Genomic DNA, 57,671 nt, shown 5'->3' with positions numbered 1-57,671 from the left:
CAGTTCCCACACCGACACCCACACCAACTCCCACACCGATACCAATTCCCACACCAACTCCCACGCCAACTCCCACACCGATACCAATTCCCACACCAACTCCCACACCAACTCCCACACCGATACCAATTCCCACACCGACACCCACGCCAACACCGACAACGGATAATGCGATCGTCGAACCCCTACCAGCCCCAGAAATCGACCCCGGCAGTATTACTCAAAATCCCGCCCAACAAACTCTCAACGGCGGTGACAGCACCGATTTCATCATAGGCGATGGCATCAACGAGTCAATTAACGGACTTGGCGACAATGACACCCTCTACGGAATGGGCGGCAGCGACAACATCGACGGCGGCAGCGGTAACGATTCCATCTTCGGCAATACCGACAATGACTTAATCTTCGGCGGCACCGGCAACGATACAATCTACGCCGGCAAAGATAACGACACTGTGGTTGGCGGAGACGGCGACGACTTTTTGAGAGGAGATTTAGGCCAAGATACTGTTGCCGGTGGCTTTGGCAACGACACCATTTTTGGCGGCAAAGATGACGATATTTTGCTGGGGGAAGATGGCGACGACTATCTGTTAGGCAACTTAGGAAATGACACAATTAATGCTGGAAATGGCAACGATATTGTGTTTGGAAATGAAGGTGCAGATTTAATTTTTGGTAAGGCTGGAAATGACACGCTTTACGGCGGCAAAGACAATGACAGTCTCGGCGGTGGGGATGGTGACGATTTGCTATTCGGTAACAACGAAAACGATTTGCTCGAAGGTTATACAGGCAACGATACGCTGTACGGCGGCAAAGGCAATGATAGCCTCTTCGGCAATGCTGGCAACGATTTCCTTAGCGGTGATGCGGGAGATGATACTTTGACTGGCGGTTCGGGGAATGATGTATTTCTGCTAACTCCAAGTTTAGGCAGCGATATCATTACAGATTTCCGCCAAGGCGAGGATTTAATTGGGTTAAATTCCGGTTTGAGTTTCAATCAACTAACTATTACTGGGAGCAACAATCAAACTTTGATTAGCGTCACCAGTAGCAATCAATTGTTAGCAAAACTGAACGGTATAGCGCCCGGTACTCTCACCGCTAGCGATTTTATTAGTCAGTAGTGATACCAAATCCGGGTTTTGGAGATTCTTGACGATTCGGCGGTCTGAGGCCGAATCGTCAAGGGGAGTATGTTACTGTTTCCTCTTCTCTTCGCGTTTTTTGCGTCTTCGCGGTTAAATCATTCAAAGGGGCGAACACAACAAGCGATCGCCCTTTTCCACCATCGCATTTGTCCGCAAATAATCCCGCAGGCGATCGCACCCGTAACTCAATAAATCCAGATTCAAAACTTGCTCCACATTCCACAAAATCAGCGTATTATCCTCGCTGACAGAAGCCACAAACGCCCCATCAGAACTGTACGCCACTCCCCGAATCGCCCCAGAGTTACCTCTGAGCGTCGTTAATTCCGTACCGTCAGAGTTCCACAACTTCACCGTATTATCCACACTACCAGAAGCAATAATCTTACCGTCCGGGCTAAATGCCACCCCCCAAACCGCCGCCGCGTGACCTTCAAGAGTTCTCACTAACTTACCATCCACAGTCCAAATCTTAACAGTATTGTCCCCACTGCCAGAAGCCAGAAATTTACCGTCAGGGCTAAACGCCACCCTCCACACCGCAGCAGTATGACCTCGAAAAGTTCTCACCAAAGTACCGTCAAGCTTCCACAACTTAACAGTACCATCGCCCCCAGCCGAGGCAATTAGCTGACCGTCCGGGCTAAATACCACCTGCCAAACAGGAGCATAATGTCCTGTCATAGTATGCAATAAAGTACCATTGGGCCGCCAAAGTTTAATAGTATTATCTTGACTGCTAGAAGCAATAATTTGACCGTCAGGACTGAAAGCCAATCCAAAAATCGTAGCGTTATGACCTACCAAAGTTGCGATCGCATTTCCGTTTTGAGTCCAGATATTCACCTGATTATCGTTTGTGCCAGAAGCAATTAACTTGCCATCGCGACTCAGTGCAACAGCATAAATCGCAGTATTTTGTCCAGTGAAAGTCCTCAATAATTTGCCTTGCCGACTCCAAAGTTTAGTCGTGCCATCCTCACTACCTGTAGCGATTGTAGAACTATCCGCACTCAGTGCGATCGCCCAAATCCCAGCTTTATGTGCACTAATAATCGTCCGCAAAGGGTTGTGACTCTGCCACAGCCTCACCGTATTTTCTGCACCCGCCGAAGCAATAAAACTGCCGTCAGGACTCCAAGCCATCCCCCAAATCCCAGCAGTGTGACCTCTAAAAGTCGTCAGTTCTGTTCCGTCGTCAACATTCCATAGTTTTACAGTCCCATCCCGACTTGCCGTAGCGATCATCTTACCGTCTGGACTGAAAACAACTGCGGATACTACAGCAGAATAACCTTCAAGCGTTCTCAGCAAAGTACCGTCTTTGTTCCAGAGTTTCACCGTTTTGTCTCCACTTCCGGTAGCAACAATCTGACCATCTAAACTAAACGCCACTGCAGATACCACAGAAGTATGACCCCGGAGAGTTCTTAACAGTTTGCCGTCAGAGTTCCAGAGTTTCACCGTTTTGTCTCCACTTGCGGTAGCAACAGTCTTACCGTCTGGACTAAAAGCCACTGAGGGTACCCCAGCAGTATGACCCTGGAGAGTTCTTAACAGTTTGCCGTCAGAGTTCCAGAGTCTCACCGTTTTGTCCATGCTGGCAGAGGCAATTGTTTGACCGTCGGGATTGAATGCCACTGTCCAGATACCAGCAGTATGACCCTGAAAAGTTTTCAACAAAGTACCGTTTCGCTGCCAAAGTTTTACAGTCCCATCATCACTTGCAGAAGCAATAAACTGACCGTCCGGGCTAAATTTGACCGATCGGACGATCGCCTGATGACCTTTGAGCGTTGCGATTTCCCTTCCGTCGCGCCGCCACAGTTTGATAGTTTTATCCACACTTGCTGAGGCAATAAACTCACTGTCAGGACTAATATCAACTCCGAGAACAGCCGCTTTATGACCCGATAAACGGTTGTATTCATCTGCTTCGTAAACAGCTTGTCTCAGTACATTATCAACTCGACCAGCGGTATCGGCACCTACCCCACCTAGTTTTTGCACTTTTCCTTTGGCTTTAATCGCTTCTATCAGTGCATCCAAGCGGCGATTAGAAGCAAAAAATCCGTCAGAAGAAGATGCCAGCGCTTTAATTTCGCTCACCCGCGCTTGCCGTTCGCTTGCTGTTGCTTTGCGATATTGAAAAAACGTTGCGATTCCCAACCCGCAGGCGAGCAGTAATGCCATACTGACTGCAAACAATAAGATTCTTTGTTGTTTGGCTGCTTGGGTTTCTTGAATTAGTCTTTTGTGTTCTTCTGTTAGCCTCGCTTCAATTTCTTTAGTGCGTTCTGCCTCTAATCCTTGTTGTACTTCGCGCCGATCTATTTCTTCAGAAGCGGCTAAAAATTGATAGTCTAAATCGCTCAAACTTTTTCCCTGGGCCCAACTTTGAGCATCTTTCAAAGCTTGTCCCCGCAACAGCCGCGATAAATCTTGCTGCTTAGATGTCACCCACGCATCAAAGGTTTGAGAATAAGGCCGCAGTTGTCCTAATTGTTTGTCTACCCATTTTAGGTTAAAAACTTGTTCGTAAATGCGGTTTTTTACTTTCAGTAAACTTTGCTCTTTCACCACCAACCCAGAGAGGATGAGTTCTATTTGTTCTGGGCTGTCATCGGTTGAGATCCCCCCTGCCCCCCGCCGGAGGGTTCTGATTGTCTCCCCCCCTTGATAAGGGGGGGTTAGGGGGGGTTCTGATTGTAAGATTTGCTGGTAAATTCCGAGCAATCTACTGGTTTTTTGTTCGTTGCGAAGGATGCGATCGCGGATAGTTTTTAAATGCTCTGGTTCGTCGCAGGCTGGCCAATGGTGGATGATGCGCGATCGCACTAAATTTTCTACCCAAAAGGCCTCCGTTCCTGGCGGAATAGTTAAAATTTGGCTATCATTTTCTTGACTAATACTTACTACTATGTTACAAAGCTTTTGCGTGAGAAAAGGTTGCCCGCCAGTCCAATTTAAGATTTCTTTTAAAACTGGCACTGCATTGTTTACACTTGTTTGTAATCCCGCCAGTAAAGGCTGTGCTTCCTCAAAGGTAAATCCTGGCAAATCAATTGCCATTCCAATATTAAATGGCGTCCGATTTTTGTCAGCAATTAAGTCGCTAGGAGTGGCGACTCCAAAAATGGCAAAGGTAAGGCGATTATACTCTGGATTAAGGGCGCGTTGGTTGTAGCAAAACCGAATTAAGGCAAAAAAGTCATCAACGGGAAAATCTAAGCCTAAAATACTATCTATTTCATCGACAAAGATAAAAATTTTATCTTGGGGGAATTGAACGAGCAGAATATTTTCTATAAAATGACTTAATCTTTGCAGCAGGGAAACTTCTTCTTCATCTCGCCACCAAGTTTTTAAGTTGATTTTCCCTAAAAGATTGAAGCCGCGCCACAGTTCGGCGGCGACTCCTTTATACCACTGCAAAGGGGTAATATTTTCGCTACCAGTGCGGGTTAAATCGAGGGTAGTGCATTGATAGCCTTGTGATTTGAGTCGGTGTAGGGTGCGGACTAATAGGGAAGATTTTCCCATTTGTCGCGAGTTGAGGACGTAACAAAACTCACCGGCTATTAAAGCTTCGTAGAGTTGCGAATCTGCTTTTCGCATCACATAGGTTCCGGCATTGGTGGCAAGACTTCCGCCGACTTGATATTCAAGCTTAGTCATGATTATTCCGTTCTATAAACTCCTGACCAGAAACCGATTTTATTGGATAAATCCGGCTTCTAAGTGTTAATTTTGTCGCTTCCTAAGCATCTCAAATTTTTCAACCAACCACTTAAATCCGAAACTTCATTGAAATCTAGTAACGAAATTTATCATAGGACACAAGCAATTATTATTTATTCTTTCTGAGCATTATTGCCCACTCGATCGCACAAATGTCTATCTTCCTCCTTCACATCGGTATTTGTTTGCAGATAATCCCGCACGCGATCGCATCCAGAGGCTAGTACCCGATCTAACTCTACACTCTGCTCTAAATTCCACAGAATTACCGTTTTGTCCTCAGAACCAGAAGCAAGAGTTTTGCCATCAGAACTAAAAGCTAAAGACCCCACCCGTGCGCTATGTCCCATCAGGGTTGTAATCTCAGTACCGTCACGTTGCCAGAGTTTGATCGTACCGTCACTACCCCCTGTAGCGATCGTTTTATTATTAGGACTAAAAGCCACACTCCAAATTCCAGAAAGATGTCCCTTGAGAGTGTGTAGCAACTTACCATCACGACTCCAAAGTTTAGCCGTTTTGTCATCACTCGCCGAAACAATTACCTCTCCGTCCGGGCTGAAAGCTACACCAAAAACTAAACTACTGTGACCTTGAAGTGTCTTAATTAACGTACCATTCAGCCGCCAAAGCTTAACGGTCTTGTCTCCACTTGTTGAGGCAAGAATCTCCCCGTCAGGACTAAAAGCTACCCCCCAAACCCCGGCTTTATGTCCTCTGAGGGTAGTCAATTCGGTTCCGTCTAACCGCCAAAGTTTGACTGTCGTATCCCCACTTGAAGAAGCAATGATTTTGCCATCAGGACTAAAAACAACTCTCCTCATATCAACTCGTCCTGGGAGGGTCTTCAATAAAGTGCCATCAGCACTCCAAAGTTTAACCGATTTGTCTACACTAACCGTAGCAATAATTTTGCCATCGGGACTGATAGCAACGCCACTAAACGCAGAGTTATGCCCCTCAAACCGCCTCGGTAATTTACCGTCTCTGTGCCAAAGAAGAACCTCGTTTCCACTTGATGAAACCACTAATTGTTGATTCTTGCTTAAAGCGACTCCCCAAACGCCAGCAGTATGTCTCCGCAGAATTGTCAGCAAGGAGTTACTGAATTTCCAGAGTTTAACAGTGCCATCAAAAGAAGTCGATGCGAGATATTCGCCATTGTGACTAAATGAAAGATCGCTAATTGCGCTGTTATGTGCTTTGATAGTGGTGAGTAAAGTTCCGTCAATGTTCCAGAGTTTGAGCATCTGGTTATCAGAACCAGAGGCGATCGTTTCTCCATCGGGACTAAAAGCTAATGCCTGAATTCCCGCGTCATGGGCGGCAATTGTCCTTAACAAAGTTCCGTCACGGTGCCAGAGTTTAATAGTACCGTCTCCAGTGCCCGCAGCAATGGTATTACTATTAGGACTAAAGGCAATGGATAAGACTGGAGATTGATTTTGTGAAAGCGTTTTATACAAAGTGCCATCGCGCCGCCAGATTTTCACCGTGCTATCTTCAGAAGCTGAGGCAATCAACTCTCCATCTGGGCTAAAAACTGCTTTTCTGACTACGCCAAGATGCCCTGTTAGTGTCTTGAACAACGTGCCATTCCGCCGCCAAATTTTCACCGTCCTGTCTTGGGAAGCTGAGACAATTAATTCTCCATCTGGGCTAAACTTGACGCTGTAAATTGGAGCTTTATGTCCTGTCAGAGTGTGTAAAGGTAGTGCGGCTTTATCTGTGCTACTGTTAAGCTGCCAGAGTTTGATTGTTAAGTCTCCACTCCCCGAAACGATAAGCTGGCGATCGGGACTGATGGCAACTCCGATAACGGGTGCTATATGTGCTTTGAAGGTGCGAATTAATCTGCCATCTTGATGCCAAATTTGCACATCCCCGTCGCTTGTACCCACAGCGATAATCTCATCATCAGGACTAATGGCTAAGGCATTCATCCAACCACTATTGTCTGAAAAACGGTTGTATTCAACTGATCCATAAATTGCTCGACGTAGCGCCGATTCAACCATGCCATTTGTCGGGCGATCTGTGCCGTTTAATAGTTGTAGTTCTTTTCTGGCTTTGAGGGCTTCTATTAAGGCATCTAACCGCTTATCTAAGGCAAATAGGGCTTCGGAATACCGTGTTATGCTTTGAATTTTACCAATTTTTTCGTTGCGTTGGCTTTGAGTGGCTTGATGATATTGTGAAAAGGCGATCGCTCCCAATCCTAAAGCTAAGATTAATGCCATACTCAGTGTCACTATAAAGTATTTTTGTCGTCTGGCATTTTTTTTCTGTTCGAGCAGTCGCGCTTCAACTTCTGTTAGTCGTGCTGATTCTAGTGATTGTTGCACCTCGATTCGGTCTAATTTTTCACTTTGGGCTAAAAATTGATAATCTAGGTCGCTTAAACTTTTGCCTCGCGCCCAATTTTGAGCGTCAATCAATGCTTTGCCGCGCAATAGCCGCGATTTATCTTGTTGTTTTGCCGCCAACCACGCATCGAAGTTTTGCGAGTAAGGACGCAGAGATATTAATTTTTTTTCTACCCAATTGAAATCGAAGACTTCTTGATAAATTCGGTTTTTAACTTGCAGAAAATTGTGCTTTTTTTCTACCAATCCACTTAAAATAAGTTCGATTTGTTCGCGACTATCATCGGAGGCGACGGGCGGGCACGCACCATCCACCGCCCCTACGCTTTGTAAGATTTGCTGGTAAATGCCGAGCAATCTTCCGGCGCGTTGTTCGTTTCGCAAGATGCGATCGCGTATCGTTTTCAAATGCTCCGGTTCGTCCTGCGATTCCCATTTATCAATGATTTTATCCCGCACCAACGATTCCACAAAAAATCCCTCTGTTCCCGGTGGTATTTTTAAATCGCCGCTGCGGGATTCTCCAGCAGTTCTTACTACCAATTCACATATTTTTTGAGTTAAAAATGGCTGTCCTCCAGTCCAAGCTAAGATTTCTTTGATAACTGCTGGCGGATTGGTTATTACATTTTTTAATCCTTTCGCTAGTGGCTGTGCTTCCTCCAATTGAAATCCCTGCAAATCGATCGCTCGTCCGATATTAAAAGGAGTTCGATTTTTATCGGCGATTAAATCGCTGGGTGTGGCTACTCCGAAAATGGCGAAGGTAATCCGGTTGTATTCGGGATTGATGGCTCTTTGGTTGTAACAATACCGAATTAAAGCAAAAAAATCATCTACCGGAAAATCTAACCCCAGAATGCTATCAATTTCATCGACCAATATAACAATTTTGTCTTCAGAAAATTTAGCTAACAAAATGTCTTCAATAAAATAGCTCAATCTTTGCAGAAAGGAAACTTCTTCTTCTTTCCACCAAGTTTTTAAATTCACTTTTCCTAATAGATTGAAGCTGCGCCACAAATCGCCAACGATTCCTTTATACCACTGTAAAGACGTGATGTTTTCGGTGCCGATGCGGGTCATGTCGATCGTACTGCATTGAAATCCTTCTGCTTGCAATCGATGGAAGGTGCGTACCAGCAGCGAAGATTTGCCCATTTGACGGGAGTTGAGGATGTAACAAAACTCGCCGTTTTTCAAGGCTTGATAGAGTTGGTCATCTGCTTTTCGCACTACGTATGTAGGGGCATCACTGGCAAGACTGCCACCAATTTGGTATGTTACCTCGGTCATGCCGTTTACGGGTTGGTTTAAAAGTGAAAGTTGAGTATAAAAAGAGGCAGTCTGAGCGTTATTTTTGTCACCATCCCTACTGAATTATAATCCAACGGTGAGTATGTAGTTAATCAATTTAGAGGTGATGATGTGGTGCGATCCCTCGCCTTCCCAGACTTAAACTTAACAGCAGCACAGATTTTTACGGTAGGCAATCACTAAATAAAGTTTGGCGAACCAAAATACAGGCGGTACAACTCGCAGCTTAGCGTACAGCGGTTGTTATCGATATGAATCAACCCCATACTCACTAATTTACAAGCTACTATCGGCTCTAATTCCAGACCGCGCTCAGATTTTACCACTTGTTTAAGGGCAATTGCGAGTTCGGTATCTGCTTGCAATGTCACCCAAAAATTCCGCAAGTAATCTTTATAAATTCCTCCTATGGTGGGAGCTTCTTGCAAAAGCACATCTAACGTTACAGCCTTTTGATAGAGATGGTAAAAAGCGAGCCGGACTAGATAAGGATGTCCCCCCACCATTGCCATCAGTCGATCGGCATCTGGGCTATCTGTCCAATCGAGTCCGTAACGGTGCGCTAAAGCAAGTATCTGCTCTTCTGTAAAATAGGGCAATTGCAGCGGCAAACCGACATTAAAAGGCGATTCAGTGAGCTTTAAAGGAATATAAATTTCTGTGGAATGAAGGACGATTAACCGCAGTTTTCCCAAGGTTTCATTCCGCTTTGCTTCTTCATGCCAGCTTCGCAGAAGTGGCAAAAATTCTCTGGCAATTTTGGGATACTCAAAAATTCTATTTACTTCATTTAAAGCTAAGAGTAAAGGACGATTTATTTGAGTTAATATATATTGCTGCAAATAAATGGTGCAGCTTACTTTGCTACCCATATCTTCATCCCAAAAATCATCTAATAAAGGTGGCAAATCTAGATGCCTGCTGATGTTGGCACAAAACCACCTTAAAAATTTATCGAGGTTGTCTAAAACAGCTTCCTCAGCTTGCTGAAAATCCAAACTTACAGTTCGGTAGCCTAGAGAATTAGCGCGGTCTAAAATTCGTAGCAAAAGTGAACTTTTACCCATCTTCCTGGGAGCTTTTATCCGCAGAACACTCCCTGGCTTGGCAATTTCTTGATACGCGAGTTCTTCAATTAGCGGGTGATTGATATAAAATGGCGAACCGAGGGGTACGGGAGAGCCGGGATATTCTAAAGGTGTTGCTAGGCATTGGCTGCGGGTGAATTTTTCAATTAATTCTGCTTCCTCTGCGGTTAAGGAACGCGATTCTAGAGAGGAGCGAAAATTAGATTTACTAATAGGTATGTGGAAGATTTCAGAGAGAGATTGCCACAAGCCAGAGGCGATGTTTCTCAGGTAATGCTCTCCGTAATGAGAGGCCAATGCGATGCTTGTATAAGTCTTTCCTTCCCAAACTTGGCGGAGCAGGATTTCTTGTACGGGATGTAAATCTTTTTGCGATCGCGCACGAGTTAACTGTAGTACCTCATCTATCGTCATAATTGGCAATTGCCCGTAAGTTTATAGTTGATGTTATCACTTGTGATGTAATTTAAAGCTGAGTTTGTGTCAATTTAAAGTTAAACCTTCAGCAGGGACTTAAATCCCTGGCGGCTAAATGTGACATCAATGAAGAGTAAACCCGAATCTACAGGTTTTTGAGAAGGGTTATTTTTGCCGAGTTAAATCCGTGACATCCGTTAAATCTTGTGCTAGCCCCGTTGCCTGACAAGCGAATTTCAAAGGTGGTACCCGCCAAGTGCTCGATCCGTGGAATCAATCGGGAGCATCTGGAATCTCAAATCCTCAAGCCCGATCCTCGATCCGTGGGGTCAATCCAAAATCTAAAATCTAAAATCTAAAATCGAATGACTGGTCGCTGAGTGCCACAACCCAATTTCAAGAGGCGCTGGCGGGGTTAGCTTTCAGGTAGCAGCGCTGAGTTTTTCCAAAGCAATTGGCCAAAATGTCATGTAGGTGTCACAGTTAGTCGTGAAGCTAACAGTAAGAATGTGACAGTTGACATCGCTCTATGTTAATCGATTGATGTTAATTTAATTAAAAGTAGTTTTATATCGCTGCATCGACTCATCAATAGCGTTCAGTCTCAAGAGCAATTTTTTATTTGGTTACAGGGTTTTAGGAAATCGTGCTGCAATACTTTTTCAAAAAGATGAGCTAGCAAATAGTCTGGTTGGTTGAATACAAATGGTTCATAAAATGTTTCCTAATTATTTTATTCCTCACGGTCATTGCTATTTGTGGAAGCCTGGATTAGTGGGGCTGCACATTTTGTCTGATGCTTTGATTGCTTGCGCTTATTTTGCGATACCCATCACGCTGATTTATATTGTCAAGAAGCGAAAAGACCTGCCTTTTGACTGGATTTTCATGTTGTTTGGCTCTTTTATTGTCTGCTGCGGCATTACCCACGTTATGGAAATATGGACGCTGTGGCATCCTAATTATTGGTTTTCAGGTTTTCTGAAAGCGATTACGGCGCTAGTTTCGCTATCCACAGCAGCAGTGCTGGTGGAACTAATCCCAAAAATCTTGGCGATCCCCAGTCCCGCTCGATTGGCGGCGGCAAATTTGGCTTTACAAAATGAGGTGGGCGATCGCAAACAAGCTCAGGAAGCACTCTCAGAATTAATGCTGGAACTGGAAAAACGGGTGACGGAGAGGACGATCGCTTTAGAATTAACTAATGAACTTTTGCAACAGGAAAATCGCGATCGCTCCTTGGCTGAAAATTCATTGCGACATTCTGAAGCTAAACTGCTAAAACAAACTCAGCAGCTCGAAAACACTCTACAACAACTCACAAGTGCCCAAACCCAACTCGTGCAAACTGAAAAAATGTCTTCTTTGGGGCAAATGGTAGCTGGAGTCGCTCACGAAATTAATAACCCTGTTAACTTCATCTATGGCAATCTGATTCCTGCCCGGGAATACATTCAAGAGCTTTTGGGATTGATTAAGTTTTATCAAGTTTATTACCCTACTCCTCCACCGGAAATTGCTGACAAGATTAACAGCATCGAACTCGACTTTATTTTAGAAGACTTGCAAAAAATTTTTAGTTCGATTAAAATTGGAGCCGAGCGCATCAAAGATATTGTTAAATCTTTACGCACCTTCTCCCGCTTAGACGAAGCCGATATGAAAAAGGTAAATATTCATGAAGGTATCGACAGCACTTTAATGCTTTTGCAGCACCGCCTGAAAGAACAGCCATACCGTCCGGCTATCCAAGTGATTAAAGACTATGGAAATTTGCCAGATTTGGAATGCTACGCCGGACAGCTCAACCAAGTATTTATGAATATTTGTTCTAATGCGATTGATGCTTTAGAACAGATGGCGGTGCAGAAGCATTCGGTCAAAAAAGACTGTTGGGGGAAAATTTTACCCGATCGCTTGCAATATGCCCATTGCCAACGGCTAACAATTCGTATTAGCACGCTTATGGTTGACGGCGAGTGGGTGCAGATTCACATTGCTGATAATGGCAGTGGCATAGATGCTGAGGCGATCGCTAAAATTTACGATCCATTTTATACGACTAAACCTATCGGTTATGGTACAGGTCTGGGTTTGGCAATTTCTTATCAAATTATTCAAAGCCATGAAGGTTATTTGCGCTGCACTTCCGAGGTTGGGATGGGTACTGAGTTTATTATTAAAATTCCCTTAAAATCCCAACCTCAGCCAGCAACTTTTGCTGAAAAAGTTTTGGTAAAGCTGTAAATGTTGATTCATCCCGTTTTTGTAAATCAACTTGTAGGGCGGTTGATTATAACCAGCCCCAACCTAGAGACAGGGCTGGCTATAAAAAACCACCTCACAAGAACCAGAAGAGTGTTGCACTTAATATAATTTGCCTGTAAAAATCATGTGGGAAATAGTCAAAAATATCTTTTCTCCAACTCAGTATATGCCGCACGGTCACTGCTATCTGTGGCAAACGCCTTTGGTGTGGCTGCACGTAACCGGCGACTTTTTAATCGCGATGGCTTACTATTCAATTCCGGCGATGCTGATTTATTTTATTTTTAAGCGCCGCGATATTCCTTTTTTAGGAATATTTGGTTTGTTTGGTGCCTTTATTATTCTTTGCGGTACAGGTCACTTGCTAGACATTTGGACGCTGTGGCATTCCGCTTATTGGCTGTCGGGGATTGAAAAAGGAATTACCGCCCTCGTTTCCTGCTACACTGCCGGATCGATGGTAACGCTACTACCCCAGTTTTTGGCCTTAAAAAGCCCTCAAGAATTAGAAGCAATTAATATCAAATTACAGCGGGAAATCGCCGTGCGTGAAAATGCAGAATTAGCTCTGCGCTGCGCCTATGAAGATTTAGAACTTAAAGTGCAAGAGCGTACCGCACAGTTGACAGAAACCAACACTTCCTTAGAAACGGAAGCTTGCGAGCGCCAGCAAGCCGAGTTAAAATTGCGCTCAGTTACCGAACGCTTGCAATATTTGTTGGCTACTACTCCGGCAGTTATTTTTAGCTGCAAATTAGGGGGAGATTATGACGTAACATTTGTTAGCGAAAATATTTTTTCAATGATGGGCTACGAAGCGCGACAATTTGTGGATGGTTCCCTGGATTGGCACAGCCTCGTTCACCCCGAAGATCGAGAGATTATAGATACTTCCTTCGCTCAGATATTGCAAAAAGAATTGATTTCCTACGAATACCGCGAACTGCACAAAGACGGTAGTTATCGCTGGATTCACGATGAGGTTAAGTTGGTCAAAGATGCTGCTGGCATACCTGTGGAGTGTGTTGGTTATGGAGTAGATATTACTGCTCGCAAACAGGCAGAAGCAGCTTTGCAACAGCAACTAAAAAGAGAGCGACTGGTGAATTCCATTCAAGAGCGGATTCGCTCTTCTCTTAACCTAGAAGAAGTTATGACAGTGGCTGTTGAAGAAGTTCGCGAGTTCTTGTCAACTGATCGGACTGTTATTTACCGTTTCAACCGAGATTGGAGCGGATTTATAGCAGTCGAATCGGTAGCAAGGGGTGTGATGCCGATTAGGGGAATTGATATTAACGATCCTTGTTTTCGCGAAGGCTATATTTCTGTTTACCAGCAGGGGCGCGTTCGGGCGGTGGACGATATTTACACCGCTGGTATTTCCGAGTGCCACATTAATTTACTCGCCCAATTTGAAATTAAAGCTAACCTCGTGGTTCCTATTTTGCAAGGGGAAAATTTATGGGGCTTACTAATTGCTCATCACTGCCGCAGTCAAAAACAGTGGAACTCTTCTGAGATAGAATCTCTCAAGCAAATTTCTGTACAGCTAGCAATTGCCATCCAGCAATGTACGCTATTTGAACAAGCGAAAACAGAAATTGCCGATCGCAAGTTGGCAGAAGCAGCGCTGCAAAAATCTGTCAGAGTGGCTGATGCCGCCAACGTCGCCAAAAGTGAATTTCTTTCTTCTATGAGTCACGAATTGCGTACTCCCCTGAATGCAATTCTGGGATTTAGTCAGGTGATGGTGCGCGATTCATCCCTAAACAACGAACACCAACAACACTTAGGAATTATTAATCGCGCCGGGGAACATTTGCTTTCGCTAATTAATGATATTTTGGAAATGTCCAAAATTGAAGCAGGCAGAATTCAACTTAATGAAAGCAGTTTTAATTTAATTCGCCTGCTAGAAACCCTAGAAGAAATGTTTCGACTGAAAGCTAAATCTAAGAGATTGCAGCTCAATTTTGAAATAGCCCAAAATGTACCGTACTTTGTTAATGGAGATGAGGGTAAATTGCGCCAGATTTTGATTAATCTTGTCGGAAATGCCATTAAGTTTACAGAGACGGGTAGCGTTACCTTGCGAATGAAAAACAAGGTAGAAGAAAATTTGGCGACTGAAAATGTAGAGTTGAAAAGCACGCAAACAAAAACCGCCGACAGGGGATATGAAAAGTCCGCGCCTGCGAATTTTGATTGTGCAGACTCGAATTCTATTCGCCCGGTATCTTTACACCTTCAGTTTGAAATTCAAGATACTGGCCCCGGCATTGCTGCAGAAGAAATGAATAAGTTATTTATACCATTCGAGCAAACAAAAGCAGGTTATAAATCCGAACAGGGAAGCGGACTAGGCTTACCAATTAGTCGCAAATTTGTCCAAATGATGGGAGGGGATATTGTTGTCAGCAGTACACCTGATTTTGGAAGTACGTTTTCATTTGATATTCAACTGGGTCTGGCCGATGCCACCGAAATTCAAATGCTTAAACCGCATAAAAAAGTCATTGGTTTAGCACCAGAGCAACCAGAGTACCGGATTTTGGTGGTTGACGATCGTGCCGATAATTGTCTAGTCATAGATAGATTATTGTCACCGCTAGGCTTCCTCGTGCGAGAAGCTAAAAATGGTCAAGAAGCTATTAATGTATGGAAAGATTGGCAACCGCACCTGATTTGGATGGATATGCAGATGCCTGTAATGAATGGTTATGAAGCAACCAGACAAATTAAATCTCATCCTCTCGGAAAAGAAACGGTGATTGTCGCCCTCACAGCTAGCGCTTTTGAAGAGGAAAGAAAAACTATTTTAGCAGCAGGCTGCGACGATTTTATGCGTAAACCGTTTGAGGCTAAAATCTTGTTTGCTATCATAGAGAAATACTTAGGACTTAGCTATGTTTACGATGAATCTGTTGATAATAATCTTGAAAACGAAAGCGAATTGAGTGGGGTTAGCAGCAATGAATCCGTAGGATTACAACTCGCTCAAATGCCTAGTGAGTGGCTGGATAATATCCATGATGCTGCTCATGAATGCTACGATGATAAGATTCTTCGGTTGATTGAGGAGATGCCTGTAGAGTTTGCTGTCTCTGCACAGGTTTTAACTGATTTAGCACGTGATTTCCTGTTTGATGATATTATTGAGTTAGCGAAGTCTGCCATTAATGCCTGTGACTCTTAATATATTGGATTTTGAAAAAATACGGTTAGCGATCGCATGAACAGCAATCAGTCTCCTACAATTCCAGCCACCATTTTAGTAGTTGATGATAAACCAGATAACGTGCGGCTTTTATCTACAATCCTAACTGAGCAAGGCTATCAGGTTCGCAAAGCGTTGAACGGAAAAAGAGCTCTGGCGACGGTGCAGGAGTTTCCGCCGACTCTAGTTCTGCTGGATGTGATGATGCCAGAAATGAATGGATATGAGGTGTGTGCAAACTTGAAAGCTTCACCAAAAACCAGTTCAATTCCAGTGATTTTTTTAAGCGCCTTAGATGACGCTTCAGATAAGGTGAAAGCCTTTGATGTGGGAGCTGTTGATTATATTACTAAACCTTTTCAAGGTAAAGAAGTATTAGCACGAGTGGCAAATCAGTTAATAATTCAAAATCAGCAGCGACTGCTCCAAGAGCAAACTAAGCAACTAGAAGGGTGTGTCGATCGATTGCAAAAGGAAATTAAAGATCGGCAGACAGTTGAGCTAGCTTTACGGCTGGCTCAAAACAAATCGGATCATTTATTGCTGAATATTTTACCGGCTGCGATTGTTGAAAATTTAAAAAAAGGCGAGGGTTCTACTGCTGAAAGGTTTGAGTCAGCAACAGTTCTTTTTGCAGATATTGTCGATTTTACGTCTCTTGCTGCCAGAATTTCACCGCTAGAATTGGTAAATTTTCTAAATAAGATTTTTTCCAAGTTTGACGAATTAACTGAAAAACACGGTTTGGAAAAAATTAAAACAATTGGGGATGCTTATATGGTGGCGGGGGGTTTACCTGTGCCGATGGCAGATCATGTAGGGGCGATCGCAAATATGGCGTTGGATATGCAGGATGCGATCGCAGATTTTAAAACCGACACGGGCGAACCCTTTCAAATTCGGATTGGCATTAATACAGGCCCAGTAGTTGCTGGGGTGATTGGCACTAAAAAATTTATTTATGACTTGTGGGGAGATACTGTTAATGTTGCTTCTCGCATGGAATGTCAAGGATTACCGGGGTATATTCAAGTGACTTCGGCTGTTTGCGAGAAGTTAAAAGAGCGGTATGTATTGGAGGAAAGAGGCGCGATCGCGGTTAAAGGTAAAGGAGAGTTAATTGTTTATTGGCTAAAGGCTAAAAAATAGAGTTAAAACTCATTGCTAAGTTATATAGTCTTTAGAGCTCTCATATGAGGTACTATCCGGGATAGGGCATTGGCCAAACAGGGCATTGGGCAAACAGGCCAAACAGGGCATTGGCCAAACAGGGCATACCTCACCACGCTTGAGAACCGTTATAGTACAATACGGTTTACTTAAGTTATCAGTTGTAGGGTGCGTCACTCGTTTAATTGTAGTTGATAGCGAGAGTTGTTCTTGGCGACGCACCCTACGTTGACTAAAATTATTCAATCTAAAATCGACTGAATTCTCAGATCGTGTCGGATCGATTTACCACAATAAGTAGGGCTTGCTGAATAATTGATCGCTTTTTGGCGATGGGGAGTGATTGATTATTCAACCAGAGTTAAAGATGAGTTTTTCCTGCCTCATTTTGAGTAAAATATAAGCGCCAATTATGTTAAGCCCAAAAACAGGCATTGTTTTCCCCGAACCGCATAAAAACATACAAAAAACCCGGCGCCACCAGGTAGAAAGGTTCATTACTAAAAAAGTGATAGCAATAGCTGTACTAGAGGTATTCTCAAGTTTTGTCATTACCAGATTCAGGCTAAATCTTCGTTTACCTTGCCCAAATTTTCCTTCAATTGCCTGACGAATCCTCTCATCTTCCTTTGCTTGCTTCTTTTTTTCTTTACTCACATTTGCTGGAGGTCTTCCTAGAGGTGGTCCACTGATTCTAATGCCTTTTTCTTTACACCAAGCTCGGTTTTCTCTTGTACGATAAATCCGATCTGCATGAACTGACTCTGGATAATATCCTGTGAAGCTATAATAAGCTTCTACTTGTGCTTTCAAGTCTCCTGATTCGTTAAAATTATCCCAGCTCATCCGGTCTAGAAATACATATCCTTCAAAACAGCTCGCTGATAGTTTAGCTCCAAACTCTACGCTTTTTCCGGCTTTTCCTCGGACTATGGGGCGGATATGGGGCTGACTTAAACTTACTATTCTATCCTCCATACTCTGTTTATTATTATCAAATAACCATTGCTGTTGGCGATAGACTTCTGTGAGAACTAGCAAGGTTTTATATTTCTTTTTGTTCAGACTTTCTAGGGTCGCACCTAACTCGATTAGCTGTTCAATATGAGCTAGATTTCTTTTGATGTATTGGAGTTGTTTTTTAAGTGCCTGTCTTCTTTTGTTTCGGGTGGGCCGTCTTTGTTTGGCTACTGCTAAGTAGTCTTTTCTTGCTAGATTACGGTAGGTTCTTGGTTTTTTATTGATTTTACTTTTGATCTGTTTGTATAGGATATCTATAATTTTTTCTGTATGAACTCTAGCTTTGTTTAATAGTCCTAAGTCGGTCGGATAGGTAATGTCGGCTGGGGCACAGGTCGCATCTATGATTAATTTTCCGAACTTGGGTGATTCATTTTTGCCGTCCGAATCCTTTTTTTTTTCGGGTTTAACTGGGGTAATTTCCCACATTTTTTCGACCATTCGTTCGTTCACTTTATTAATTAGGTTGGAACTAATTCGTTGCCGGAAGTGAACTAATAGTGATGGGTCAAATGGCAGCTCGTTACTGTAGCTTGATTGACCGATAAAGTATTGCAGATACGGGTTTTCACGGATTTGTTCTACTGTTTCCCGATCGCTAATTCCTAATTTTTCCTTAATAATTAATGCCCCCAACGCCATCCTCCATGATTTGGCTGGTGCACCCATTTCTGTGGGGAAGTTTTGAGCATATTCTGATTCAAATTCTGACCACGGTATTACTTGGGCCATTTTTACCCAACGGTTATCTGGTGACAATTTAGAGCCGTTGGCTAGTTCAAAGTCCAAGGGTGGGACGGGAGCAAGCTCAACCTTTTTGTACATGATCTCAGGTGGTGATGCACGGGTTTTGACCTATTTTACCTGTTTATCTTGCACTTTATTCTCGATCGCATGATCGAAACCCAGGCCACGCAATATGCGATCGATTATTCAGCAAGCCCTAAGTAAGGTTCGTAGTGCAGGCTTGCATACGCTCAATATTTGGTACTTTTGTGGACACGCACAAACAGTATTTTCTATGGTAATCGACCAGAAATGATATCACCTTTTTGAGAAAGGCTATAGCAAGTCCGGGCTGATTTACGACTGTTAAAAAATGAAAATAATTTGCAGTCTCAATAGGGAATTTTCCCGGACTATCTCAATGCGATCGATAAACTCACGAAAATAAAACCTGCGTTCCGATTCCGACAAATCCAGCCAAAACTGGGGAAGAGAAACTGTTTGCGCGGTTTCTCGCAAGTTAACTGGGGGCAATTGTGCGAGCCTGCTTTGCATTTCGGCTATTTCCGTGCGGACTTTGTAGGCTCTCAGTTCGGCGGTTTCTTTGTCAAAAATGCCACTTTCAATCAGGGCTGGTAATTGCTCTATGATTTCTTGTTTCGAGCAGATAGATCCGGCAATTCCTGCTTTAATTGCGTTCATCTGCGGCATTTGCAACTGGGCGACGGCATCGGGCAAATCCCGACAAATTCCTGCTATAGTTAATTGCAATACTTCTTCGTAGGAAATACCGCTGCATTTGGGCTGGGACAGACAGTTAATCGGTCGCAAATAAAGGTATTCTCGATCTTTGCGGTAGGAGGTGACTTTTGCGACTGTCATGGGCGATCGACATTCCGCACAAATTGCTAAACCTGCGAGGGAACGCGGGGCGCTGGCGCTGCGGGGAGAAAGGCGGCGGTTGCGGCGCAACAATCGGTCTATTTGGGCGGCTTCTTCTCTGGAAATAATCGGGACGTGGGTGTTAGAAATGACTTGGCCCTTTTGATATTCTAAATCGCCTCGGTAGGCGGGATTTGTCAGCCAGCGGCGGCCTGTGCTGACGGAGATTTTTTTGTTGTATTTCTTTGCTAAATGGCGCACGGAACCGCGCAGGGAACCGTAGATGAGAAAGTGATCAAAAAAGTCTTTGACGGCGGGGGAAGCGGTTTTGTCGATCGTATATTTGTCTTTGCCGCGCCGATAGCCGTAGGGGGCTTTTCCTGGTGGGGGAAGGGATTTGATGCGGTTGCGGGCGTGTCCTTTGCGAATGCTGCGGCTGTGTTGGCTGCGCTGGACTTCTGCGAGGAGTTTGAGTAAGTTTGCTCTATTTTCGGTTTGTTTTTCGTCTGTGACAATGAGTTCGATGCCGAGGTTTTCGAGTTTTTCTAGGTGCGCGCACACTTGCTGTACTGTGTCGCCCAGTTCTTCAAAGCGCTGAATTAATAGGTATTTGACTGGTTCTGCTTGGCAATCTTTTAGGAGTTGTTGCAGTTGCTGTCGCCCTCCTAAGTCTTGATAGATGCGATCGACCTCTTGGCCCCAAATTTCGGGCGCTGGCGCAGCTTCTAGTAGCGGTTCGCTGTAAGAGTAGGCGATGATTTTCATCTGTTACTCGCTGAGTTCGATGATGTTACCGTCGGGATCTTGGGTAAATAATGCCGATCGACCTGACGCACTCATTTGTACCGGACAATTGCTGGCTGTTAATTGTTGTTTTGCCTCCTCTAAGTTTGCCACAGAAAATGCTAGATGTCGGTTGCGTCCCAATTTTTGGGAATCTATGGCATCTGGTATAATTGTTGCTGCTAAAATTAGGTGAAGCTGGAAGTTGCCGATTTGATACCAGATTCCGGGAAATTTTAATTCTCGATCGATTTTTTGCAGTCCTAATACATTGCTGTAAAAGTGTTCAGATGTTTCTAGTTGGGAAACTAGGATGGCACAGTGGAGGGGTTGAGTAATTTGCATTTTTGTTGAATATTAATTTTTTGACCGCTGATGCTGGCTGATGAGCGCCGATCAACGCAGATTGGTTGATGTTTGTTAATTTTTGACATAATAACACTAGCTGTCACTTTTAATACTGATTACCACAATTTAGGCAATATTATTTATATAAGTTAATGCTGAATTTTGCACTAGCAATCAAAAAATTGCTGCTCTCAACTAGCGGCTGAAACCAAAAATTTTTACGCGAGTTCCGAACTCGATATCATTCCCAAAATAAAGCACTTTACTCCACCTCAATCTGCTGAATTCGCAGCTATTCACAATTGAAAAATTGCCGAAGTTAGGTAACTTGCCGATGAAGTGAGTGGCAATTATTACGAGGTATTTTATTTGAAAACTAGAAATAACTAAATTACGATATGTGTAATTTTTCACTGCGAAGAATCGAATCTAGGCAAATGTTACGGATAAATTGGATAAAATTTAAGTTTGATAAATTGCTTAAATTTGCTCCACCGGCAGTTCAATAATAAACTCTGTTCCCTTCCCCGGTTCTGATTCGCACCTGAGCGTTCCTCGGTGATTTTCTACTAGGATTTTGTAGACAATAGACAATCCTAAGCCTGTACCTTTACCGATCGCCTTTGTGGTAAAAAATTGCTCGAACATTCGTTCTTTTACTTCTGCTGTCATTCCCCCTCCCGTGTCAGCAATCCGCACTCTCACGCGATCGCTCCCTGCTACTTCTGTGCGGATATAAATTTTTAACTGAGCATTGGGCCGATTTTGTGCTGCCTCGTCTAAAGCATCGATCGCGTTGCTAATTAGATTCATAAATACTTGATTTATCTGTCCGGCATAACACTCTACACCAGGCAATTTTTCATAATCTTTAATTATTTGAATGTCGGGACGGTCTGTTTTAGCATTGAGACGGTTTCGCAAAATTAAGATGGTGCTGTCGATGCTGTCGTGCAAGTCGCACTGCGTCATTTTACTGTTATCTGTTCGCGAAAAGCTGCCCATAGATTTGACAATTTCGCGAATGCGATCGGCACCCATGTGCATGGAAGACATAACTTTAGGCAAGTCTGTAACTAGAAAATCGAGATCTATTTCTTCGATTATATCTTTAATTTTGGCACAGGGATTGGGATTGTATTCTTGATAGAGACGCAGCAGGTGCAGCAAATCGTCAGTATAAATACTGGCATGGCTCAAGTTGCCGTAAATAAAACTAACTGGGTTGTTAATTTCGTGGACGATGCTGGCCATTAATGCTCCTATCGAAGACATTTTTTCGCTGTGCATCAGTTGGGCTTGAGTTTCTTTGATCTCGCGAAGTGCGCGATCGATCTCGGCGGCTTGAGCTTCGGCTTTCGAGGTAGCAGCACAGCTTTTTTGATACAGTTCAATCTGTTTGAGGTCGATTTCAAATTGTTCGATTTCGCTTTCTTGCTGGTACTGATTCACGACGGCATCGAAAGCTGCTAGCAATTCGCCGCCCGCTGCTGCTATAATGTACTGTAGATCGGGATTTTCTAGGTTGAGTTCGGCATCTGGAACTTGCATTAATGCTTTTATTCGATCGATATATTCGCGCACTTGCTTGTCTAGGTACAGCGGCCCCTCAAAATACATTGCTTTGACGGTGGGTGAAGGGGAAGTCAATAAGTTGCTGCTGTCAGTATTAATTAAGTCGCGGTGCGATTTTCCCATAAGTTCGATCGCCTCTAACAAGTTCCCCCGCAGTTTTGCTCTTTCTGTGGCATTCTGAGAGCCAACTAACCTCATGCAAAAAAAAGCCGATCGCTGGGAAAGCATTCGCTGGCGACCGCTGATGTTAATTACCGCAGCACTAACTTTTCTGGCTGTGGTAATTTCTTCCAGATTAAAGTAGTTGCTCAGCACTTCCATTTCTAATACCTCAAAATCTACTAAATGTCTGTAGTTCGTGCTGACACAAGATGTGATAGACATAAAAAAAACAATATACAATACTACCAATATATTCTGTATTTTCTATTGAAGTAGTATCCTAAAATACAATTATTTTTAATTGATTGTCTATCACAGTTTTTAGAATTCGGCTTTTGGCAAAGGTTTTCTTAATTATCCAAAAAATTACAAATCAACTTCGCGATGAATTGAGGTTGAGTTTGTGGCAACCCGTGGGTGGCGTTGGGAATAATTACTAATTCTGCCCCCGGTATCTCCTTGGCGTAGGTTTCACAGTGCCACAGAGGAATTGTTTCGTCGTCCATAGCGGCGATGACTAAGGTAGGAATTTGTAATTTGTGAATTTCTTTTTCTACTGTATCAACTGCGTCTTCGGGCCGCATCCGGCTCATTAAAAATGACCGGGCTACTGGTTGAGACATTAACTCGCGCCGCCACCCGGAAATTTCCTGCAATTTGTCACTTTTTCCTGCTAGACGAGCCACAGGTTTGGCTAACTGCAAGGCCCAATCAACTACTGGGGTTTGCCACAGCAGCGGCCGCAAAGCATCGTATTGACCGCAAAAACTGTCGTCCCGAATTCCTGCTGGTGCTGCTAATATTAAACTGCTGACGGAATTAGGATATTTTAGGGCATAAGCAGAGGCTACCCAACCGCCAAAAGAATGCCCGATGATGCTGCAGGGTTCGATGTTTAGTTGTTCTATAACTTGTCGCACAAAGGCAACTTCTACGGCTACGTCGTACTGGATTTGTGGTTTGCTGGATTCTCCAAAACCTAACATATCTAAACTGATGCACCGAAACTGAGATTGCAATATTTCAATTAATGGCAGCCAGCAAGTCTTTTCTCCGAAGAAACCGTGCAGCAGCAATAACGGTGGGCCGCTGCCGATGTCGAGGTAGGCGGCTGTTTGGCTGCTGCTATTGACAAATGTGGTTAGTGTGTGTTTGTGTGCTATTGCTATTGACTGCACGGGCGATCGACTCCTTATAAGTAGAAGGAAGAGGGAAGAAGGAAGAAGGAAGAAGGAAGAGGGAAGAAGGAAGAAGTCATTAGTCCTTAGTCATTAGTCATTAGTCATCAGTGCTGTTGCCTCTGAGCTTTCGGTACAACGTCATCAGGAAGAGGGAAGAAGTCATTAGTCCTTAGTCATTAGTCATCAGTCATCAGTGCTGTCGCCTCTGAGCTTTCGGTACAACGTCATCAGGAAGAGGGAAGAAGTCATTAGTCCTTAGTCATTAGTCATCAGTGCTGTTGCCTCTGAGCTTTCGGTACAACGTCATCAGGAAGAGGGAAGAGGGAAGGTCATTAGTCATAAGTGTGTCGCCTCCGAGCTTTCGGTACAACGTCATCAGGAAGAGGGGAGAGGGCTTTAGTTATCTAGGACAGAAGGAAGAAGACATACACAGCGGGCTTTTTAGCGATCGGTATTTTACCTTTAATCAGGTAGATTTATTTATTTAAGCAATATTGTATGTAAACAATTGTAACAAAAAAGCCTCCCAAAGGTTAAACTTCATTGCGGAGTAGGCAATTAGATGTAGACCGTGATACTGTCTAATATTATTGAAACTACTGCAAACTCAAAGCAGGAGAACACTTTGAACTCTACTTTAAAACGTTACCCAGCTTGCTCCGTGCGCGAAGACGTCAGTGAGTACGTCGCACACCTACAGCTTCACATGACTTTACAAGCTCGCAATTTGCTCCCTAGCATTACTACCGCTAAGGACAGTCGCGAACAATTGTTGCAGCAGACTCAGGCTCATTTTGAGAAACGTGTTTCTAGACAATTTCTATAAATAAATTTTTGGTTTCCCCAATTTTACGATCGCCCGCGATCGACCTTTGGCAAATTTTCAGCGCATCACAGAAACCCGGTATTTTTGAAGATACCGGGTTTCTTTTCGCCTAATTGTAGTGAATTTGTGAGTTGTACTCGTTTGATCGTGTCCGCAGGCGCGATGCTATCTGGCGGTTGAAACCGCGCCTGTACTAACTTTCGTCCGCCTCGGCGCGAGGGGATGCTGGGAATCGCTAGAGTAAACGCGGTTTAAATCCCGATTTGATATTGGGCATCGCTACCGATTTTCGGTAATATGCGTTGAGTATGCTTTAATTTTATGCTGATGCGAATTCCGATTATTGCATTTTTGACTCTGGCGCAGGTGGCTGGTGGGGAGTTGTCGGCGCGGGCTCTCGATCTGACAGATGCACCGCGTCAAGTGGAGGTTAGAGAAGCAACCGCAGAGGCGCAGAGGGCGCAGAGGGATGAGGATGGGGTGAGTCCAATTGTGCGGGATTTGCCGGCATCTGATGAGCTCGCGGTTACTGGAGAAGTTAAATCGCCTTCTCTCAAGTCGAATCGCCATAAAGATTTTACATCTGTGTTACAAACTCCGGGGACGATCGCCACCAAACCCGAAACCGAACCGGTAAACAGCAACGCCCGACAGCTAGACGGTACTCGACAAATCAGTCAAGCGGGAAATGCTGAAGGCGTTTATGTGGCTGAGGTGAAAATTCGCTTTGTCAATTCCAGAGGCGAAGCAGTTGATAAAAAAGGCAATCCGATTGTTGGCAGAATTTCGGAAGATTTTATTCGGGGCGAGCTCAAACTAAAGGCGGGGGATAATTACACCGAGCAAGTTGTACGATCGGACTTGCAGCAGTTGCAGCAGTTGAGATTGTTTGACAAGGTGACGGTTTCTACTGAAGAAGTTGGGACGGATATTAATGTAATTTACAATGTCCAACAGCGATCGGCTCGTTCTTTTGGCGTGAGTGCTAGCATTAGCGATGATGTTGGTGTTGCTATTCCTCTTTCCTATGTCGATCGCACTTTCGGCACCAACGCACAGCAGCTATCGGTGGAACTTGAACCCAGCCTCCGAGGTATCCAATACGATGTCGAGTTTGTCAGCCCTTACATTGCTGCCGAAGACCGTTTGGGATACAGTGTGAGAGCTTTTGGCGATCGCAAAATCTCCGAAATTTTCAACAAGGATATCGATTTGCCCAACGGCGATCGAGTTCGGGAAATTCGGATCGGGGGAAATCTCGCAGTTACGCGACCTTTGGGCGATTGGCGGGGAACTTTAGGATTGAATTATACCAATATCAGCACGCGCGATCGCAATTTAAATATTGCCCGCCGCGACGAACGGGGCAATCCTCTCACTTTCAGCGGTTCCGGCGTGGATGAGTTATACACTGTTTCTTTTGGCGCGACGCGCGATCGGCGAAACAATCCCTTTAACCCCACCAGCGGCTCGATTCTCACCCTCAGCACCGAGCAGTCCATACCTCTGGGACGCGGTAACATTGTGAGCAACCGCCTCTTAGCAAATTATATACAATATATCCCCGTCACTTTGCTCGGCATCAGCGAGTCCGAAAACCTGCCAGAAATGCTGGCTTTTAACTTGCAAGGCGGGACTGTAATCGGAGATTTGCCCCCAACAGAAGCGTTTCGCCTCGGCGGGCGCAATTCCGTGCGGGGTTACGATAGCGGGGATATTGGTAGCGGGCGGAGTTATTTTTTGGCTTCCGGCGAGTATCGGTTTCCCGTCGGTAGCGATGTCGGCGGCGTGATATTTGTTGATTTTGCTTCGGATTTGGGAACCGGTGACAGCGTGTTGGGAAAACCGGCTTCGGTGAGGGATAAACCGGGGACTGGGGCGGCTGTTGGGTTGGGTTTAAGGGTGCGATCGCCCTTTGGATTAATTCGCTTAGACGTGGGTATTGGCGACTCCGGCGAAACTAAATTTGTGCTCGGCACAAAACAGCGATTTTAAAGTCCGCAATCTCATTAAAGTTATAGCCCCCTAGGGTAAAAACTTTTTTCCGATCGCGAAAGTCGTCGGGAGAATCTCAGTTTTGATTTGATAATGCGATCGCGCAAGAGTTCGCGTGCTTTGTAAAAAATGCTTTTTTCAAAAATGAGATGCTCCCTACGTAACCGCTTAACTATTTGGTTCCTCAATATCAACAATTGTCGGTTGCACCGCCGGAGTCTGCGGATCAAACTTCAACCTATTGAGCGCAGCACTAGCCGCCACAGCCACAGCCCTATCTGTATCTAGCAAAGCTTGTTCCAACAGCGGAATTACTTGTTCCGACTCGATCGATCCTAGTGCTTCCACAGCAGCTTCGCGCACCTCCGGCTGCAAATCTCGAAGTAATTGGCCCAAGGTTTCTACTACTCGATGGCTGTCGTCTGTCAGAGCATTCGCAGCAGCCAAGTTACCTAAAGCAGACGCTGCAAACTTGCGCGTTTCTGAGTCTGGACTTTGAACGCATCCCATCAATTGCTCCACCGAATAGGTTGCTAATTGTCTGGCTATTTCAGGCTGTTGTTCGACTGCGGTTTGTTGATATGAATCAATTGATTGTGGCTCCGAAAAATCTGTGTCATTTAACTCTTGTTGAGCTTCTGTTTGGCTTAACTCGCTTGACTGTTCCTGTCCTACTTCTGGTTCGGGTAAATATTCTCCAACTTCTGTTTGATTTAACTGACCAAACTGTCGATCGGGAACTTCTTGTTGTTGGACATTATTCTCGTACTGCTGTTGCAAAGACCCGATAGTAGTCTGCATCTGAGTTTCGTGAGCTTGTAACTGCTCGTGAGCTGCTTGCAACCGACTCTCGTATTCCTCTTGCAAAGCTTCCATACGTAACTGCATCTCAACCTCGCGGTTCTGATATTCCTCGGCAGTTTGTCTCAAGCGAATTTCGTGTTCTGATTGCAAAGATTGCAAATGTTCTTCGATTTGAGCTTGATAATTGTGATGCAATTCGTCAGCAACTCTGAGTAAATGATTTTCGTGTTCTGATTGCAAAGATTGCAGGTTTTCTTGCAATTTAGCATTGTGAGCTGCCTCTAATTCCTCGCTGGCTTGTTTGAGCTGATTTTCCTGTGCGCCAGCAACTTGTTGGAGTTGATCGCGTTCTGCTCGAACTTGTTGGAGTTGATTTTCGTATTGAGCGGCAATTTGTTGGAGTTGACTTTCGTATTGAGTTGTAACTTGTCTGAGTAAATTTTCGTGTTCGACAGTGGCTTGTCTAAGCTTATCTTCCTGTTCTCCTGGCTGGGAATCTGCAGTGGGCTGCATCCGAGATATCTGAGCTAGTTCTATATCCTGAGCTATTCTTCGGGTTTGCTGCAAGTATTCTTGTTTTTGCTTTTTTAATCGTTTTTCCACTAATGAGTAAGCAACTGCTACCCCTGCCAAAAAACCTACGATCGCTCCTATGATACCCACGATGGAGTTCCTCCTGACAATATAGTGATGCTGGACTTTGTACATTTAACCATACAGCCTCCTGTAACCGCCTAATAGCAGCAGCCAAGCTGTCACAGCCAGCCAGTGAACCGCTACCGCCGGCCAGATGGAACCGCTTTGCAGGTATGCGATGGAGCACGCTACTCCCAAAATTGCCGCTAGCAGCAAAAACACTGGATTCATAAAGGTCGATCGACCGATCGGATAAAAAGTCAGCGCGTTCAGCGGGTGGTAAACTACAAACAGCACCAAACTCGCCCATCCCCAAAACCACAGCATTAACCCAGGAACATTCTCCCGAGGGTGCGGCAGTATTAACAGGCGGAAAAATACTTCCTCGCTCAGCCCCGGAGTTAACAAACAGCCTATCAGCACTCCGGTAATGGTAGGCCAAGAGGTTTGCACGTCTATTTTCAGAAATCCCGACCAAAAACCGACGGGAAGCGCGATCGCAGTGTAAGCTAGCACCAGCATAGCTGCAACCAGCCAGTCGGTGAAATCGGGAATAGTTGAAAAAGCCAGGGTGAGGCGGCGCGCCAGTAAGTCCAGCAGCCCGATCGCGCTAAAATTGAACATAATCAAATTTAACATTAAAAGTTTTAAAGATATATTAGTAGTCGGAATAAGGCCTTGTCATTACCCGATTTCTTGGATGTGTGCGGGGAATCAGAAGCCGGGTTTCTTCCTCGCTCTTGGTGAGGAAGAAACCCGGCTTCTGTGAAGGTTGCGCCTGACGAGCGAGAGACGGGCGATGGAGAAACCGAGTTTTTGAATTGCGGTGCGCGAGGGAACTGAGCAGACGAGCAATTGCCAAAATCGGCAAACACCCTGAAATTATTTGCGTCAATCGTTGGTTACATCTGCCCGATATCTGCGGTTAAAAGATCGAGATAAGACTTCTGCAACTCAAGTCTAGTACATCAGAATCAAAAGCACAAAGTGTGCGTTACCAATTAGCTTTTTGCCAATTACCAATTATCAATGATTAGCAATTTGAGTTAATTTTGCAAACAACTGAGCAACTTTGGTCAAATCTTTATTTCCCGGCGCTATTTCTACACCGCTAGAAAGGTCAACACCGCTGAAATTACTGCCCTTGGCGCTATCAATTGCATTTAAAACATTCTCCGGTGTTAAACCGCCGGCGAGCAGCCAAGGACAAGGCGGTTTAAACTCTGCCAACATCACCCAGTCTATTGTTTTGCCAGTACCGCCGAGTTGAGCGGGATGGTAAGCATCCAGCAGTAAAGTATCGACGTGAAGGGCATAAATAGCAGCGGTCGCTAAAGTTTCTGGAGTCTTAACTCTCAGGGCTTTGATAATTTCAATTCCCGGCAAAAACTCCCGCAGTCTCGCGCAATATTCTGCTGTTTCATCTCCGTGCAACTGCACCCCGCTTAAATTTGACTCGATCGCTACTTGACAGATGTTTTCTATTGTGGTGTTAGCAAAAACGCCGATGCAATCGACATTTTCCGGCAACTCGATCGCGATCGGGCGAATAGTTTGGGGGCTGACATAGCGCGGGGAAGCGGGCACGCAGATAAACCCCAAAGCATCAGCTCCCAAACGGGCGATCGCCATTCCCTGATCGAGTTTCGTGATTCCGCAAATTTTAACCCGCACTTTTTTTCCTCCGCGATGAATTTGTATCAAAATATAAACAAATTGTTAATTAATAAAACAAATTTTAGTTTAATGCAGAATGCTTTTTATAATTTTGTAGCGCTCGATATTATCTGTGAAATCAGGAAATAACAACATGATTAACTCATCTTTACTGTTAGCGATACAGTCTACCACTCCCTCAACGCCGGAGTGGTCGCCAATGGTAGGCCTGACAATGATTTTATGCAATTTGCTGGCGATCGCGATCGGCTACTACGGCATCAACAAGCAAAACCGAGGCAAAGGCCCTGCTTTACCCGTTGCAGTCCCCGGAATGTTCAAAGGCTTCGGCATCCCGGAACTGTTGGCAACAACCAGCCTCGGCCACTTGTTGGGGGCTGGAGTCATCTTGGGCTTGGGTAACGCCGGAGTTCTGTAGAAACCGCGGCAACGGGAAAGGCGCAGAGAAGAACAGATATAATAGAAACTCTTTCTTGCTCTCCTTTCCCAGGAAAATTTCATGCAGACAGGTTGGCGAATCGGGTCTTTATTTGGCATCCCCCTACTGATAGATTATTCGTGGTTTATAATTTTAGCCCTCGCAACCCGCGAATATGCTAGCAGTTACCGCTTGTGGGGGCCTGCGCTCTCCTGGAGTGCTGGGTTAGCCATAGCTCTGCTGCTGTTTGCTTCCGTGCTGTTGCACGAACTAGGACACAGCTTGGCTGCCCTATCGCAAGGGATTAAAGTTAATTCTATTACTCTATTCTTATTTGGCGGAGTTGCATCGATCGACTCGGAATCAAAAACTCCCGGTCAAGCATTTCAAGTAGCCATCGCCGGCCCTCTAATCAGCTTCGCGCTGTTTTTAATCCTCGGTTTGGGTTCTCAAGTTCTGCCTCAAACAAGTTTGATTGCTATTGTAACAGAGAGGGTAGCAGAAATAAATTTAGTTTTGGGATTGTTTAACTTAATTCCCGGCTTGCCTTTGGACGGAGGACAAGTTTTAAAATCAGCAATTTGGAAAATTACAGGCTCTCGATTTGTCGGTATTCGTTGGGCGGCAAAAACAGGACAAGTTTTGGGTTGGTTGGCGGTTGTTTTTGGTGTAAGTGTATGTTTGTTAGCGCGCCAGTACGGCGGCTTGTGGATTGCGCTAATCGGCTGGTTTGCCATTCGGAATGCCACAGCCTACAGAGACTTTGCTGATCTGCAAGAAGCCCTGCTCAAAACTAAAGCGGCTGATGCGATGAGCCGCGAATTTCGAGTTGTAGATGCAGATTTGAGTTTGCGAGAATTTGCCGATCGCTATTTGTTAGAAGTCAACCCGTTTCCATTTTACATTGCTGCGACCAACGGGCGAGATTTGGGCTTAGTGTCGATCGACGATATCCGCTTGACAGAACGCAGTCAGTGGCAAATTCAGACTTTGCACAACATTTTGCAACCCCTGGGAAAAACCCCCACAGTCTCACAAAAAGCATCCATCGCCGAAGTGATTAACAGCATGGAAGCCCGTCAACTCCCCCGAATCATCGTCCTATCGCCCATTGGTTCAGTCGTAGGGACGATCGATCGGGGCGATGTCGTGAAAGTTTTGGCCAAATACCTCAAACCCCGGATTTCCGAAGCCGACATCAAGCGCAGCAAAGAAGAAAACATTTATCCCCAGGGATTGCAGTTAAATGCGATCGCCAAAACTGCACAGGACAATTAAAAATTGGGCATCCATAATCGGCATTATTGACATTAAGATGCAAGCAGGCGTGCATAAATAAAGGTTAAACCTGAAAAGCTAGTTTCCTGACAGTAAAGGAACTTATGGTATAACGTATTATTCTATTAATTATGACCGCCTACTCAGCACACTTTGGGTCGCATCTCATTTTTGTCGCAAAGCATTTTTTTATTATATTAGGAATCTTTGCAGGATTTGTGGGACAACTCGCTATCAGGCTCTGCCTTGTAACGCAGATAGGGAAGGAATAGCTTCGATTTTCCATTTTCGCAGTCGAGGCTCTTCCTCCCTTACATGGGTTCATTTCGCAGAGCCTTGGAACCAGTTACCAGTTATTTAAATTGATTTAGAATTGCTATAGTGCGAGCTTAAGAACTTGCGAGTTGTACAATACGCGATCGGCGATGGCACAATACAAGATGCCAAACACAGATGCTCCCACACTTTGTCCAATAGGGTTGAAAAAAGAATTATTATGCCTAAATTCTTTAAGAGATTCCATCATCAATTGGGAGAGAAACGTTGGAGTTGGAAAAACATAACTAATTCCTTCCCCTTCGCTGACTTGCAACCTCTGGCGATTACCTGGATTGTCGTGACGGGAACTCTCTTAGGAGTGCGACATTTAGGTTGGTTGCAGCCATTGGAATTAAAAGCTTTTGACCTCATGGTACAGTTGCGTCCCGATCCGGGCGCTGACCCTAGATTACTCGTAGTAAAAATCACAGAACAGGATATTCGTGCTTTTAAAAAATGGCCAATTTCCGATCGCGTTTTAGCAAAAACGCTCGCCGAATTATCCCGTCTCGAACCCGCAGTTATTGGTATGGATATCATTCGCGATATCCCCTACGAACCGGGAAATGCAGAATTGGCCGCTCAATTCAAAAACCCCAAAATCATCGCCATTACCTCCCTCGGTGACTCCGAGCGCGAACGAGCTGGGCCGCCTCCCAACCTACCCAAAAAACAGATAGGATTTAGCGATTTGATCGTCGATCCAGACGGCATAATTCGCCGCAATTTTCTGTTTACTTTTTATGAAAATTCGACGCTTAATTCATTGGGAATGCGGTTAGCTTATAACTATTTTGACACCAAAAAAATAGAAACAATAATTACAGCAAATAACGAAATTCAAATAGGAAAAACAGTGTTTTCGCGACTGAAGCCTGATTCAGGAGGGTATCAGACAATTAATAGTCAAGGCTATCAAATCATGCTGAATTACCGCTCTCTTGAAAATGTCGCAAATACGGTGACACTAAGTCAAGTTTTGGAGCGAAAAGTTGATCCCAAATTGGTCAAGGATAAAATAGTGCTAATCGGCGTTACAGCCCCAACTGTAAGAGATATCTTTTCTACTCCTTACAGCGCTACTGTCAGCGAAAACCGCCTGATGCCTGGAGTATTGATTCACGCAACAGCAACTAGCCAAATTATCAGCGCCGTTTTAGATGGTAAAGGGCTATTTTGGTTTTGGGATGAATGGCAAGAAATGCTTTGGATTGCTGTTTGGGGAGGAGTTGGTGGCTGTTTGGCTTGGCGGCTAGAAAATACGCTCAGTTTCACCGTCAGCGCGATCGCACTTGGCGGCATATTATGGGGATTCACATTTTTTCTATTCACTCAACAGGGGTGGATACCTGTGACAGGGCCGACTCTGGCATTGGCGATCGCCCCAGCAGCCGTCATCACGCACAAGTACCACCAGTCAAGACAGCAGCAAGAAATTGTAATGAAACTTTTAGGACAGCAAACTTCACCGGCGATCGCCAATGCTTTGTGGAAAGAGCGCGTCCATCTCCTCCAGTCCGGGCTATTGCCAGGGCAAAGAGTAACTGCTACAATGATCGTGACTGACTTGCAGGGTTTTAGCACAATTTCTGAAAAACTACCCCCAGAAATAGTAATGCCTTGGTTGAACGAATATTTATCAGCAATGGCCGAGGAAGTGCAAAAACATCAAGGCGTAATTAATAAATTTACCGGAGATGGAATGCTGGCAGTATTTGGCGTACCAATTCCCCGCACAACTCCCGCAGAAATTGCCGAAGATGCTCGCATGGCAGTATCTTGCACTCTAGCTATAAGTTCGCGGTTGCCAGCACTGAATCAAAGTTGGATCGCTCGCGGTTTACCAGCAGCAAAAATGCGAGTCGGAATTTTTACAGGGCCGATCGTGGTGGGCAGTTTGGGCGGCAAAACTCGTTTAGAATATGGAGTAATCGGCGATAGTGTAAATATCGCTTCTCGCCTAGAAAGCTGTGAAAAACATCGGCAAGAAGACACCTGCCGGATCTTGATTGGCGAAGAAACTTTGGTACATCTTGAAGAAAAATTTGAGGTAGAATCTTGGGGAGCTTTACCTCTAAAAGGCAGGGAACAAAAAGTTAATGTATACCGCGTGTTGGGAGAAAAAAAATGGGTACAGTAAACAGAGACAATATACATTAAAAAACATTGGCAACGGTTATGAAAAAAATTAGTAATTTTCGGCTCAACTCGATCGCCTTTGGTGCCATATTATTGATAGCAGCATTTAACACGCTCCCATTTGTAAGTCTGGCACAGCCAATGCCGAGGGAAGAGCCCGGCAAGCCGCTGACTCAATCGGGAGGGCCGCGCTTCGTTCAGCCCAGTGAAGATATCGACGCGGAAATAACAATTCCACTGGCAAGACCTGTACGCGGTGGCGGCTGCGCGATCGACTCTAACCCAAATCCCATAAATCTCACAGCCCTAGCCCCTCCAAACAAGCTCGCACGGACTGCTTCCGACTATCCAACATTCTTGTTCTACTTGCCTCAAACAAGGGCGAAATTAGCCGAATTTACCCTGCTAGATCCAAGCGCCAAGGAGATTTACAAACAGACTCTGCCAATTAGCAATTTATCAGGGACGATCGAGTTTAGTATCCCCGCTAATAAAAATGTGCCGCCCTTGGAAGCAGGCAAAACTTACCGTTGGAGTTTTACAGTGATTTGCGACTCTCAAGACAGATCGGGCGATCTGCTCGAAATGGGTACTGTGCGGCGAGTTGAACTCAGTGCAGATATCCGCAGTCAATTAGAAAAGGCAGATCCGCGCCAGAAAAGCTTTATTTATGCTGAAAATGGGATTTGGCAAGATGCCATCAGCACCCTAGCGGCAGCAAGACGGGCTCAGCCTGACGATCCAACCCTCAAGGCTGATTGGGAAAGCTTGTTGGATTCAGTGAAATTGGGCAAAATTGCTAAAGAGCCGATCGTCCAAATTGAAGAATTTCAACCAGAACCGTAGAATACTTGAAGAGGAGCGAATTCGACCGTCAAAATATTCAAAATAACCCAGAAAAGGCTTCGGCGGTACGTCAAGCCGGGGAACATCTGGGTTTTGGATGTATTGAGTGCGATCGCCTCAAAAACTCGCGAGTTGTACAATACGCGATCTCTTGAGGTGTTCGCACGCTCAATGAAAAACACCAGATCCTACCGATTTTGGATTTATTATATTGCGAGTTATTGAGGTGCTCCCACGCTTGGTAAAAAATGCTTGTTTCAAAAATGATATCATACCCGGTATATCGCCATCACAAAAACCGTTTCGCTCGTAGTGCGGACTTCAGTCCGCTATTCGGTTGCGGACTGAAGTCCGCACTACTAACCTTACTGATATCCGTAGCTTAACTATCAAAAAAAAACTTTAATTATGCCTGCGCGCAAGAGCTTACACTTACCAGAAATTGAACTTTCTTACCTAGAATGGAACTCAGCAACAGACAGCAAAAAAGAAGCAGAAAAAGTGCCGCGCTTGCTGCTGCTGCACGGTTTAGCAGATAGTGCTGTTGTCTGGACTATCTTAGGCAATTACTTGGCGAACCGCTATCATATTGTAGCGCCAGATATGCGGGGCCACGGAGAGAGCAGCAAACCGGAAATCGGCTATACTTTTGCAAGTGCGATCGCAGATTTAGAAGCTTTGATGGCACATCTCAACTGGTCTTCCTGCCACATTTTAGGACATTCTTGGACGGGAAAACTAGCACCGATTTGGGCGAGACAAAATCCCGATCGCTTTTGCAGTATGATTTTAGTAGACCCAATCTTCATCACCAAACTGCCCGCAGCGATGAAACTCACCCTCCCAATTGTTTACCGCAAATTAGATTGTCTCAAATGTATGGGCCCGTTTGCGACTTTATCCCAAGCAGAAGCAGCAGCCAAACAATCGGGAGAATACGCTGGTTGGAGTGACGCGCAGCAAATGATATTCCAACACCAAATGGAACAAAAATTAGACGGAAGTTGGGGCAGTAAATTTACGATTCCCGCCAGAAATCAGATATTTACAGAAGTGATGAAAGTTGCCGGTTTGACTGAAAATATTGAAATCCCAACTTTGTTCGTACAGCCGGAAAAAGGCGTAAATCGCATGGATTGGCAAATGCAGCCGTACAAGAAATACTTGAAAAATCTTACCGCTACAAAAGTACCGGGGAATCACTGGTGTTTTTTGACTCAACCGGAAACTTTCAATCAAACTGTGGCACAATTTTTAGAGGGCGCGAGATAGTGAATGTAGAAATTATCGCACATCGGGGATTTTCGGCGATCGCCCCTGAGAACACTTTAGCAGCTTTTGAACTGGCGATCGCCCGCAAAGCTAATTCAATCGAATTCGACATCCAGCTATCAGCCGACAGCGTACCGGTGATTTTTCACGACGCAACATTAGATAGAATCACTGGATTTTCTGGTAAAGTCAGGGAACAAAATCTGTCTCAATTGCAGAAACTTGATGCGGGAAAATGGTTTAGCGATGAATTTTCAGGACAAAAAATCCCTACTTTCGCAGAAGCATTAGTTATCCTGAAAAAAGTTGACAAATTTCTCTATTTTGATGTCAAGCCGCATTGCGAATGGTCGGATGCAGAAGTTGGGAATTTTGTCAATAGTTTGCAGGGTGCAGAAATCCCACACAAGTGCATCATTACCTCGTTTAGCGAGCAATTTTTGGCACAAGTGCGGCGGCTGTCTGACGATTTGGCGATCGGACATATCGTTGCTAATCTAGAAGCATACAAAACTCAATTATCTCAAGCTGTGGCGCATGGCGATAACTTGATTAGCAGCCAGTACCGCGTTTTGCTAGAAAATCCCGCACTGATTCAAGAAAGCCGCAGTCAGGGAGTTGACATTGTGGCGTGGACGGTGGACGATCCAGAAGATAGGCAAAAGTTAATTGATTTGGGTATCACTCGGATAGTCACTAATTGTTTGATATGATTTTTTTGAACCGCAAATTAACGCAAGTTAACGCTAGATAATAGATGAATTACTTTCGCCAAAGCATCCATGAAATGTCGGGTTACGTGCCGGGAGAACAGCCACCCGCAGGCACAAAAATCATTAAACTAAATTCTAATGAAAATCCCTATCCGCCTTCTCCAAAAGCCTTAAAAGTGCTTCAGGAAATAGACGGAGAAATGCTGCGGCGCTATCCAGATCCAACGGGCAAAAATTTCCGCATTGCTGCTAGTAAAGTTTTGGGAGTACCTGACGATTGGATTGCGGTAGGTAACGGCAGCGATGATTTATTAAACTTGATAGTTCGCGCTGCGGGCGAACCGGGAAAACAGATTGTTTGTCCTGCGCCAACCTATGTATTGTACCGCACTTTGGCACAAATTCAAGATGCACAATTTCTCGAAGTTCCTTATCCCGACGATTACCAGTTACCAGTCGATTTGCTAATAGCAGCCAGAGGTGCTGTGACATTTGTAGCTTCGCCAAACAGTCCATCGGGAACAGCTATTTCTGTGGCTGATTTGGAGAAACTGGCTCAAGAGTTATCGGGTATTCTTGTGATTGATGAAGCTTATGTAGATTTCGCCGAAGACAATGCTTTGGAGTTGACAAAAAAGTACAGTAATGTTATAGTTTTGAGAACTCTTTCAAAAGGTTATTCTCTAGCAGGATTGAGGTTGGGTTTTGCTATAGCAAATCCGCTGCTGCTGGCTGAATTAAATAAAATCAAAGACAGCTACAATGTTGATGCTGTAGCCTATGCAGTGGCGGCGAGTGCGATCGCAGATTCAGATCACAAAACAGCCAACGCCGAAAAAGTCAAGGCTTCCAGAGCAAAACTAGCCGTCATTTTCAAAGAATTAGGCTTTAAAGTTTGGCCATCGCAAACCAACTTTTTGTTAGTTAGACCGCCCAACGGCGATGCAGAAAGAATTTATCAAACACTGAAAGAACGGGGAATATTGATTCGATACTTCAATCAGCCGCGATTAGAAGACAAATTGCGAATTAGTGTAGGTACGGAAGAACAGAATCAAATATTAGTTAAAACCTTGAACGAAATCCTATAAATAACGATCGCACTAAAATTAGTTTGTAATGAGGAATGCAAGTCCTCAAATTTTTATGAGGACTTGCATTCCTCACTAGAAACAGCTTGATTACGGATAATTATTAGGATTATCAATAGCCAACCCTTCTGAATGAGCAATATCCAGCAATCTCTTGTCCGCCGAAACAAAAACCAGTTGAGTATCTGGCACGAAAAAACTAACGAGAGTAGATTGAACCCGCAAAGCTGACGCTAATTGCACAGAATCATAAGCCCGCAGCGGGTTTTGCCTCACCAGTTCACCCGCTGTTTCTATCAAAGTGCGATCGACTTCAAGAACTTCATACTGGTTGTCAAAATCCGTGAGAAAATCTCCCATAAGTTGGTTAACCTCATCGAAAGATAGACTACCCTCTCGTTGACGGCGTGAAAAAGCGCTGCATACCTCCACCCAAGTAATCTGAGAAATCGCGAGAAAGTTACCTGCTACTGGAAGAGTAATTGATTGAATCCAATTACTTCCGAATTCAGGCACATACCGTTTAACCAAAGCGCTGGTGTCTAAGAAATAGGCATTTACCACGGGCCGCGATCCTCAATAACGATTTCAGAAAGAGGTTTCCCCACTCTTCCCTTCAGTTTTTCAAACAGTTCGCGCCGCTTTTGTTCTGCGGCGGCATCTAGCTTAAACTGTTTTGTTGGAAAAGGCACCAATTGCCCTTCTGTCATCATCTTAATCATCGACTTTTGGCGCTGCGACACTTCCGCTACAATTGTGATTTCCACAGTTTCCCCATCATTCAATGACAAAGGACTCAGGGGACGAAAAACCCCGTTTTCGTACACAGCAGTAATAGTTTCTGGCATAATTAGCCTCTTAATTAAATGCTTAGACTTATTGTATAGCCTTTCAAGCGAAAGATGAGGTACTATCTGGGATAGGGCATAGGCCAAACCGGGCATCGGGCATAGGGCATACCTCACTTTTTTGAGAACCGCTATACTTCTTTTATAGTTGAAAGTAGGGTGCGTCAGCTAGGATTATTTCTGCGAGAAACAAACAATCTCAAAACTGACGCACCGGACAATAAATGGTGCGTCAAAATCATACTTTCGGCGCTGATGCAAGAATCTCAAAACTGACGAACCCTACCACTAAAGCCTTCTTCTTCCCTCTTCCCTCTTCCGACGGACTTACATCCGTTACATCCGTTACATCCGTTACATAATCCGTTGCCGAACTTCCTTCTTTTAATTACTTCGTTGCTACCACAGCCAAATTCCAAGCCAACCGCTTCATCAAAGGCAACTTCTTTAAAAACCCATCCAACCCTTCCAATCGAGAATATTCCGGTTTCAATCTCTCTTGTTCAATAATAATTTTTTTCCAGTAACGCTCCTCATTGGGATGTATTTTCTCGATCAAATAAAAGCGTAAAAAAATCCACAGCGCCGCCAGCCAAAATGTATCGTAAGCCGTCTTTGAAAACAAAGACTCGACAAATTTCACAATATTAATATCCAAAGGACTTTCATCCTCAGTCCGCACCTCAGTAGCCATTCTGCGGTAAACATTAATCACCGGATTGTGCTTCATCGGGTCCCAAAAACAAGCTTTCCCCCCTGGTTTCAGCACGCGCTGCATTTCGCGAATTGCTTTTTCTGGTTCAGGTAAATGGTGCAGCAAGTTAGAAGCGTAAACAATATCAAAACTGTTATCTGGAAAATCTAGCGCCATTGCATTGACAGTACAACCTTCTATAATAACGCCGTTTTTTTCGGCTAATTTCAATGCCACATCTACCATGCCCTGAGAATAGTCTGCAGCTACGCATTGCGCGCCTTTTTTGGCAAAATAAACGCTGTTTTCTCCAGCACCGCAGCCTAAATCTAAGAGGCGTTTCCCGGTAATATCGCCTATTTGTTTGAGGATAAATCTATTTTCTGGGGCAGTACAAGCTTCAAAATAATCATTGACTCGAATGCCGTCAATATCTATTGTTGATGCCCAGGCATCGTGGAATTCTCGCTCTTTGTTTAAGGTTTCTTCTTGCATTTTTTACATGATTATTTTTAGGTAATTAAGTTAATTTTTTAACCGCAGATGAACGCGGATTAAGGCAGATTAATTGAGTTTGATCTGCTTCGATCTGGGTTCGTCTGCGGTTTGGTTTAAGCAAGATGGTTGACTGCAAATTGATCAGCGCTGTGCTTGTGCAACAACTTGATTGGCGATCGCAGTTGGCTGTTCGGAGGATTTTTCAGGCTGCAATGACACGTACAGTCGATTTAAGGCGCTGATGTATGCTTCTGCGGAGGCGACTATGATGTCGGTGTTTGCTGAGTGACCGGAAAATACTTTGCCTTCGTGGCGCAGACGAATTGTTACTTCGCCGATCGCATCTATGCCGGCTGTTACTGATTGTACAGAAAACTCAATCAACTCGTTCGGTACGTTTACCACGCGGTTAATTGCTCTGTAAATCGCATCCACTGGCCCGGTGCCGATCGCAGCATCCGTCAATTCTTCTCCCGATGGATTCCGCACCGTAACGGTTGCTGTCGGGCGAGATTTGTCGCCGCAGGAAACCTGCACCAATTCTAACCGGAACAGTTCCGGTGCTTGGTGGGCTTCGTTGTTGGCGATCGCCTCCAAATCCCAATCGGTAATCTCTTTTTTCTTGTCCGCTAAATCCTTAAACTTGACAAAAGCTTTATTTAGCTCATCGTCAGCCATTTCAAAACCCAACTCTTTCAAGCGAGTGTGAAATGCGTGGCGGCCGGATAATTTGCCCAGTACGATTTGATTTTCCGTTAAGCCGATCGACTCAGCGTCCATAATTTCGTATGTCAGCTTATTTTTCAGCACTCCGTCTTGGTGAATTCCCGACTCGTGGGCGAAAGCATTGGCCCCGACTATCGCTTTATTTGGCTGCACCAACATCCCCGTTAAATTGGAAACCAAGCGGGAAGTTTTGTAAATTTGGCGCGAGTCAATATTTGTCAGCGGTTCCTCAGAATCTGCTGGTCGGCCCAAGAACGGATTGAAATATTGCCGCCGCACGTAAAGCGCCATTACCAACTCTTCCAAAGCCGCATTTCCCGCGCGTTCGCCAATCCCGTTAATCGTGCATTCTAACTGTCTTGCGCCATTTTTGACCGCTTCCAAAAAGTTAGCAACAGCCAATCCTAAGTCATTGTGACCGTGAACTGAAATAATTGCGCGATCGATATTCGGCACATTTTCCTTAATTCCCCGAATCAAAGCCCCAAACTCGTTCGGAGTCGTGTAGCCAACAGTATCGGGAATATTCACAGTAGTTGCACCGGCGGCGATCGCCCGTTCTAGAACCTGATACAAAAACTCCGGTTCCGAACGACAAGCATCTTCCGGCGAAAACTCCACATCATCCACAAAAGACTTAGCGTAAGCCACCATTTCCGGCACAATTTCCAGAATCTCAGCCCGCGTCTTTTTCAGCTTATATTCTAAGTGAATGTCAGATGTCGCCAGAAACGTATGAATTCGCGAATTTACCGCTGGTTTCAGAGCTTCTGCTGCTGTTTTGATATCCGGCTTTCTCGCCCTTGCCAAACCGCAAATTGTCGGCCCATTTTCCGTGCCAACCGATCGCGCTATTTTTTGGACGGCCTCAAAATCTCCCGTGCTGGTGAAAGGGAAACCCGCTTCTATCACATCCACGCCCAATCTCGCTAACTGTCGAGCGATCGTCAGCTTTTCATCCACATTCAGAGATGCGCCAGGAGATTGTTCTCCGTCCCGCAAAGTCGTATCGAAAATAATCACCCGGTCTTGACTTTGTTGAGTTTTCATAGCTCTAAAAAAGTGTTTTCCTGATTTTTACTTGTTTGTGTTTCTGGATTTTTAGCCTTCAGTCACCAGTCCCATGTCTCGCGCCAATAACGAATATTTAATAACCCATAACCCATAACTGATGACTGTTGACTGTTGACTGTTGACTGTTGACTGTTGACTGTTGACTGTTGACTGTTATTGGGAATTGAGAATTGGAAAGTGGGAATTCGTAGCAAGTAACCAATAACCAATAACCAATAACCAATAACTAATAACTAATAACCAATTCCCAACAACTAATGACTAATGACTAATGACTAATGACTAATGACTAATAATCCATTTTTTCGATATGTTCCCGAATTTCATTCAGGTCTATATACCTATCTGTAGCATTTCGTAACTCTCTAGCAATCATTCCTTCGGTGGATACCACAGTAATATGAGTATTTTTTGACCGCAGTAGCTCGATCGCCCGCTCAAAATCTCCATCCCCGCTAAACAGCACAACTTGGTCGTATTGATCTACCGTATTAAACATATCAACCACAATCTCTATGTCTAAATTAGCTTTTTGAGAATATCTGCCCGAAGCATCATCGTAATATTCCTTAAGAATCTTAGTACGAACCGTGTAACCCAGACTGATCAAAGCATCTCGAAATCCCCTTTGATCTTGCGGGTCTTTCAAACCCGTATACCAGAAAGCATTGATCAAGATGACATTTGGCTGCGAAGTTTTGAAATATTCGAGCACCCTGCGAGGATCAAAAAACCAACCGTTCTTTTGTTGAGCGTAGAACATATTGTTCCCGTCAACAAAAATAGAAAGGCGGTTCATTAAGTTTGTCATAGAACTTAGACCTAATAATTGTAGAAAGAAGTTAATCTAAATATCACATTTTAGCAATATGGAGCTAACTGAGGCAATAGATTAAACTTCAGAAAACTCCATCCCTCCAGTATTTCATATTTTCGGCTCTACCGCCAGAGGGTGATTTTAAAGCTGCTTGCATTCGATCGACCTTGCTCGGTCGATCGAACCAGATTCCCGATAACTCATGTTCAGTCGTTGTCGGCTGTTGGGTCAAAGTTAATTGGGGTTGAAACTACCGCCAAGCAGGCTTGCACCCAGCGCATTACTTTACCTTATACTCCCGTAATTTGATAGCTGAGGGTAGAAGTGCTCAAGCCTTTTTGCTTTCCAGGGCCCAGCGAGCTAATTCTGTTCGGTTGTGCAGACCTGTTTTGCCTAGCATATTGCTGACGTGGCTCTCTATAGTCCGCTGGCTAACATTCATGATGTCTGCTATTTGGCGGTTTGCCATACCCTGCGCTAGCAACTGTACCACCTTTAACTCAGTTGGAGTCAATTCGACATGGCGACGGGCTTTAATTCTTGGGCCGCTCTCAATACCTGGAGTAGAGTGGCGAATTAAACGAGATGCTGCTTTCAGGGAAGACTCTACTTGAGCTACCAGTTCTTCGGGTTCAAAAGGTTTAACTATATAAACGTCAGCCCCAGTGCTCAAGCCTTTTACTCGATCGGAACTTTGACCTTTTGCTGACAAGAAAAGAACTGGAATCCAGTTCGTGCGCGGGTCTTCTCTGATTTGTCTGACTAAAGTGTACCCGTCCATTTCTGGCATCATCACATCGCAGATGATCAAGTCGGGGATTTCTTCTTCGAGTTTTTCTAGGGCGTGTCTGCCGTTTTCTGCTGTGATGACGTTATAACCCCGAAATTCTAAGTAATCCTTGACTAGCAAGATCAAGTTTGGGTCGTCGTCAACCAGCATCAGCCTTTTTTGGTCTCCTGAGTTATCCTTCATGTTTGTTCCCGCTACAGTACCCCGCACAATTTCTCGTTTTCACACTTGTTTATTTTTGTCCCCCGCTGACACCGCCGCCCCCTTGACGGCGGACGGCGAAAGCGAGTGATGCTATTGCGCTCAGGGGAAAGCGGGGCGGGTGTTACCGCTTTCTTTCCCAGCGATCGGACTTTGTTTGTAAATGCCTTACCACTAGGAACAAAGCCAAAACCTATGACTGACGATCGCCCGATTAATCATGACGATCCGGCTGAAGTTAACAAAAATTATCTTCCTCGCCAACAGTCATCGATGATGTGGTCGGGCCTTGATTTATAGGATCGACCCGCTCGAAGCGCTTAGCGTAAGATATTTAATCTGGATACGTTCAATTGTATGTTGATGCCCCAATTTTAATTGTTACTTTATAATTTAGAAAAATTTAAAGACTCCTTACTTACGTATTTAACTATTTCTAGTGTAGTTTGGCAAACTGCCTGATGTCTGCTGTTGAAAAACTTTTGGGCAAATTGTCGCCCGATCGAACTTCTTCCCGTCACCCTCCTCAAAAAAATTAAAGCGACCGGCAAGATTACCAGAGACTGACCCGAAAGTACAGTTGTTCGATCGCGATCGCCTTTTGCGCCGGAGAATCTGAGCTTCAAAGCCTTCAACTTAGCACCTTATTTATAACGCTCTGCTTTTTGAGAGCGCTACATAAATTTAAATGGCTGGTTTTCCGCGATCGGGCTGTGGCAAAGGATGAGTTAAAAAAGCGTATTCTTCCACGACCTCCTGCCCGATCAGATGTTCCTGAATAATTCTCTCGATGACGGGGGGCGTAACGTCGCGATACCATACTCCGTCTGGATAGACCACCATAATCGGACCCGACGCGCACACTCGCAGGCAGTTGGCTTTAGTCCGAAAAATGCAGCTTGGCCGATCGGCACTCGGTTTGTCCAGGCCCAATTCTTGCAAACGTTTTTTTAAGTAATTCCACGCTACCAGACTGGTTTCTCGATCGCAGCACTTAGGCACCGTTTGGTCGGCACAGATAAAAATATGTCGGTCGATTCGATCGATTCCCAGGCTTTTGACACAAGCCCTCAAGCCTTGGCTGCAAGATTCATCCTGATTTTCTGTCATTATATTCATTCGTCAATAGTAATTTTTGGGCGATCGAAAGCCATCACCTCATCACCCCATCACCAAATCTCCCATAAGCTGTACTGCATTTAAATTGTATATTTCGACGCTCAATCAAAAATCTTCTCCCACTCTCCCCCACTCTGCCCATCTCCCCTCTCCCCATCTCCCACTCTCCCACTCTCCCCCTCTCCCACTCTCCCCATCTCCCCACCTCCCACTCTCCCCCTCATTTTCTGTTCGGGAACCCGTACAGACAGATAAGTTGCGATCGCCCCTAACTAAAGCTAAATTAGCACTCAGGAGTCGAGAGTGCTAATATGTCAGTAGCAAGCAGTCGGCTGTTGCTTTCATAGCGACCCCGGCCGGCTAACTGACTAGGATCTGTAATCTGGAGATTTATTTATGGCAGCAGTATCACTGAGTGTTTCTACCGTTAAACCTTTAGGCGAGCGCGTGTTCGTGAAAGTAAGCGCTAGCGAAGAAAAAACCGCCGGCGGCATCCTTCTGCCCGACACAGCAAAGGAAAAGCCCCAAGTAGGCGAAGTCGCGGCCGTGGGCCCCGGCAAGCGCAATGACGACGGCAAGCGCGTTGAAATGGAAGTCAAAGTCGGCGACAAAGTTCTCTACTCGAAGTACGCAGGCACCGACATCAAACTCGGCACCGACGAATACGTCTTGCTAGCCGAAAAAGACATTCTGGCGATCGTTAACTAATTAATCATCAGTCATCAGTCCTGCCGTCATCAGCCATCAGTTTAAAGCCAAGGCCGCCAAACAACTAATGACACAGGACAAATGACTAAAATCCCTCCCCAATCAAAAATCTCAAACCTTTTCATCCCCAAAAACTATGGCTAAGCGTATTATCTACAACGAAAATGCACGTCGCGCCCTCGAACGCGGCATGGACATTTTGGCAGAAGCAGTGGCCGTCACCCTCGGGCCCAAAGGTCGCAACGTAGTTCTCGAAAAGAAATTCGGAGCTCCTCAAATCGTCAATGACGGCGTTACCATCGCCAAAGAAATCGAACTAGAAGACCACGTTGAAAATACAGGCGTTGCCTTGATCCGTCAAGCCGCCTCCAAAACCAACGACGCAGCAGGCGACGGCACCACAACAGCTACCGTTCTAGCTCACGCAATGGTTAAAGAAGGCCTGCGGAACGTCGCAGCCGGCGCAAATGCGATCGCCCTCAAACGCGGTGTTGACAAAGCAACCAGCTTTTTGGTCGAAAAAATTGCCGAACACGCCAAACAAGTAGAAGATTCCAAATCCATCGCCCAAGTAGGCTCAATCTCTGCCGGTAACGACGATGAAGTCGGCCAAATGATTGCCAACGCAATGGACAAAGTGGGCAAGGAAGGCGTAATTTCCCTAGAAGAAGGGAAGTCTATGACCACCGAGCTCGAAATCACCGAAGGGATGCGCTTCGACAAAGGCTACATTTCTCCCTACTTTGTCACCGACACCGAACGGATGGAAGCGATTCTAGAAGAACCCTTCATCCTGCTGACAGACAAAAAAATCGGCTTGGTACAAGACTTAGTACCCGTACTCGAACAAGTAGCCCGTTCCGGCCGCCCGCTGGTGATTATTGCAGAAGACATCGAGAAAGAAGCTTTAGCTACTCTGGTTGTCAACAAACTGCGCGGCGTGTTGAACGTGACTGCTGTTAAAGCACCTGGTTTTGGCGATCGACGCAAAGCCATGTTAGAAGATATCGCCGTATTGACCGGCGGTCAACTAATCACCGAAGATGCTGGTTTGAAACTGGAAAACACCAAGCTGGATATGCTGGGCAAATCCCGCCGCATCACCATCACCAAAGACAACACCACAATTGTTGCCGAAGGTAACGAAGTCGCTGTCAAGTCCCGCTGCGAACAAATTCGCCGTCAAATGGACGAAACCGAATCTTCCTACGACAAAGAAAAGCTGCAAGAACGTTTGGCCAAATTGGCTGGCGGCGTTGCAGTCATCAAAGTCGGCGCGGCTACCGAAACCGAAATGAAGGATCGCAAACTGCGTCTTGAAGATGCGATCAACGCAACCAAAGCTGCTGTCGAAGAAGGCATTGTTCCTGGTGGCGGTACAACTTTGGCTCACCTGACTCCTCAATTGGAAGAGTGGGCTAATAGCACTCTCAAGGGCGAAGAATTGACCGGTGCTTTGATTGTGGCACGGGCTCTGGCTGCTCCTCTGAAGCGGATTGCTGAAAATGCTGGTTTGAACGGCGCTGTCATCGCTGAGCGCGTCAAAGAAAAGCCATTCAACGTTGGTTTCAACGCAGCGACAAATGAGTTTGTCGATATGTTTGAAGCTGGTATCGTTGACCCTGCGAAGGTAACTCGTTCTGCTCTGCAAAATGCAGCATCTATTGCTGGTATGGTGCTGACAACCGAGTGCATCGTCGTTGACAAGCCTGAACCGAAGGATGGCGCTGCTGCTGGCGCTGGCGGCGGCATGGGCGGCGGCGACTTCGATTATTAATCGCTAGTCGATCGTTTGATGGGGCGGGCTTTAGGGCCCGCCCTGTTTTTTATATTTTGGAAGTGCTTTGGCGTTGCACAATTATAGTAGGATCAAAAAATCGAGCTAGTTAGCAAGTAGCAGGTAGATGAATACTCTATTTTTAGACTTGGAGTTTGGGCCAATTTATGGTTCTTTTAGAGCAGACTATTTTCCTACAGAAATTGGTGCCGTGATATATGATGTAGAGCGGCATCAGCTTTTATTTGAGACTAAAAAATTTTCCTATGATGTATTCCTTGTTATCAGGCAAAATATTATTAATGACATTGGTAAAACTGTTGGATTTTCGGAAAGAGTGGCAAACCTTAAAAGAGGAGAGTATCAGAAAGTATTCGATCCGAGCTACCGGATCGAAAAGTCTGATAAAGTTATAGCAAGAAAGCTACGCTCCCAATGCCTAGATGAATTACGCGAATACATTCACAACCTGTTTAATATACATCAAGTTGACCAGATTGTATTGTTTGGTGGGAGGGAGGATATCAAGATTTTGAAAATGGCAAAAGTCAATATATCGAATATTCAAGTTATTGACATACAACTTGTTATTCAAAAGGAGGTAGGCTATCTCTTCTCTCTTGACAAAATATCGTTGATTCTCGGATTTTATGCTAAAAACAAATGCTTTGGATCAAAGAATTTTAACTATAAATTGCCATTAAAGTATAAAAATAAGATGAAACCTCATTCAGCATTTGGAGATGCTTGCAGAATTTTCATAGTGTGCAAGGAGTTTTGCGCTGTTAAATCAGAGTTGGTGCAGCAATGTAATATGTACTGCGAAATTAATAAAATCACTAAAACGAATTTCAATAGGTTAACAAGCTTAAATGTATTGCAATCCCAACCATCTAGCCAATTTAAAGTGACACTCCTGTTAGAAACTCTCTCATCAGGAAAGGTTTCTGCTTCTGTTTTCGAGTTTCCGCAATGTCAAGTTGAAGCAGCAACTCGGGAAGAAGCCATTACCCAACTTCAAATCACATTTTTAGAACGACTTAAGCATATTGAAGCTATTTCCTGGGAAGTACCGATTCAGGCTTCAGAACCCACCTGGATGCAATTTGCGGGTGTGTTTAAAGACGATCCAGATTTTCAGGAAATTATGGACGAGATTTGTGCCGAACGTACCTCTAGCGATGACTCTGAAATCGATCCCTCATACTACCTGTAGAGGTGATTTATAGAATAGTAAGCTAACATGAATCTATCATTTAAAGATTTAAGGTTTATTATAGAAGCCATTGAACATCAAATCAATGCCTATCAAGAACGTTTGCAAGTAATTGAAGATGTAGATGAGGATGAGGCTGCCGATCTAGGGAACGATATTAAATTTTTAGAGCTTCTCCACGCAGACATGAAGAAAAGTTTAGAGCATAATACTGGACGGGAAAATATCGCTTATGAACAAGCGCTATCTGAAGCCCTAGAAGAGACTTTTGCAGAGTGGGAAACTAGCGAGGCGATGACGGCGGAGGAAGCCTGTAAACGGCTCAGAGTAATTTCAGATCAAGCTCTCGAATAACTTTGAGAGAAGGCAGCAAAAACTGATCCGCCTAAATGCATAATCAAAATGTGGCTTTTATTAGCTTTGAATAACCAGGCACACCAATTATGAAACTTTACCATAGTCCCATTTCCCCCAACTCCCGCCGCGTGTGGATCGCCCTCATAGAAAAAAACCTCAACTTTGAATTAGTAGAAATCACTTAGACGGCGATCGCTTAGATCCAGAATTTATCGCCATGAATCCTTTTCACCGCATCCCTCTTTTGGTCGATGATGACTTCACTGTCGTCTAGTCTCTAGCAATTCTTGACTATCTAGAAACAAAGTATCCCGAACCGGCAATGCTGCCGAAAGAACCGCAAGATTTGGCGGGTGTGAAGATGGTAGAATTGGCCACGGTTAACGAACTTATGCCGGGACTTGATCCCCTCAGTAGTGAAATAATGGGATGGGGAACTCCCCAAGCGCAGGAAATCGCAAAGGCTAAGGAAAAAGTCGATACTGTGTTGAAATTCTTTGAAGGTTTGTTGGACGATCCTCTTCGAGGGCTTCGCTAACGCGCATTTTTCTGGCCCTGCACAATTACCAGTCAGCGAATGTCTTCATAAAACAGTTTGAGATACCTCGCTGAAACCCCAAAACCCCACAAAAAACCGATCGCCAGATAGATGGCAGTTGCTTTAAGTTCGCCCCAATGCGCCACCCGCCGATCGCTACTTTCCACCACCCGATTTACTAACTTAAGTCTCCCGCGGCGCGCTAACTTCAAACACAAATCCGCTTCCTCCATAATTGGCAGCGCCGCATCGAAACCCGCGCCTTCCCAAAAAACAGTACGGCGGCAAAAAATAACCTGATCGCCAAACAACAAGCGCAATCCTTTAAAAAATAAATGAGGTCGAAATAACAGCGGCGCGTAGTAAGTTTTTAGATAATTGTGCAGCGAAAAACCCCATCTTGTTTGCTGCGAACCAGCCATCACCGAGATAAACCCGCCTCCGACAATTTTAGCATCGGACAATGTTTTCTGGATGACTGCTACAATGTCGTCAGGAACTAAAGTATCGGCGTGGAGAAAGCACAGAATTTCACCAGTGGCGGTTTCTGCACCTAGGTTCATTTGCGCGGAACGTCCGGCTATACTGCTAGAAATAACTCTGGTGATGGCGGAAAGTGCGATCGCCACTGTATCGTCTTGACTGCCGCCATCTACCACTAACACCTCCCAAGCCGGAGGATTGAGAATGCTGAGTTGGCGCAAAGTGCGTTCCAGACAAGTCGCTTCGTTGAGGGCGGGAATGATAATAGAAACGCGATTCATCTGGTTGAAATTCATGCCAAAAGTATTATACTAAAACATTGTGACGATTCGCAACAAAACAGAAGACCGGGCAGTTAAAACCAGGTCTATACGAACCAAACCCTAGCATAGTGGGTTGAATACCGGGCGGTTAAAATTACGTTGTCTTGTTCAGTCTGCAGACGCAAACGAAAGTTTTTGTCAACCTGGTTTCAACCGCTGTCTGTATCTATATCTTCCACTAATTAGGACTAAAAAAATCGTGCCAACGAAAATAGAAGTAAAAAACGATCTAGAATTTTACGACGAAAATGCTGATAATTGGTGGGACGAAAATGCTAAAATCTATGCTCTCTACCATCTAAATAAACCCAGATTTGAGTTTTTTGACAGACACGCGACTAATTGGCAAGGGCTCAAAACCTTGGATGTCGGGTGTGGCGGCGGTTTTTCCTGCGAGTTTATGGCCGAGAGGGGCGCTGTGGTTTCTGGAATAGATCGATCGGACAAGTGCATCGTAGCAGCTCAAAATCATGCAGTTACCAGCGGTTTTGAGATTGACTACAGGCAAGGTTTTGCCGAAAATATGCCCTACGCGGACAATACCTTCGATGTCGTCATCTGCGTAGATGTTTTAGAACACGTTGCTGATTACAAAAAGGTTGTGTCAGAGGTTCACCGAATTCTCAAACCCGGAGGACTTTTCTTTTTTGATACCATCAACCGAACTTTTTCTTCGCAAGTTGTGATGATTGGGCTGATGGAAAATATTTTGCAAGAAATTAGGCGCGGCGTTCACGATTGGGAAAAGTTTATTACCCCGGAGGAACTGTCTGCGGTAATGCGAAATACTGGTTTTGGGAATATTGAAATTAAAGGTTTTGATATGTTTGGAGAAATGGGTTCTGTTTTAACCGAAATGCACGGTTTTTGGGAAAATCTGACGGGGGGAAAACAACTATTTCCTTCCCTGGCGAGTTTTCAACAGGTTTCTCAAGTGCTACTTTCTAATCTCGCTAACTATGTTGATTACAAAAAGTCTGGGTTGTTTAAAATCCAAATTAATGAGGATAGGTCGATTATGTATGTTGGCGTAGGGGCGAAGAATAATTAGTCATCAGTTATTAGTCATCAGTTGTCAGTCGGTAGGGGCGGTGGATGGTGCGTGCGGGCCCTCTTAACTTAGCAGTCATCAGTTATCAGTCATCAGTTATGAGTTAGCTGCTAGTGATAACTGATGATTTTTTATAATTAACTGCAAATTATTGCCAAGTATTTGGCGAATGAAGTGCGATCGCCCCTCGCAGTCCGATCGCCCAAAAACACCGCCATATCTGAACTTTAGGCTGGAATCGCTGCTCGTGCATCTAGAGCAGCCAATCTTTGTAACAAATCTTAACATAAATTAATTGACAAATTATCTAAATTGCATGGTAGCTTATTGAATATTAATTGCAATAACTGCCGGAATTTAACAGTACCTGGAGGTCAATCACCGTGACAGCAGCAATAGTTTCCGCGTCAGCGTCGCGAATCAGCGACGGACAACCAGCCGATAGCCAGAAACTGATGAGTTTGGGTAAAAATTCTGAAATACCCGACCTCGATCGCTCCAAAGATATCACCCTAGCGGTTTTAGAAGGAGTGGGAACTCTCACGGTGGGCGATCGAACAGTCACTTTAAAGCCCGGAGTATTTGTGTTTGTACCCGCCGAGATCCCGCGCACTCTCAAAGTACAAACAATGCTGAAATTGTTACTAATTGACTGCGAACCAGACCCAGATCTGAGCGAATCAGCTTGGTTAATGAATTTTCAACTTTAACCAAATGAAAAAACATTGCCCTTGCTGCCTTGACTCTCTTATTTCTCAGGTTCGCCACAATCGCACCTACTGGTTTTGTCTCAATTGCAGGCAAGAAATGCCAATTTGTGAATCGAAAACCAGAAATATCAAGCACTATCAAATTTCACATTCGGAGTAAAAATGTCAAAAGCAATTGGTCTGTTCTACGGAACTACTACTGGTAAAACTGAGTCGATCGCTGAAATGATCCGAGATGAATTTGGCGGCGATATCGTGACTCTTCACGAAATCGGTAGCATTGACAATGATGATTTTGCCGAGTACGAATGTCTGATTATCGCTTGTCCGACTTGGAATATCGGCGAACTGCAAAGCGACTGGGAAGGTTTTTTCCCAGAACTGGATGATATTGATTTTAGCGGCAAACAAGTAGCTTATTTGGGAACTGGCGACCAAGAAGGCTACCCGGATAATTTTATGGATGCAATGGGGATTTTGGCTGAAAAAATCTCGGAACAAGGCGGCGAAACAGTCGGTCTATGGCCCACAGACGGTTATGATTTTAATGAATCTAAAGCTGTAGTCAATGGCAAGTTTTTGGGTCTTGCTATTGATGAAGATAATCAATCGGATCTGACGGAAGCGCGAATTAAATCTTGGGTATCTCAACTCAAGAAAGAATTTAGCTTGTAGACTGTTAGGGTGTATTTTTAAACTAATTCTTTCGCTCCTGATCCCCCTAAATCCCCCTTAAGGAGAACCACTTTGAGGGGATTTTCGCCCCTTTTTTTTTGAGTCGGGGAGATAAAGGACGCAATAAAATACGCCCTAGCAGTCGAAGTAAGGTGCGCGGGCGCACCCTACATTTAAACGTTATGCTTAAGTAATAAATAACTCTATCTCCAACTGAAAATAGATGAAATTTAGTTCAGATGATGTGCTTTGGTTAAGTGTAAGTCCGAGTTTGCTATGCTTCGATCGCTCGCTGCTTTCTTATTTAAATGATTCTGTACCTGTGCAAGTATGGGAATACCAGCAAACTGAAGACGAAGGTTGCTCTTTGGATATGGCTGTTGAACTGTTGCACGATTTTTTAACAATGCGCGATCGCCCAATTCATCTCATCGGCCACAGTACCAGCGGATTAGTCGGTTTAATGTATGCGCGCCGCTATCCTCACAAAGTTAGTTCTTTGGGACTTTTAGCTGTCGGTTTGCCATCTTCTGTTAATTGGCAAGCACATTACTATACGCATCTTGCAGCTTTTCCGTGGAGTAGCCAACAAGTTTTGACTCAAATGGTAGACGATATGCTGGGATGTCAAAATCAAAGTATCAGTCAAAAATTTATACCATATTTTGAGGATGACTTAGCCTGTTCTCCTTGTCCTCACTCCTTATTTAGGATGAATAATTCCCGCGATGAGGGTGTAGAAGTACCTTTGTTGATATGCAGCAGCCAAACTGATTTTGTGGTATCTCCTATTGTGATGCGCCGCTGGTCAAAATTTCTTAAAAAAGGCGATCGCTTTTGGGAATGTCCAGACGGGCGGCATTTTTTCCATCACTTCTATCCAGAACAAGTCGGGGAAGAAATATTGAATTTTTGGCTATCTCTACACAGTCGCCAACCGGTTTTAGATTTTAGATATTAAGGGTGTATCGCTACCATCAATCAAAGTTATTAACAGATTTTGGCCTGAAAAGCAATCTACTTGCCTAATTTCCCCAATTTAACGAGGTACCGATTGCTTGAAAGCACTACAGGTGCGATCGCACTTCCAAGCATGACAATTACCGGGGAATGTATCATCACAACTTAATGAGTATTATATGCAATAACTATATAAATAAAAACCAACCTGCGGGCGGACGCAAAAAAAGCCCAAGAAAGCTGCAACCCTACTTCCAAGAACTTTTGAGCCTGAAAATTATTGTAACGTTCTGAGGTTTTTCCGTCAGCTTATTGCTATTAGTGATGCACACAGTAAAAATCGGATTTGCCAACAGCCTCGAAACAGGAGTGCGTAAGGAAGTTGAAAATCAAGCAGCTTTTGCAGTGCGAGACTTCAAAAGTCGATCGAATATAGTGCGAGCCTCCCCGATCGCGAGTTGTACAATACGCGAGTTCTTGAAGCGATCGCACTATAATAAAAAAAAATGCTTTTTGTAAAACTGAGATGCTCCCATGATCATAGTTCTTTCTAAAATCTCTAATTAATTAATTAAATTAATGGCAATTTGCAGAAACTGGTTCCTCTACAGGTGCTGATTGATCGGGACTTACCCACACATAAATCTCGGTAGCATCCTCGTTGCAACTGTGACATCCGCCGCACTTTTTCGCCTCTGCCATTTTCCTGATGCGGCCTTTACGGATGAGGCGGTTGAGCATTCCACGCAAAGCATCGCCATCCATGCGGAAATGGAGTTTTAAATCGGCAAGAGAAGCTCTTTTGTTGTCAGCAATAAACTGTTGGATATCGCTTAAAATCATGGTCTTTATCCTTTATTTTTCGTAAAATGTTGATGCGAATATTAGTTTGGGGCGGGTTTATGAGATTTTTGGTCTTTTTTTGTAGGTAGTTGGTGAACCCCACCCAACAGAATTTTTGGATGTTGTTTTTCTGAATTGATTGGTTAATAATTTTATGGTTTGTAGGGGCTGGTTCACAGGCAATTTATAGCAAAAATAAATAATCTTGTAAACCCGCCCCACCCAAAAGACAATCTCAGCTAGAATTTTGCTTGTCCGAATCAATCTATTTTGTAAGGTGCGGATATGTGAGATTGCGATCTTGATTTAGGGATTTTTGATGGCTCCGCACCCTACAATTAATAAATACTAACTACTGACTTATTGCTTCGCGCCGTTTGGGACGCATTGCACCAGCCATTTTTAATCCTGCCAGTGTCAGGGCCATAGCTATTGCTAGTGTCACTAACCAAATAATTGAAGATTCTGGATGCTCTGCGTAGGTCACAACCTGATAATAGAGCACCGCCGCCCAATAAGCTAAACCAGTAGTCCAAGCACAGGCGAATATTGTCCAACCTAAATTAGTTTCGCGGTACAATGCAGCCGTTGCCGAAACACAAGGAAAGTACAGCAATACAAACAATAAGTAAGCAAAGGCTGCGTGATTGGAACCAAATCTTTGCGACATTTGTCCGTAGGTGCTACTAGAAATACCTTGATCTTCTTCTGCCTGTTTTTGGTCTGTAATATTGGCGGAACTTAAGCCCAATGGGTCAAAAAGTTGACCGGGAAGTTTTGCGATATTCTCTGGAATGCTGAGATATGCTTTGCTAACGCCACCCCAAAAACTGAAGGGTTCCTCTGGTTTTTCTGGTTCTGCACTTGCTGCTTTTTCTTCGTCGGATAGTTGGGTGTATAGAGAGTCTAAGGTGCCAACCATTACTTCTTTGGCAAATACTCCTGTTAGTAATCCGACGGTGGCCGGCCAGTTTTCTTTGGTAATTCCCATCGGAGTAAATATTGGTGTTGCTGAGCGGGCAACTGCGCTCAAAATTGAATCTTTGCTATCTTCTTTGCCGAAGGAACCATCTGTGCCGACGGAGCTCATGAATCCGAGTACAATTACCATGAGGACGATCGCAATTCCGGCCTTTTTGATAAAAGCCTTCAGTCTGTCCCAAGTCCGCAGCAGTACGCCTTTGAGTTTGGGAATGTGGTAGGGTGGCAGTTCCATAACAAAGGGTGCAGCTTCTCCTTGCAGGATGGTGTTTTTTAAGATTAATCCGGTGAAGACTGCTGCTAAAATTCCTAATAAATAAAGCCCTAATACCATGTTCTGCCCGCCGACTTGGAAGAATGCGCCGCAAAATAAGGCGTAAACTGCTAATCTGGCGCTACAAGACATGAATGGATTCATCATAATCGTCATCATGCGATCGCGCTTATTTTCCAATGTCCGCGTCGCCATGATTCCGGGAATATTGCAGCCAAAACCTACCATCATCGGTACAAAGGATTTGCCGGGAAGTCCGACAAATCGCATTAATCTGTCCATGACGAAGGCTGCCCGCGCCATGTAGCCAGAGTCTTCCAACACTGACAAACACAGGAACATCATCCCAATTTGAGGAATAAAAGTCGATGTAGTTTGAATGCCGCCACCAGCACCTTTTGCCAGCACTCCGATTAACCATCCAGGGGAATTGAGGCTTTCTAAAACCTGAGCAAAACCATCTACAAAGATTGTTCCTAACAAGATGTCAAAAAAGTCGATAAACACTGCACCAACGTTAATCGAAATGGTGAAGATTAAGTACATCACCATCAAGAATACGGGGATGCCTAACCAGCGATTGAGCACAATTTGGTCAATTTTATCGGAAATGTTGGTTTTGACTTCTCTGGAAGATTCTACTATGCCTTGGGTGAGGGTGCGGATGTAGGTGTAGCGGCTGTCGGCGATGATAATATCTAAGTCGTCATCGAGGGTTTCGTGGACTCTGCGGCGGTGGGGGACGACTATTTGTTCTAAGTCTTTGTTTGCGAGTTCTGGGGCGACTTCATCCTGATATTCTAATAGTTTCAGGGCTGTCCAGCGGGCATCTACTTGACGATTGGGGCTGTGTTGTTCAATATGCGGGATGAGTTGGGCGATCGCATCTTCGATCACAGCCGGATAAGCGACATAGGCAGATGGTGCGATCGGCTTTTGTAGCGCTTTATTCACAGCATCCCGCAACAGAGACACTCCGTCATTTGACGAAGCACTCATCGGCACAACCATACAGCCCAATCGTTCTGCAAGTTTGTTAACATCAATTCGGATGTCCCGTTCTTTGGCAACATCCATCATATTTAGCGCTACAATCATCGGCACGCGCATCTCTAAGACTTGGGTGGTGAGATACAAATTGCGCTCTAAGTTGGAAGCGTCAATAATATTAACAATCACATCTGCTTCGCCAGATAGCAAATAATCTCGCGCTACCAATTCATCAAGGCCCGTATCTCCATCTTCGGCATCTATAGAATAAACTCCCGGCAAGTCAACAATCGTAATTGGTAAACCATCATGAGTATATTTTCCCTCTTTGCGTTCGACGGTTACTCCCGGCCAGTTTCCCACTCGCTGGTTAGCACCTGTCAAAGCGTTAAATAAGGTAGTTTTTCCACAGTTGGGATTGCCCACCAATCCAATAATTTGCTTGGCCATTATTTCATCTCCTCTACAAATAGGGTTTTGGCTTCATCTTTCCGCAAACTGAGCTTGAAACCCCGCACTAGGATTTCTACGGGATCTCCTAGAGGTGCGTGGCGAGTGACAGTAAATTCGGTTCCCGGTGTCAATCCCATTGCTAACAATTTGCCTTTGTAGCCGCGGGCTGTTTTTTCATAGCCAACCACTTTGCCTGTGCTACCAACAGCTAAATCTCCCAATTGTATTTTGTCGTTCATTTGTTGTTTTGATTTAGCCTAAATTTGTACAAATTCAATCAACTTGTTGAAGGCAGCAACCCTCTCAGCATTTGTGAATATCTAGATTTTTTCTGATGCCCCCGGCAGTTAAAAAAATGTTCGCAAATCAAATAGGATTGCTGTAGATTTATGGCACTTTTCCTAATTCGTACACATAATTTTTTGTGCCATACCTGCGCCCAAACCGATGCGGTTTTCGCCAATTGCCACAATCACCGAACCGCCGGAGTGGCTGATAATTTGAAGTTCGGTACCGGAGACAAATCCCATGCCGATGAGGCGACGCACATAGCCTTCTGAACCCCTGAGTGTGACTATTCGCAGCTTTTCGCCGACGCTTGCCATTGCTAGGGGGAATGATTTACTCTTGGCTGAGTCTGGTTGAACTTCTATCTGAGCTTCTGTGCTGTTTTCGGTTTCTGAGGCTTCTGCTGTTTCTCCATAAAAGGTAAAACCCTTGAAATGTCCGGGGTTTGACTCTTGGTTTTGTTGGCTGTATTGTTGTTTCATCTGTTTTGGAAGTCGATCGACTTTAGTAACTTCTTGCTTGGACTGGCTTGTCCAGCAACTTGAGATATATTCTCAATACGCTCGGCTCGCGATCGCAGACAGGGCTAAATTCCCGGTTCTAGCGAACTATTTCCCGTTGAATAGTTCGGAAAATACTATTCTCCAGGCCTAATAATTAGGCAGATTTTTCGCGGGCCCCTAGTTTTATGTCTCTTGCGTTAGATGCGCGTTAGATACTCATGTGGGCTGCAATCACTAGCAACCAATACCTGTTGTCCTTAAGCACTGTAGTTTAGACTAAAAAATGAGCGTAGCTAAAAGTAGCCACCTTTGAATCTCAGGCAAGCTGTTGCTTAAAAAC

50 protein-coding genes (1 of these 50 running past the window's edge) are annotated in these 57,671 nt (G+C 44.5%); 25 read left to right on the top strand and 25 right to left on the bottom strand.

All coding sequences use genetic code 11. From position 1 onward, the window contains the following. Positions 1-1,136: the end of a DUF4347 domain-containing protein gene (locus tag QUB13_RS20190; protein WP_333383928.1), read on the top strand. 2,239 nt of this gene lie to the left of the window's left edge; 1,136 of the gene's 3,375 nt are visible here — the last part of the coding sequence; its start codon lies off the left edge, out of view; the stop codon is at positions 1,134-1,136. Positions 1,137-1,259: 123 nt separating this feature from the next. Here QUB13_RS20190 and QUB13_RS20185 read toward each other — a convergent pair whose 3' ends face one another. From QUB13_RS20185 to QUB13_RS20170, 3 genes are all read right to left on the bottom strand, one after another. Then, positions 1,260-4,838 (bottom strand): AAA-like domain-containing protein, encoded by a 3,579-nt coding sequence (locus QUB13_RS20185; RefSeq protein WP_333383924.1) that lies wholly within the window; start codon positions 4,836-4,838, stop codon positions 1,260-1,262. A gap of 176 nt (positions 4,839-5,014) precedes the next feature. Beyond that, positions 5,015-8,563 carry an AAA-like domain-containing protein gene (locus QUB13_RS20180; RefSeq protein WP_333383921.1) on the bottom strand — a complete coding sequence of 1,183 codons (3,549 nt, stop codon included), beginning with the start codon at positions 8,561-8,563 and terminating at the stop codon, positions 5,015-5,017. 200 nt (positions 8,564-8,763) lie between these two features. Continuing rightward, on the bottom strand, positions 8,764-10,086 hold the full coding sequence (locus QUB13_RS20170; RefSeq protein WP_333383917.1) for an AAA-like domain-containing protein: 1,323 nt from the start codon (positions 10,084-10,086) through the stop codon (positions 8,764-8,766). A 702-nt stretch (positions 10,087-10,788) separates the two neighbouring features. Here QUB13_RS20170 and QUB13_RS20165 point away from each other — a divergent pair. The 3 genes from QUB13_RS20165 to QUB13_RS20155 all read left to right on the top strand — a co-directional run bounded on the left by QUB13_RS20165 (position 10,789) and on the right by QUB13_RS20155 (position 16,723). Further along, entirely contained in the window at positions 10,789-12,336 is a 1,548-nt protein-coding gene (locus QUB13_RS20165; RefSeq protein WP_333383959.1) for a sensor histidine kinase, read from the top strand. A 187-nt stretch (positions 12,337-12,523) separates the two neighbouring features. Next, positions 12,524-15,553, top strand: a complete 3,030-nt coding sequence (locus tag QUB13_RS20160) for an ATP-binding protein (protein ID WP_442922184.1) — start codon at positions 12,524-12,526, stop codon at positions 15,551-15,553. Between the two features lie 36 nt (positions 15,554-15,589). Further along, entirely contained in the window at positions 15,590-16,723 is a 1,134-nt protein-coding gene (locus QUB13_RS20155; protein ID WP_333383911.1) for an adenylate/guanylate cyclase domain-containing protein, read from the top strand. Between the two features lie 372 nt (positions 16,724-17,095). On the opposite strand, the gene QUB13_RS20150 is transcribed toward QUB13_RS20155, so the two are convergent. The 5 genes from QUB13_RS20150 to QUB13_RS20130 form a co-directional block, all read right to left on the bottom strand. After that, complete coding sequence (locus tag QUB13_RS20150; RefSeq protein WP_333383908.1) at positions 17,096-18,589, bottom strand: IS5 family transposase; 1,494 nt, start codon at positions 18,587-18,589, stop codon at positions 17,096-17,098. 267 nt (positions 18,590-18,856) lie between these two features. Then, a complete protein-coding gene (locus QUB13_RS20145) occupies positions 18,857-20,137 on the bottom strand; it encodes a recombinase family protein (protein WP_333383905.1) in 1,281 nt (426 codons plus the stop codon). A 3-nt stretch (positions 20,138-20,140) separates the two neighbouring features. After that, a complete protein-coding gene (locus QUB13_RS20140; protein ID WP_333383902.1) occupies positions 20,141-20,500 on the bottom strand; it encodes a VOC family protein in 360 nt (119 codons plus the stop codon). Positions 20,501-20,983: 483 nt separating this feature from the next. Continuing rightward, positions 20,984-22,462, bottom strand: coding sequence for an ATP-binding protein (locus QUB13_RS20135; protein ID WP_333383900.1), 1,479 nt, complete (start codon positions 22,460-22,462; stop codon positions 20,984-20,986). A 128-nt stretch (positions 22,463-22,590) separates the two neighbouring features. After that, the gene (locus tag QUB13_RS20130; RefSeq protein ID WP_333383897.1) at positions 22,591-23,418 is read right to left on the bottom strand and encodes an alpha/beta fold hydrolase; all 828 of its coding nucleotides are present in this window, start codon (positions 23,416-23,418) and stop codon (positions 22,591-22,593) included. Between the two features lie 628 nt (positions 23,419-24,046). Here QUB13_RS20130 and QUB13_RS20125 point away from each other — a divergent pair. Then, complete coding sequence (locus tag QUB13_RS20125) at positions 24,047-24,247, top strand: hypothetical protein (RefSeq protein WP_194069799.1); 201 nt, start codon at positions 24,047-24,049, stop codon at positions 24,245-24,247. A 321-nt stretch (positions 24,248-24,568) separates the two neighbouring features. Beyond that, complete coding sequence (locus tag QUB13_RS20120) at positions 24,569-26,242, top strand: BamA/TamA family outer membrane protein (protein WP_333383894.1); 1,674 nt, start codon at positions 24,569-24,571, stop codon at positions 26,240-26,242. 168 nt (positions 26,243-26,410) lie between these two features. Here the strand turns inward: QUB13_RS20120 and QUB13_RS20115 are convergent, their stop codons facing one another. The 3 genes from QUB13_RS20115 to QUB13_RS20105 form a co-directional block, all read right to left on the bottom strand. Beyond that, the gene (locus QUB13_RS20115; RefSeq protein WP_333383892.1) at positions 26,411-27,709 is read right to left on the bottom strand and encodes a HEAT repeat domain-containing protein; all 1,299 of its coding nucleotides are present in this window, start codon (positions 27,707-27,709) and stop codon (positions 26,411-26,413) included. Positions 27,710-27,754: 45 nt separating this feature from the next. Beyond that, complete coding sequence (locus QUB13_RS20110; protein ID WP_333383889.1) at positions 27,755-28,306, bottom strand: CPBP family glutamic-type intramembrane protease; 552 nt, start codon at positions 28,304-28,306, stop codon at positions 27,755-27,757. Positions 28,307-28,708: 402 nt separating this feature from the next. Continuing rightward, complete coding sequence (locus QUB13_RS20105) at positions 28,709-29,356, bottom strand: phosphoribosylanthranilate isomerase (protein ID WP_333383886.1); 648 nt, start codon at positions 29,354-29,356, stop codon at positions 28,709-28,711. 136 nt (positions 29,357-29,492) lie between these two features. Between QUB13_RS20105 and psaK the strand changes: the two genes are divergently transcribed. The 7 genes from psaK (at position 29,493) to hisC (ending at position 37,434) form a co-directional block, all read left to right on the top strand. Beyond that, on the top strand, positions 29,493-29,777 hold the full coding sequence (gene psaK, locus QUB13_RS20100; protein WP_194069813.1) for a photosystem I reaction center subunit PsaK: 285 nt from the start codon (positions 29,493-29,495) through the stop codon (positions 29,775-29,777). An 81-nt stretch (positions 29,778-29,858) separates the two neighbouring features. Continuing rightward, a complete protein-coding gene (locus QUB13_RS20095) occupies positions 29,859-31,055 on the top strand; it encodes a site-2 protease family protein (protein ID WP_333383883.1) in 1,197 nt (398 codons plus the stop codon). A 496-nt stretch (positions 31,056-31,551) separates the two neighbouring features. Then, positions 31,552-33,513, top strand: coding sequence for a CHASE2 domain-containing protein (locus QUB13_RS20090; RefSeq protein ID WP_333383880.1), 1,962 nt, complete (start codon positions 31,552-31,554; stop codon positions 33,511-33,513). Positions 33,514-33,551: 38 nt separating this feature from the next. Continuing rightward, positions 33,552-34,358, top strand: coding sequence for a DUF928 domain-containing protein (locus tag QUB13_RS20085; protein WP_333383876.1), 807 nt, complete (start codon positions 33,552-33,554; stop codon positions 34,356-34,358). Positions 34,359-34,766: 408 nt separating this feature from the next. Then, a complete protein-coding gene (locus QUB13_RS20080; protein ID WP_333383873.1) occupies positions 34,767-35,630 on the top strand; it encodes an alpha/beta fold hydrolase in 864 nt (287 codons plus the stop codon). After that, the gene (locus tag QUB13_RS20075; protein WP_333383871.1) at positions 35,630-36,343 is read left to right on the top strand and encodes a glycerophosphodiester phosphodiesterase; all 714 of its coding nucleotides are present in this window, start codon (positions 35,630-35,632) and stop codon (positions 36,341-36,343) included. The genes QUB13_RS20080 and QUB13_RS20075 overlap by 1 nt, the downstream gene beginning before the upstream one ends. Before the next feature lie 44 nt (positions 36,344-36,387). After that, a complete protein-coding gene (gene hisC, locus QUB13_RS20070) occupies positions 36,388-37,434 on the top strand; it encodes a histidinol-phosphate transaminase (RefSeq protein ID WP_333383867.1) in 1,047 nt (348 codons plus the stop codon). Between the two features lie 90 nt (positions 37,435-37,524). Here hisC and QUB13_RS20065 read toward each other — a convergent pair whose 3' ends face one another. The 7 genes from QUB13_RS20065 to QUB13_RS20035 all read right to left on the bottom strand — a co-directional run bounded on the left by QUB13_RS20065 (position 37,525) and on the right by QUB13_RS20035 (position 43,064). Next, on the bottom strand, positions 37,525-37,998 hold the full coding sequence (locus QUB13_RS20065) for a type II toxin-antitoxin system VapC family toxin (protein ID WP_333383864.1): 474 nt from the start codon (positions 37,996-37,998) through the stop codon (positions 37,525-37,527). Beyond that, positions 37,992-38,282: an antitoxin family protein gene (locus QUB13_RS20060; protein WP_193973425.1), complete on the bottom strand. Its 291-nt coding sequence runs from the start codon at positions 38,280-38,282 to the stop codon at positions 37,992-37,994. Before QUB13_RS20060 ends, QUB13_RS20065 begins: the two co-directional genes overlap by 7 nt. A gap of 388 nt (positions 38,283-38,670) precedes the next feature. Next, entirely contained in the window at positions 38,671-39,471 is an 801-nt protein-coding gene (locus QUB13_RS20055; RefSeq protein WP_333383858.1) for a class I SAM-dependent methyltransferase, read from the bottom strand. A gap of 144 nt (positions 39,472-39,615) precedes the next feature. Next, complete coding sequence (locus tag QUB13_RS20050; RefSeq protein ID WP_194069832.1) at positions 39,616-41,250, bottom strand: 2-isopropylmalate synthase; 1,635 nt, start codon at positions 41,248-41,250, stop codon at positions 39,616-39,618. A gap of 313 nt (positions 41,251-41,563) precedes the next feature. Next, entirely contained in the window at positions 41,564-42,085 is a 522-nt protein-coding gene (locus QUB13_RS20045; protein ID WP_006633075.1) for a LabA-like NYN domain-containing protein, read from the bottom strand. 88 nt (positions 42,086-42,173) lie between these two features. Further along, complete coding sequence (locus QUB13_RS20040) at positions 42,174-42,323, bottom strand: hypothetical protein (RefSeq protein ID WP_333383854.1); 150 nt, start codon at positions 42,321-42,323, stop codon at positions 42,174-42,176. A 96-nt stretch (positions 42,324-42,419) separates the two neighbouring features. Continuing rightward, positions 42,420-43,064, bottom strand: coding sequence for a response regulator transcription factor (locus QUB13_RS20035; protein ID WP_194011504.1), 645 nt, complete (start codon positions 43,062-43,064; stop codon positions 42,420-42,422). Positions 43,065-43,172: 108 nt separating this feature from the next. Here QUB13_RS20035 and QUB13_RS20030 point away from each other — a divergent pair, with 108 nt between their 5' ends. After that, positions 43,173-43,382 (top strand): hypothetical protein, encoded by a 210-nt coding sequence (locus QUB13_RS20030; protein WP_194069836.1) that lies wholly within the window; start codon positions 43,173-43,175, stop codon positions 43,380-43,382. Between the two features lie 86 nt (positions 43,383-43,468). Here QUB13_RS20030 and QUB13_RS20025 read toward each other — a convergent pair whose 3' ends face one another. Beyond that, on the bottom strand, positions 43,469-43,708 hold the full coding sequence (locus QUB13_RS20025) for a hypothetical protein (RefSeq protein WP_333116492.1): 240 nt from the start codon (positions 43,706-43,708) through the stop codon (positions 43,469-43,471). Positions 43,709-43,766: 58 nt separating this feature from the next. Then, entirely contained in the window at positions 43,767-44,192 is a 426-nt protein-coding gene (locus tag QUB13_RS20020; RefSeq protein WP_333383849.1) for a (2Fe-2S) ferredoxin domain-containing protein, read from the bottom strand. Positions 44,193-44,597: 405 nt separating this feature from the next. Between QUB13_RS20020 and groES the strand changes: the two genes are divergently transcribed. The 6 genes from groES (at position 44,598) to QUB13_RS19990 (ending at position 48,797) form a co-directional block, all read left to right on the top strand. After that, on the top strand, positions 44,598-44,909 hold the full coding sequence (groES, locus tag QUB13_RS20015; RefSeq protein WP_194008182.1) for a co-chaperone GroES: 312 nt from the start codon (positions 44,598-44,600) through the stop codon (positions 44,907-44,909). A 136-nt stretch (positions 44,910-45,045) separates the two neighbouring features. After that, positions 45,046-46,686 carry a chaperonin GroEL gene (groL, locus tag QUB13_RS20010; RefSeq protein WP_194067944.1) on the top strand — a complete coding sequence of 547 codons (1,641 nt, stop codon included), beginning with the start codon at positions 45,046-45,048 and terminating at the stop codon, positions 46,684-46,686. Between the two features lie 127 nt (positions 46,687-46,813). After that, positions 46,814-47,902 (top strand): hypothetical protein, encoded by a 1,089-nt coding sequence (locus QUB13_RS20005; protein ID WP_333383846.1) that lies wholly within the window; start codon positions 46,814-46,816, stop codon positions 47,900-47,902. A 27-nt stretch (positions 47,903-47,929) separates the two neighbouring features. Continuing rightward, positions 47,930-48,256: a hypothetical protein gene (locus QUB13_RS20000; RefSeq protein ID WP_333383843.1), complete on the top strand. Its 327-nt coding sequence runs from the start codon at positions 47,930-47,932 to the stop codon at positions 48,254-48,256. 89 nt (positions 48,257-48,345) lie between these two features. Then, on the top strand, positions 48,346-48,444 hold the full coding sequence (locus QUB13_RS19995) for a glutathione S-transferase family protein (protein ID WP_255515880.1): 99 nt from the start codon (positions 48,346-48,348) through the stop codon (positions 48,442-48,444). Between the two features lie 137 nt (positions 48,445-48,581). Continuing rightward, positions 48,582-48,797, top strand: a complete 216-nt coding sequence (locus QUB13_RS19990) for a hypothetical protein (protein WP_333383839.1) — start codon at positions 48,582-48,584, stop codon at positions 48,795-48,797. 32 nt (positions 48,798-48,829) lie between these two features. Here QUB13_RS19990 and QUB13_RS19985 read toward each other — a convergent pair whose 3' ends face one another. Continuing rightward, positions 48,830-49,561 (bottom strand): TIGR04283 family arsenosugar biosynthesis glycosyltransferase, encoded by a 732-nt coding sequence (locus tag QUB13_RS19985; protein ID WP_333383836.1) that lies wholly within the window; start codon positions 49,559-49,561, stop codon positions 48,830-48,832. Positions 49,562-49,802: 241 nt separating this feature from the next. On the opposite strand from QUB13_RS19985, the gene ubiG reads away from it, so the two are divergent. The 5 genes from ubiG to QUB13_RS19960 all read left to right on the top strand — a co-directional run bounded on the left by ubiG (position 49,803) and on the right by QUB13_RS19960 (position 53,518). After that, complete coding sequence (gene ubiG, locus QUB13_RS19980) at positions 49,803-50,654, top strand: bifunctional 2-polyprenyl-6-hydroxyphenol methylase/3-demethylubiquinol 3-O-methyltransferase UbiG (RefSeq protein ID WP_333383832.1); 852 nt, start codon at positions 49,803-49,805, stop codon at positions 50,652-50,654. A gap of 383 nt (positions 50,655-51,037) precedes the next feature. Beyond that, complete coding sequence (locus QUB13_RS19975) at positions 51,038-51,364, top strand: cupin domain-containing protein (protein WP_333383828.1); 327 nt, start codon at positions 51,038-51,040, stop codon at positions 51,362-51,364. 162 nt (positions 51,365-51,526) lie between these two features. Further along, on the top strand, positions 51,527-52,039 hold the full coding sequence (gene fldA / locus QUB13_RS19970; RefSeq protein WP_194008198.1) for a flavodoxin FldA: 513 nt from the start codon (positions 51,527-51,529) through the stop codon (positions 52,037-52,039). A 223-nt stretch (positions 52,040-52,262) separates the two neighbouring features. Next, entirely contained in the window at positions 52,263-53,000 is a 738-nt protein-coding gene (locus QUB13_RS19965) for an alpha/beta fold hydrolase (protein WP_333383824.1), read from the top strand. A 323-nt stretch (positions 53,001-53,323) separates the two neighbouring features. After that, on the top strand, positions 53,324-53,518 hold the full coding sequence (locus tag QUB13_RS19960) for a hypothetical protein (RefSeq protein ID WP_333092195.1): 195 nt from the start codon (positions 53,324-53,326) through the stop codon (positions 53,516-53,518). 57 nt (positions 53,519-53,575) lie between these two features. Here QUB13_RS19960 and QUB13_RS19955 read toward each other — a convergent pair whose 3' ends face one another. The 4 genes from QUB13_RS19955 to QUB13_RS19940 all read right to left on the bottom strand — a co-directional run bounded on the left by QUB13_RS19955 (position 53,576) and on the right by QUB13_RS19940 (position 57,310). Beyond that, a complete protein-coding gene (locus tag QUB13_RS19955; RefSeq protein ID WP_333092196.1) occupies positions 53,576-53,842 on the bottom strand; it encodes a FeoC-like transcriptional regulator in 267 nt (88 codons plus the stop codon). Between the two features lie 352 nt (positions 53,843-54,194). Then, positions 54,195-56,537 (bottom strand): Fe(2+) transporter permease subunit FeoB, encoded by a 2,343-nt coding sequence (feoB, locus tag QUB13_RS19950; RefSeq protein WP_333383818.1) that lies wholly within the window; start codon positions 56,535-56,537, stop codon positions 54,195-54,197. Beyond that, positions 56,537-56,779: a FeoA family protein gene (locus QUB13_RS19945; RefSeq protein ID WP_194067931.1), complete on the bottom strand. Its 243-nt coding sequence runs from the start codon at positions 56,777-56,779 to the stop codon at positions 56,537-56,539. The genes feoB and QUB13_RS19945 overlap by 1 nt, the downstream gene beginning before the upstream one ends. 162 nt (positions 56,780-56,941) lie before the next feature. Beyond that, positions 56,942-57,310 (bottom strand): FeoA family protein, encoded by a 369-nt coding sequence (locus QUB13_RS19940; RefSeq protein WP_333116509.1) that lies wholly within the window; start codon positions 57,308-57,310, stop codon positions 56,942-56,944. Between the last annotated feature and the right edge of the window lie 361 nt (positions 57,311-57,671).

Origin of the sequence: Microcoleus sp. B4-D4, from assembly GCF_036705185.1 — a bacterium.
Lineage (GTDB): Bacteria > Cyanobacteriota > Cyanobacteriia > Cyanobacteriales > Microcoleaceae > Microcoleus.
The sequence above is the reverse complement of the archived record's forward strand: the minus strand, read 5'-3'. Positions and strand labels throughout refer to the sequence as shown.

Bases quoted from the DNA above. Each gene is read 5' to 3' on its own strand.
- QUB13_RS20095 (WP_333383883.1), top strand. From the start codon at position 29,859: ATGCAGACAGGTTGGCGAATCGGGTCTTTATTTGGCATCCCCCTACTG.
- QUB13_RS20185 (WP_333383924.1), bottom strand. From the start codon at position 4,838: ATGACTAAGCTTGAATATCAAGTCGGCGGAAGTCTTGCCACCAATGCC.
- QUB13_RS19985 (WP_333383836.1), bottom strand. From the start codon at position 49,561: ATGAATCGCGTTTCTATTATCATTCCCGCCCTCAACGAAGCGACTTGT.
- QUB13_RS20110 (WP_333383889.1), bottom strand. From the start codon at position 28,306: ATGTTCAATTTTAGCGCGATCGGGCTGCTGGACTTACTGGCGCGCCGC.
- QUB13_RS19990 (WP_333383839.1), top strand. From the start codon at position 48,582: ATGCTGCCGAAAGAACCGCAAGATTTGGCGGGTGTGAAGATGGTAGAA.
- QUB13_RS20060 (WP_193973425.1), bottom strand. From the start codon at position 38,282: ATGCCAGAAACTATTACTGCTGTGTACGAAAACGGGGTTTTTCGTCCC.
- QUB13_RS19995 (WP_255515880.1), top strand. From the start codon at position 48,346: ATGAAACTTTACCATAGTCCCATTTCCCCCAACTCCCGCCGCGTGTGG.
- groL (WP_194067944.1), top strand. From the start codon at position 45,046: ATGGCTAAGCGTATTATCTACAACGAAAATGCACGTCGCGCCCTCGAA.
- QUB13_RS20145 (WP_333383905.1), bottom strand. From the start codon at position 20,137: ATGAAAATCATCGCCTACTCTTACAGCGAACCGCTACTAGAAGCTGCG.
- QUB13_RS19960 (WP_333092195.1), top strand. From the start codon at position 53,324: ATGCACACAGTAAAAATCGGATTTGCCAACAGCCTCGAAACAGGAGTG.
- QUB13_RS19965 (WP_333383824.1), top strand. From the start codon at position 52,263: ATGAAATTTAGTTCAGATGATGTGCTTTGGTTAAGTGTAAGTCCGAGT.
- QUB13_RS20035 (WP_194011504.1), bottom strand. From the start codon at position 43,064: ATGAAGGATAACTCAGGAGACCAAAAAAGGCTGATGCTGGTTGACGAC.
- QUB13_RS20160 (WP_442922184.1), top strand. From the start codon at position 12,524: ATGCCGCACGGTCACTGCTATCTGTGGCAAACGCCTTTGGTGTGGCTG.
- hisC (WP_333383867.1), top strand. From the start codon at position 36,388: ATGAATTACTTTCGCCAAAGCATCCATGAAATGTCGGGTTACGTGCCG.
- QUB13_RS20045 (WP_006633075.1), bottom strand. From the start codon at position 42,085: ATGACAAACTTAATGAACCGCCTTTCTATTTTTGTTGACGGGAACAAT.
- QUB13_RS20085 (WP_333383876.1), top strand. From the start codon at position 33,552: ATGAAAAAAATTAGTAATTTTCGGCTCAACTCGATCGCCTTTGGTGCC.
- fldA (WP_194008198.1), top strand. From the start codon at position 51,527: ATGTCAAAAGCAATTGGTCTGTTCTACGGAACTACTACTGGTAAAACT.
- QUB13_RS20135 (WP_333383900.1), bottom strand. From the start codon at position 22,462: ATGTCTATCACATCTTGTGTCAGCACGAACTACAGACATTTAGTAGAT.
- QUB13_RS20055 (WP_333383858.1), bottom strand. From the start codon at position 39,471: ATGCAAGAAGAAACCTTAAACAAAGAGCGAGAATTCCACGATGCCTGG.
- QUB13_RS20170 (WP_333383917.1), bottom strand. From the start codon at position 10,086: ATGACGATAGATGAGGTACTACAGTTAACTCGTGCGCGATCGCAAAAA.
- QUB13_RS19940 (WP_333116509.1), bottom strand. From the start codon at position 57,310: ATGAAACAACAATACAGCCAACAAAACCAAGAGTCAAACCCCGGACAT.
- QUB13_RS20000 (WP_333383843.1), top strand. From the start codon at position 47,930: ATGAATCTATCATTTAAAGATTTAAGGTTTATTATAGAAGCCATTGAA.
- feoB (WP_333383818.1), bottom strand. From the start codon at position 56,537: ATGGCCAAGCAAATTATTGGATTGGTGGGCAATCCCAACTGTGGAAAA.
- QUB13_RS20155 (WP_333383911.1), top strand. From the start codon at position 15,590: ATGAACAGCAATCAGTCTCCTACAATTCCAGCCACCATTTTAGTAGTT.
- QUB13_RS20030 (WP_194069836.1), top strand. From the start codon at position 43,173: ATGCTATTGCGCTCAGGGGAAAGCGGGGCGGGTGTTACCGCTTTCTTT.
- QUB13_RS20120 (WP_333383894.1), top strand. From the start codon at position 24,569: ATGCTGATGCGAATTCCGATTATTGCATTTTTGACTCTGGCGCAGGTG.
- QUB13_RS20140 (WP_333383902.1), bottom strand. From the start codon at position 20,500: ATGCAAATTACTCAACCCCTCCACTGTGCCATCCTAGTTTCCCAACTA.
- QUB13_RS20150 (WP_333383908.1), bottom strand. From the start codon at position 18,589: ATGTACAAAAAGGTTGAGCTTGCTCCCGTCCCACCCTTGGACTTTGAA.
- groES (WP_194008182.1), top strand. From the start codon at position 44,598: ATGGCAGCAGTATCACTGAGTGTTTCTACCGTTAAACCTTTAGGCGAG.
- QUB13_RS20020 (WP_333383849.1), bottom strand. From the start codon at position 44,192: ATGACAGAAAATCAGGATGAATCTTGCAGCCAAGGCTTGAGGGCTTGT.
- QUB13_RS20180 (WP_333383921.1), bottom strand. From the start codon at position 8,563: ATGACCGAGGTAACATACCAAATTGGTGGCAGTCTTGCCAGTGATGCC.
- QUB13_RS19955 (WP_333092196.1), bottom strand. From the start codon at position 53,842: ATGATTTTAAGCGATATCCAACAGTTTATTGCTGACAACAAAAGAGCT.
- QUB13_RS20050 (WP_194069832.1), bottom strand. From the start codon at position 41,250: ATGAAAACTCAACAAAGTCAAGACCGGGTGATTATTTTCGATACGACT.
- psaK (WP_194069813.1), top strand. From the start codon at position 29,493: ATGATTAACTCATCTTTACTGTTAGCGATACAGTCTACCACTCCCTCA.
- QUB13_RS20080 (WP_333383873.1), top strand. From the start codon at position 34,767: ATGCCTGCGCGCAAGAGCTTACACTTACCAGAAATTGAACTTTCTTAC.
- QUB13_RS20005 (WP_333383846.1), top strand. From the start codon at position 46,814: ATGAATACTCTATTTTTAGACTTGGAGTTTGGGCCAATTTATGGTTCT.
- QUB13_RS20090 (WP_333383880.1), top strand. From the start codon at position 31,552: ATGCCTAAATTCTTTAAGAGATTCCATCATCAATTGGGAGAGAAACGT.
- QUB13_RS19945 (WP_194067931.1), bottom strand. From the start codon at position 56,779: ATGAACGACAAAATACAATTGGGAGATTTAGCTGTTGGTAGCACAGGC.